This window comes from Achromobacter sp. K91, from assembly GCF_003576205.1.
GTDB classification, from domain to species: domain Bacteria; phylum Pseudomonadota; class Gammaproteobacteria; order Burkholderiales; family Burkholderiaceae_B; genus Achromobacter; species Achromobacter aegrifaciens.
The window spans coordinates 1-46903 of record NZ_QWFB01000061.1 but is presented as its reverse complement, the minus strand read 5'-3'; the positions used below and the strand labels follow the sequence as shown (position 1 = coordinate 46903).

Below are 46903 nucleotides of genomic sequence, written 5' to 3'. Positions count from 1 at the left end.
CGATGCGCCCGAGGGAATCTGAAGGGAAGGCCGAAGGCCTGGACGAAGATGACGACGGGGCAGTCCGGAGCGAAGGCTCCGGACCGCAATCGTGGGCGCCCGCCACTCAGGCGCCCGCGCCGATGGGCGGCCTACGAAGCACTGGAACGGCGCCTCGAAACCATGCAAACGCAGCCTCGGCCGAGCTCAATACCACGAAGCAACATCGCCAGAAGCGACAAAGCCCGCCTACTTCCCAGCACTATCCGACCACCCCTTGGACAACTCCACCGCCTGCCGCCACCGCTTCATCCGCGCAGCCCGCACGGACTCCGGCCAAGTCGGTTCGAACGTCCGTTCAGCCTGCCACTTCGAGGCAAACTCCTCCAGCCCCGACCAGAACCCTACCGCCAGCCCCGCCAACCCCGCGGCCCCCAGCGCCGTCGATTCCGATACGCGCGGGCGGACCACCGGGACGCCCAGCAAATCCGCCTGCATCTGCATCAGCAGGTCGTTGCGGGCGGCGCCGCCGTCCACGCGCAGCTCGGTCAGCGCGATGCCGCTGTCGCCGTTCATGCAGGTCAGCAGTTCGGCGCTTTGCAGAGCGATGGATTCCAGCGTGGCGCGGGCGATGTGGGCGCGGGTGGTGCCGCGGGTCAGGCCCACCAGCGTGCCGCGCGCATACGGATCCCAGTGCGGCGCACCCAGGCCGGCGAAGGCCGGGACCATGAATACGTCGTCGGTGTCGGCCACGCTGGCGGCCAGGGATTCGATTTCTTCCGAACGCTGGATGATGCCCAGGCCGTCGCGCAGCCACTGCACCGCCGCGCCGGCCACGAACACGCCGCCTTCCAGCATGTAGGTCGGGCGCCAGCCGCTGTTGCCGGCCTGCGGCAGGCCCCAGCCTACCGTGGACAGCAGGTTGTTGTGGGACTGCACAGGCTTTTCGCCCACGTTCATCAGCATGAAGCAGCCGGTGCCGTAGGTGTTCTTTGCCATGCCCGGCGTGAAGCAGGCCTGGCCGAAGGTGGCGGCCTGCTGGTCGCCGGCGTTGCCGGCAATCGGGATCGAACCGCCCAACCATTCGGGCAGGGCTTCACCCACCACCGCGCTGCTGGGCGCGATGGTGGGCAGCACGCTGCGCGGGATCTTCAGCAGCGCCAGGATCTCGTCGTTCCAGTCCTGCGTGTGCAGGTCGAACAGCATGGTGCGCGAGGCATTGCTCGGGTCGGTGCTGTGCACCGCGCCGCCCGTCAGTTGCCAGATCAGCCAGGTGTCCACCGTGCCAAAGGCCAGTTCGCCGCGATCGGCCATCTGGCGTGCGCCCGGCACGTGATCCAGCAGCCAGGCGAGCTTGGTGCCGGAAAAATAGGCGTCCAGCACCAGGCCGGTGCGCGATTGCAGGAAATCGGCGTGGCCGTCCTGGCGCAGCTGGTCGCACATGGGCGCCGTGCGGCGGTCCTGCCAGACGATGGCGCGCGCCAGCGGGCGGCCGGTGGCGCGTTCCCAGATGAGGGTGGTTTCGCGCTGATTGGTGATGCCGATGGCGGCGATGTCGGCGGCGGTCGCGCCGGCATTGCGCAGGGCTTCGCGCGCCACGTCCAGCTGGCTATGCCAGATCTCGCTGGCGTCGTGCTCGACCCAGCCCGGCCGCGGATAGTGCTGGCGGAATTCGCGCTGGCCCACGCCGCGCACCACGCCCTCACGGTCGAACACGATTGCGCGGGAGCTGGTCGTGCCCTGGTCCAGGGCTAGGACAAATTCATTCGTCGTCACTTTGTTTGGCGCCGTTCAGGTGTGCCCCGGCCAGAGGGTCGAGGCGTCTAAAGGAGAAGGTCGAAGCCATGCACAGCACGCCGACGACGATGAAGCCCGCGACGACATCGCGGATCGCCAGCGTTTCCGCGCCGCGCAGGGACATGCTGATGTTCAGCGTCACCGCGGCCACGCCCACGCCCAGGCTGATGCCCAGCTGCTGCGCCATCGCGGCGAAACTGCTGGCGCGGCTCATCTTGGACGGGGGGATGTCGGCATAGGTTAGCGTATTTACCCCGGTGAACTGCAGCGAACGGAAAAAGCCGCCGACCAGCAGGATCGCGATCATCAGCCACACCGGCGTGGTGGGCGTGAAGGCGCCGCAGACCACGATGAACGCGCCCGCCAGCACGGCGTTCACGGTCAGGACCCGGCGAAAGCCGAAGTGCTTGACGATGGGGGTGGCCACGAACTTCATCAGCAGCGCGCCCGCGGCGCTGGCGAAGGTGATCAGGCCCGCCGCGAACGGCGTGAGGCCAAAACCCACCTGCAGCAGCATGGCCAGCAGGAAGGGCGTGGCGCCCACGGCGAAACGGCACAGGTTGCCGCCCAGCGTGGAGATGGCAAAGGTGGGGATCCGCATCAGCGACAGGTCGATGATGGGGTGTTCGGTGCGCTTGGCATGCCAGCCATAGAGCAGGCCGCAGATCGTGCCGACCGCGATCAGCCCCAGCAGCACGGACGGCGGCATGACGTCGCGGCCGATGGCCTCGAAACCGCTGACCAGGGTCGCCAGGCAGATCGCGCTGAGCAGGAAGCCTGGCCAGTCCAGGCGCGGGGCGGCTTCCTCGCGGATTTCCGCGACGTAGCGCAGCACCAGGAAAATTCCCAGGATACCGATAGGGATATTGATCAGGAAGATCCAGTGCCAGGACATGTAGGTGACCATGAAGCCGCCCAACGGCGGTCCGATCACGGGGCCCAGCAGGGCCGGAATGGAAAGGAAGGACATGGCCTTCAGCAAGTCCTGCTTGGGCACGGTGCGCAGCAGGATGATGCGCCCCACCGGCACCATCATTGCGCCCGCCATCCCCTGGACGATGCGGGCCAGGACCAGTTGCGGCAGATCCTGGGACAGCGCACAGGCCACCGAGCTGAGCGTGAACAGGCCGATCGCCGCCACGAACACCCGCCGCGCGCCGTAGCGGTCGGCCGCCCAGCCGCTGACGGGCACGAATACCGCCACCGACAGCAGGTAGGAAGTAATGGCCACGTTCAGCCGTACCGGGGTCGAACCCAGGGCGTGGGCCATGGCTGGCAGGGCAGTGGCCACCACGGTGGCGTCCAGCATCTGCATGAACAGCGCACAGCCCACGATGAAGGGAATCATGCGCGCCGCGCGCGCGGCTTGCTCACTGGAAAGAGGAGCGGGGCGGGCTGCTGCTGCGGTTTCTGCGGACATGGCGGGCGGGGGCGATGGGTGCCGCGAGATTGTAACGCCGGGGGGTGGGCCGCCGTGAAGTAAACTCCCTACATCCGAAACCCATTGAAATTGGTGCCATGGCGACCAACTACGAATCCGAGATCACCCTTTTCCTGAAGGACTACAAGAAATCGCATCCTGGCACCGAAGAGCGCCAGCGCGAGGGCCGCGCCCGCCTTTGGGACAAACCGCAGGACTCGGAGCTGCTGGAAGGCTTCCGCGCGGCCCGCGTGCCGCAAAAGCCGTACGTCTACCAGGCCGACTGAGCCCATTGCGGCAATCATGGCCCAAAACGCTTCCGTCCCGGGCGACGCCCTGGCCGCGCTAGTGGAACCGCCCGTCGACAGCACCCCTGACACGATCGACAGCGTGGCGTTCGCGCGCCTGTATGGCGAGCCGCTGTTCCAGATGCCCACGGACCTGTACATCCCGCCGGATGCGCTGGAAGTGTTTCTGGAAGCGTTTGAAGGGCCGCTCGACCTGCTGCTCTACCTGATCCGCAAGCAGAACTTCAATGTGCTGGACATCCCCATGGCGGATGTCACGCGGCAGTATCTGTCGTATGTGGAGCAGATCCGCATCCACAACCTGGAGCTGGCCGCAGAGTACCTGCTGATGGCGGCGATGCTCATCGAGATCAAGTCGCGCATGCTGCTGCCGGTCAAGAAGACCGACACCGGCGAAGAGCCGGAAGATCCACGCGCCGAACTCGTGCGCCGCCTGCTCGAATACGAGCAGATGAAGCTGGCCGCCCAGAAGCTGGACGCGATGCCGCAGCTGGGCCGCGACTTCGTCAGCAGCCAGGCGGTGGCCGACCTGAGCGTCGAGCGCATGCTGCCCGAGGTCAGCGTGGACGACTTGCGCGCGGCGTGGGCCGACATCATGAAGCGGGCCAAGCTGAACCAGCATCACCACATCACGCGCGAACAGTTGTCCGTGCGCGATCACATGACGCATATCCTGCGGCGCCTGAACGACGTGCGCTTCATGGAATTCGGCGACCTGTTCATGGAGCGCGTCCGCGAAGGCGCGCCCGCGGCGGTGGTCGTCGTGCATTTCATCGCCATGCTGGAGCTGGCGCGCGAGTCCCTGCTGGAAATTACGCAGGCCGAGCCCTATGCTCCCATCTACGTGCGCCTGGCCTACACCAGCGTGTCGGCGGTCGCGGCCTGATCCTCACCGGGCTGCCCCCAACCCCGGAGAAACTCCTTGAAAGTCGTACACACCATCCAGGAATTGCGCGATCACCTGCGCGGCCAGAATCGCGTGTCCTTCGTGCCCACGATGGGCAATCTGCACGAAGGCCACCTGTCCCTGATGAAGCTGGCGCGCCAGCATGGCGATCCGGTGGTGGCCAGCATCTTCGTGAACCGCCTGCAGTTCGGTCCCAACGAAGACTTCGACCAGTATCCCCGCACGCTCGCCGCCGACATCGAGAAGCTCGAGCGCGAGCGCGACGTCTACGTGCTGTTCGCGCCGAACGAGCGCGAGATGTATCCGGAGCCGCAGAACTTCCGTGTGCAGCCCCCGGACGACCTGGGTGATATCCTGGAAGGCGAGTTCCGCCCCGGCTTCTTCGAAGGCGTCAGCACCGTGGTGCTGAAGCTGTTCTCCTGCGTGCAGCCGCGCGTGGCGGTGTTCGGCAAGAAGGACTACCAGCAGCTGATGGTGGTGCGCAACATGTGTCGCCAATTCCAATTGCCCGTCGAAGTGTTGGCGCACGAGACCGTGCGCGCCGAAGATGGCCTGGCCTTGTCCTCGCGCAACCGTTACCTCAGCGACGCCGACCGCGCCGAGGCGCCTGCGTTGTATGCCGCGTTGCGGCACGCCAACGAGCGCCTGGCCCAGGGCGAACGCGATGCCGCCGCCCTGGAGCGCGAAGCCGTCGAGACCCTGACCCGGCGCGGCTGGCAGGTGGACTACGTGGCTCTGCGCCGCCAACGCGACCTCAAGCGTCCCGAAGCCGCCGACCTGCAGGCCGGCGAACCATTGGTGGCGCTGGCGGCCGCCAAGCTGGGCACGACCCGCCTGATCGACAATCTGGAACTGGCCTACACGGCCTGAGACGGCAAGGCCGCGGGGGTGGCGTCCATGTCCACCCCTGAAAGAACTACCAGCTTACGTGGTGGCGGGAGGCGGGTCAGACTCGGTGCAATCCTACATTGCAAGCGAGCCGCCCCATGCAAGCTCCCCGTCCCGATCTGGAAGCCGTTCTTTCTTCCCTCACTCCCCGCGAACGGCAAATCGTCACCTATGTGGCCGCCGGCCGCCCCAATAAAGTCATCGCCATAGACCTGGGCATTTCGCTGCGCACGGTCGAGGCCCACCGCTCCCGCATCTTCACCAAGCTGCAAGTGCGCAACGCCATGCAACTGGCGTGCCGGCTGTGCGAGCACGGCCGTTCCGGCGCCTCGCCCGTGCCTGGGGCGGCTGGGCCGGACCGCCGGCATGCGCTGGTTTCCATGCCCCCGCCCGGCAGCGTCAGTCCGAGCTATGTGCTGCATGAACCGCCGACGCCAGCGTACAGCCCATGCCTGGCAAGTCCCGCTGCACGCCGTTCCGATCTTGGCGCCGACCCAGACAGCCAGGCCGGGTAGTCCAAAAGCACCGGGCCCGGCGAACGTGATGTTCGTCGGGCCCGGGTAGGAAGCTGCGCAGGCGGCGTACTCAACGGCCGCCGGCGGGCCTCAAGGACACTGGGGCGCGGCCGCCTTGGCCAATTCGTCGATCGGGTCCAGATCAGGCTGGCGGGTCAGGTTGTAGTTCAGGTTGGGCGTCTGGCCGTCAATGGAGCGCACGCGCAGCACGTTGTTGGCAGCCACTACGAATTCCGCGCGGCCATTGCCCTTGCTGTCCATCAGGATGACGCGCGGCGGGCGCTCGTCGGTGGCATCCCAGCAGCCTTGCTCGGTAACCGGCGGGCCTTTCTTGGGATCGTTTTCCAGGTAGGCCACGCGGCCGCGCCAACGGCCATTGGGCGCCAGCGTAAGCGTCACGCGCTGTGCGGTGCACTGCATGGCGGGCGAGAAGCACGGCAGGGTGCCCATGTAGGTCTGCGGCTGCGGCACCAGGCTCTGCACGGCCGGATTGGGCGCGCTGGGATTTGCCGGGCTGGCGGCGGCCGGCGCGCTTGCGGCGGATGCCGAGGTGGTGTGTTCGGTGTCTGCCGGGACTGCCTGGCCGTCTTCCGTGGTCTGACCGCCGGCGGCGGCCTGGGCGGCCTGATTCTGGTTCTTGCGGGGGGCATCCGGCTTGAGCGCGATCTGCACTTGCGACGGCGCACGGATGACGCTGCGATATCCCGCGCCCGACCCCTGGTACTGGGCGTCGGTCACGGTGCTTTCGGCGGGAGGGTCGTAGTAGCCTTCGGTTTTCTGTTGGGCACAGCCAGCTGCGCCCAATGCGGTGCCTGCGAGCAGCAGCCCCATGACGCTGAGTTTGCGGGAGCGGGTACCGATTTCTACGCGCGCGGTCATGGCAGCTTATCCGTGTGGTGAGTCTGTCTCCGATTTTACGCACTTATGCGAAGATTCGATACGTTCCCCTTAGCCGCACTTGGGCATCCTCAACACTTTATGCACTATTTACGACACGGCCGCCGCCAGCCTGCCCCGCGCACTATCGCCAGCTCCTGGCGTGGCGCCGTCGCGGCCCAGTGCCGCGCGTGCGGATGACGGCGATGCGGCATGTCTTCGATCTGCCTCTGGGCCTGTTCATCGGCCTGGCGGCGCTGGCGGGTTTGTTCGTCGGCAACTGGCTGACGGTGCTGACCCACCGGCTGCCGCGCATGATGGAGCAGGAATGGCAGGCGCACTGCCAGGAAGCCTCGGGCAAGCCGCTTGCGGCGGGGCGCTATGGCCTGTGGTCGCCGGCCTCGCACTGCCCCGCCTGCGACACCCCCGTGGCGGGCTGGCGGCGGCTGCCGCTGCTGGGTTGGCTGCTGTTGCGGGGTCGCTGCGGCGCTTGCGGCGTGGCCATCGGGTGGCGCTACCCGGCCATCGAACTGCTGACCTGCGCGCTGTTCGCTGCATGCGCCTGGCGGTTCGGCGCCACGCCGCTGGCGCTGTCCGCCATGGGCTTGTCGGCCATGCTGGTGGCGCTGGCCTGGATCGACTTCGAGTCCACACTGCTGCCCGACGCATTGACCCAGCCGCTGCTCTGGGCCGGGCTGCTGGTCAATCTGTTCGATGCCTATGCCAGCCTGCAGATGGCGGTGGTGGGGGCGGTGGCGGGCTACGTCTTCCTGTGGGTTATCTTTCATGTGTTCCGCCTGCTGACGGGGCGCGAGGGCATGGGCTATGGTGATTTCAAACTGCTCGCCGCGCTGGGCGCATGGTTTGGCGTGGAAGCCCTGCCGACGCTGCTGCTGAGCGCATCGTTGCTGGGCGTGCTGATCGGCGGCGCGCTGACCTTGAGCGGCCGCGCCAGCCGCGGGCAGCCGTTGCCCTTTGGTCCCTATCTTGCGCTGGCGGGCGTCGTGACGCTGCTGGTGGGCGGCGAGCACGGCTTGGGGCGGTTTTTGCAATAGGGCGGTTCATGTCCTCCATGGGATGGGCGGTATGTTGAAGATAGGTCTGACGGGCGGCATCGGATCGGGCAAGACCCGGGTGGCGGACATGCTCGCAGAGTGGGGTGCGACGCTGGTCGATACCGACGAGATCGCGCGTGAGCTGACCGCCGCGGGCGGTGCGGCCATGCCTGCGATAGAACGCGAGTTCGGCCCGCGGGCATTGACGCCGGACGGGGCGCTGGATCGCGCGTGGATGCGGGATCAGGCGTTCTCGGATCCGCAGGTGCGCTTGCGGCTGGAGGCCGTGCTGCATCCCGCCATCGGGCAGGAGACCGAGCGCCAGGCCGCGGCTGCGACCGGTGCGTATCTGGTCTTCGTGGTGCCGCTGCTGGTTGAATCGTTGCCGCGTTGGCGCTCGCGCCTGGACCGCATCTGCGTGGTGGATTGCGACCCGGAGACGCAGGTGGCGCGGGTGCGCCAACGCAGCGGGCTGACGGAGCCTGCCATACGGCGTATCATGGCGGCACAGGCTGCGCGGGCAAGCCGTCTGGAAGTCGCCGACGACGTCATCGTCAATGACGCAGGCACTACGCCGGAACAACTGCGCGCGCAGGCGAAGATCCTGCATGACCGCTGGCTGGCGCTGGCGAGCACGACGGGCCGGCAAGCTCCGCGCTAGGCCGGCACCCCTGAATAACATTGGCCCAGCTGGCCAAACAAAGATGGGCCTGTAAAGAAGCGTGATCGTTTACGAATACCCCTTCAATGAGCGCATCCGCGCTTATCTGCGGCTGGAATACCTGTTCGACAGGCTGTTCTTCTTTGCCCGCGAGGGGGACTCGCGCCTGCATCAGGTTGCCGTCACCTCCCTGTTCGACTTGCTCGACGCCTGCGAACGCACCGATGTAAAAGGCGCGGTTCTGCAAGACCTGGAACGCCAGCGCATGGCGCTGGTCGGGCTGCGCGATCATCCCGGCGTTGCACAGGATGCGCTTGAAGCCATGCTGCGCGAAATGGAAAAGGTGACCACGGCGCTGGCCGCGCCTGGCAAGACCGGCCAGTCCCTGCGCGAAAACGAATGGCTGACCAGCCTGCGCGGACGCCTGTCGGTGCCGGGCAGCGCCACGCAGGTCGACATGCCCTCGTATTTCGCCTGGCAGAACAAATCCGAGGCCGCCCGCTGCGCCGACCTGCAGGCCTGGGTGGCACCCTTCATTCCTTTGTATGACGGCCTGACCCTGGCCCTGCGCCTGCTGCGCGAATCGGGCCGCAAGTCGGACATCGTGGGCGAGCAGGGCGCCTACCAGCAGATGCTGGGCGGCAAGCAGTTCCAGCTGCTGCGGGTCTGGCTGGACCCCGCCCAGGGCGTGTTTCCCGAGATCAGTGCCAATAAGTACATGATCTGGATACGTTTTTCCACCCAGGACGGCGAATTCAAGCCCCAGCAGGTCGCCCGCGACGTCCCCTTCCAGATGACGCTCTGCACCTCATAGGATGGGTGGAGCGCGAGCATCCTCGCGCAACTCCGCCCGTTGTCCGACGCGCGTAACCCACCAAGCAGCGCTTGAATGGGGCAAGGCGGACCAAGCCTGCGGGGCCAGGCGGCCCACTTTGCCTTCCGCCCAGATTCCTGTTGCTCCCAGTTTCAACCAGGGATCGCGGCGCTGGAAACCGGGACGGTCTGGTACACAATACGGCTTTCCTCCGCCCGTGCCGGAACTGTTCCATGCCTGATAGCCGTCCCGTATCTCCGCCCACCCGTTGGACCCGCCGCCGCCTGCTTGGGCTGGCGCTGGTATTGCTCGTTGTGGCGGGCATAGCCTGGCTGGTGCTGCGGCCCGCGGCCAAGCCGGGCGGGGCGGGCGCCCCGGGGGGGCGTCCCGGCGGCCGGCCGCCAGCGGGCGCCATGATGACCCCCGCGGTGCCGGTGCGCATCGCCACGGCCGCCAAGCAGGACATCGATATCTTCCTGAAGTCGCTGGGCACGGTCACCGCCTACAACACCGTTACCGTGCGCAGCCGGGTCAGCGGCGAACTGGTGGAAGTGGCCTTCCAGGAGGGCCAGCAAGTGAAGGCCGGCGACCTGTTGGCGCAGGTGGACCCGCGGGCGTTCCAGGTGGCCCTGGACCAGGCGCGCGGCACGCAGATGCAGAACCTGGCCCAGCTGGAGAACGCCCGGCGCGACCTGCAGCGTTATCAGGCGCTGTACAAGCAGGACTCGATCGCCAAGCAGCAGGTCGACACGCAGGCCGCCCTGGTGCGGCAGTACGAAGGCACCGTCAAGAGCGACCAGGCCAACGTGGACAACGCCCGCCTGCAACTGGAATACGCGCGTATCACCGCGCCCATCAGTGGCCGTTTGGGCTTGCGCCAGGTGGACCGCGGCAATCTGGTGTCCAGCTCGGACACCAACGGACTGGTGGTGATCACCCAGACCCAGCCGATTTCCGTGGTGTTCACGCTGCCCGAGACCCAGCTGCCCGAAGTGCGCGCCGAGATCGCCGCCGGCAAGACGCTGGCGGTGGATGCCTATGACCGCGCCGACACCCGGCGCATCGCCACGGGCCGGCTGGAAACGATGGACAACCAGATCGACGTCACCACCGGCACCCTGAAGCTGAAGGCGCGTTTTGAAAACGCCGACGACGCGCTTTTTCCCAACCAGTTCGTCAACGTGCGCCTGCACGTGCTCACGCGCAAGGACGTGACCGCGATCCCGACCGCCGCCATCCAGCAAGGCTCGGCCGGCGCCTTCGTGTTCCTGGTGCAGCAGGACAACACCGTGCAGGTGCGCCAGCTGAAGCTGGGCGCCGTCAACAACGGCATGGTGGCCGTCAACGAAGGCCTGCAGCCCGGCGACCGGGTGGTCGTCGAAGGCACCGACCGCCTGCGCGCGGGCGCCAAGGTGGAAGTGGTGGGCGGCTCGGACGTGATCCCCGCCACCCGCGACAAGACCCTGGGCGCGGGCGCGCCGGCCGGCACCACGCCGCCGTCGAAGTAAGCCGGGAAACATCGTGAGCCCGTCGCGCCTGTTCATCCTGCGTCCGGTAGCCACCACGCTGTCGATGGTGGCGATCCTGATCGCCGGTTTCATCGCCTACCGGCTGCTGCCCGTTTCGGCCCTGCCGGAAGTGGACTATCCGACGATCCAGGTGGTGACGCTGTACCCCGGCGCCAGTCCCGATGTGATGACTTCGCTGGTGACGTCGCCACTGGAACGGCAGTTCGGACAGATGCCGGGCCTGAACCAGATGTCGTCCACCAGTTCGGGCGGGGCCTCGGTCATCACGCTGCAGTTCAATTTGACGCTGCCCCTGGACGTGGCCGAACAGCAGGTGCAGGCGGCGATCAACGCCGCCTCGAACCTGCTGCCCAGCGACCTGCCGGTGCCGCCGACCTACAACAAGGTGAACCCTGCGGATGCGGCGGTGCTGACGCTGGCGATCACGTCCCCCACCATGCCCTTGCCGCAGGTGCGCGACCTGGTGGATACCCGGGTGGCGCAGAAGCTGTCGCAGATTCCCGGCGTGGGCCTGGTCAGCGTGGCGGGCGGCCAGCGTCCGGCGGTGCGGGTACAGGTCAATCCGCAGGCGCTGGCGGCCAACGGCCTGTCGCTGTCGGACCTGCGCACGGCCATCGTTGGCGCCAACGTCAACCAGCCGAAGGGCAATCTGGACGGACCGCAGCGGTCCACCACCATCAACGCCAACGATCAGCTCAAGACGCCCACCGACTACAACGACCTGATCATCGCCTACAAGAACAATGCGCCGCTGCGCCTGTCCGACGTGGCGCGCGCCGTCGAAGGCGCCGAGGACACGCGCCAGGCGGCCTGGGCCGGCGACAAGCCCGCCATCCTCCTGAACATCCAGCGCCAGCCGGGCGCCAACGTGATCGACGTGGTCAACCGGATCCAGGCGCTGCTGCCCCAGCTGCGCGCCGCGTTGCCCGCGACCCTGGATGTGAGCGTGGTGTCCGACCGCACCCAGACCATCCGCGATTCGGTGGCTGACGTGCAGTTCGAGATGATGCTGGCCGTGGCCCTGGTGGTCATGGTGACCTTCGTGTTCCTGCGCAGCCTGACCGCCACGCTAATTCCCAGCGTGGTGGTGCCGCTGTCGCTGGTGGGCACATTCGGCATCATGTACCTGGCCGGCTTCTCCATCAACAACCTGACCTTGATGGCGCTGACGATCGCCACCGGCTTCGTGGTGGACGACGCCATCGTCATGATCGAGAACATCGCCCGCCACATCGAAGAAGGCGAGACGCCGCTGCAAGCCGCGCTCAAGGGCGCCTCGCAGATCGGCTTCACGCTGATCTCGCTGACCTTTTCGCTGATCGCCGTGCTGATCCCGCTGCTCTTCATGACCGAAGTGGTGGGGCGGCTGTTCCGCGAGTTCGCCATCACGCTGGCCGTTTCCATCCTGATATCGCTGGTGGTGTCGCTGACGCTGACGCCCATGATGTGCGCGCGCCTCTTGCGCGCCGAATCCGAGCAGAAGCACGGCCGCTTCCATCAGGTTACGGGCGCCTTCATCGACCGCGTGATCGCCGGCTACGACCGCTGGCTGCAGGTCGTGCTGCGGCATCAGCCGCTGACGCTGCTGGTGGCGCTGGCGACCTTCGCGCTGACCGTGTTGCTGTACCTGGTGATTCCCAAGGGCTTCTTCCCGCAGCAGGACACCGGGCTGATCCAGGCCATCACCCAGGCGCCGCAATCGATTTCCTTCCCCGCCATGGCGGAGCGTCAGCGCGAGGCCGCGCGCCTGGTGCTGGAAGATCCCGACGTGCAGGCCGTATCGTCCTTCATCGGCGTGGACGGCAGCAACGCCACGCTCAGCGCCGGACGCATGCAGATCGCGCTCAAGCCGCAAGCCGAGCGCAACGGCGACCTGCGCACGGTGATGGGACGCCTGGAGCAGGCGCTGGCCAAGCAGGATGGCCTGACCGTCTACATGCAGCCGGTGCAGGACCTGACCATCGAGGACCGCGTGAGCCGCACGCAGTACCAGATGACGCTGTCCAATCCCGACCTGAAGGTGCTGAGCGAATGGACGCCCAAGCTGGTGAACCGCCTGCGCCAGGTTCCGGGCCTGAAGGACGTGACCGACGACCTGCAGGACGATGGCCTGCAGACCTGGGTCGAGATCGACCGCGACGCCGCGTCGCGGCTGGGCATCACGGCGGCGGTGATCGACGAGGCGCTCTACAACGCCTTCGGCCAGCGGTTGATTTCCACCATCTTCACGCAATCCAACCAGTACCGCGTGGTGCTGGAGGTCGAACCGCAGTTCCAGGTGACGCCGGCCTCGCTGGGCCAGATCCACGTGCCTACCTCGACCGGGGCGCAGGTGCCGCTGTCGTCAGTGGCGCATATCAGCGAAGGCAAGACGGTGCTGGCGGTGAACCGGCTGGACCAGTTCCCGATGGTGACGGTGTCCTTCAACCTGGCGCCGGGCGCGTCCTTGTCCGGCGCGGTGGAGGACATCATCGCGGCCGAGGCCGACATCGGTTTGCCCACCGGCGTCGAGACGCGCTTCCAGGGCGCGGCGCTGGCGTTCCAGAATTCGCTGTCCAGCACCTTGTGGCTGATCCTGGCCGCCATCGTGACGATGTACATCGTGCTGGGCGTGCTGTACGAAAGCTACATCCATCCCATCACCATCCTGTCGACGCTGCCCTCGGCCGGCGTGGGGGCGCTGCTGGCCTTGCTGATCAGCGGCACCGAGCTGGACATGATAGGGATCATCGGCATCATCCTCTTGATCGGCATCGTCAAGAAGAACGCCATCATGATGATCGACTTCGCGCTGGACGCGGAGCGCAAGCGCGGGCTGAGTCCGCGCGCGGCCATCCATGAGGCGGCGCTGCTGCGCTTTCGGCCCATCCTGATGACCACGCTGGCCGCCCTGTTCGGCGCGCTGCCGCTGATGCTGTCCACCGGCACGGGCGCGGAGCTGCGCCAGCCGCTGGGCCTGGTGATGGTGGGCGGGCTGCTGCTGTCGCAGGTGCTGACGCTGTTCACCACGCCGGTCATCTATCTGATGTTCGACCGCATGTCGCGCCGCTGGCGCGGCGTGGATCAGGCGCCGGCGGGGGATGCGTCATGATCCTGTCAGCACCCTTCATCGTCCGGCCGGTGGCGACCACGCTGCTGAGCCTGGCGGTCGTGCTGGCGGGCTTGCTGTCATTCTTCCTCTTGCCGGTGGCGCCGCTGCCGCAGGTGGATATCCCTACCATTTCGGTGTCGGCCAGCCTGCCGGGCGCCAGCCCGGAGACCATGGCGTCCAGCGTGGCCACGCCGCTGGAGCGCTCGCTGGGCAGCATCGCCGGCGTGACCGAGATGACTTCCAGCAGCTCGCAGGGCTCCACCCGCATCACGCTGCAATTCGATCTGTCGCGCGACATCAACGGCGCGGCCCGCGACGTGCAGGCCGCCATCAACGCGGCGCGTTCGCTCTTGCCGACCAGCCTGCGCAGCAACCCGACGTATCACAAGTCGAATCCGTCCGACGCGCCCATCATGACCTTGGCGCTGACGTCCGACACGCTCAGCCAGGGCCAGCTCTACGACATCGCTTCGACCATCGTGGCGCAGAAGCTGTCGCAGGTGGATGGCGTGGGCGAGGTGACGGTGGGCGGCAGTTCGCTGCCGGCGGTGCGCGTCACCGTGCTGCCGGGGGCGCTGGCCAACCGCGGCGTCTCGCTGGACCAATTGCGCACCACCCTGGCCAACGCCAACGCCAATCGCCCCAAGGGCGTGCTGGAGAATGACCGCTACCACTGGCAGATCATGGCTAGCGACCAGCTCAGCCGCGCCGAACAATACCGGCCGCTGATCGTCGCCTGGAAGGACGGCGCGCCGGTGCGCGTGTCCGACGTGGCCCGCGTGGAAGACTCGGTCGAAGACCTGTACCAGACCGGCTTCTTCAATGAACGCAAGGCCATCCTGATGATCGTGCGGCGGCAGGCCGACGCCAACATCATCGAAACCGTGGACGCGGTGCGCGCCCAGTTGCCCATCCTGCAGGCCCTGATGCCGGCGGACGCGCACATGACGGTGGCGCAGGACCGCACGCCCAGCATCCGCGCCTCGCTGCACGAGGCCGAGCTGACCCTGATCATCGCGGTGGGCCTGGTGGTGCTGGTGGTGCTGCTGTTCCTGCGGCGCTGGCGCGCGGCCATCATTCCCAGCGTGGCGGTGCCGGTGTCGCTGATCGGCACCTTCTGCATCATGTACCTCAGCGGCTTCACGCTGAACACCATTTCGCTGATGGCGCTGATCGTGGCGACCGGCTTCGTGGTGGATGACGCCATCGTGGTGCTGGAGAACATCATGCGCCACGTGGAACGAGGCATGTCGCCCATGCGTGCGGCGCTGCGCGGTTCGCGCGAAGTGGGCTTCACGGTGCTGTCGATGAGCCTGTCGCTGGTGGCGGTGTTCATCCCCATCCTGCTGATGGGCGGCGTGGTCGGGCGGCTGTTCCGCGAGTTCGCGGTGACGCTGTCGGCCGCCATCATGGTGTCGCTGGTGGTGTCGCTGACCTTGACGCCCATGATGTGTGCGCGCCTGTTGCGTCAGGAAGCACCGGAAGAGAAGCCGCCGGGCCGGCTCGCGCGCTGGTCGGAGCGTGGCTTCGACGCCATGCTGGACGGCTACCGCCGCAGCCTGCGCTGGGCGCTGACGCACAGCCGCCTGATGATGCTGATCCTGGCGGTGGCCGTGGGCCTGAACGTCTATCTGTACACCGTGGTGCCCAAGGGCTTCTTCCCACAGCAGGACACGGGCCAGCTGCTGGGCTTTTTCCGGGTCGACCAGGGCACCTCGTTCCAGGCCACGCTGCCCAAGCTGGAAGCGCTGCGCAAGGTGGTGCTGGCGGATCCGGCCGTGCAGAGCATGACGGGTTACGCGGGCGGACGCGGCGGCAGCAACAGCAGCTTCATGCAGATCCAGTTAAAGCCCCTGGAAGAGCGCAAAGTTTCGGCGGACGTGGTCATCAACCGGCTGCGCGGCAAGCTGCAGAACATGCCGGGCGCGCGCATGTTCCTGGTGTCGCAGCAGGACATACGCATCGGCGGGCGTCAGAGCCAGGGCTCTTACGACTACACGCTGATGGCGGGCGACCTGCAATTGCTGCGCACCTGGATGCCCAAGGTGCAGCAGGCCATGGCGCAGATTCCCGAAATCACCGATGTGGACACCGACGTCGAGGACAAGGGACGCCAGATCAACCTGGTGATCGACCGCGAGGCCGCGACCCGCCTGGGCGTCAGCATGTCCACCATTTCCACGGTGCTGAACAACTCCTTCAGCCAGCGCCAGGTGTCGGTGATGTACGGGCCGTTGAATCAGTACCATGTGGTGCTGGGCGTGGACCCGAAGTTCGCGCAGGACATCGAATCGCTCAGGCAGGTCGAAGTCATCACCACGGCCGGCGCGCGCGTGCCGCTGTCGGCCTTCACCCGCCTGGAAAACGCCAACGCGCCGCTCAGCGTGCAGCACCAGGGGCTGTTCGTGGCCGATACCATCTCGTTCAGCCTGGCGCCCGGCGTGTCGCTGGGCCAGGCCACCAGCGCCATCGATGCGGCGGTGGCGCGCATCGGCCTGCCGTCGGACCAGATCCAGGCCGGCTTCCAGGGCACCGCCGCGGCCCTGCAGCAGACGCTGGCGCAGCAGCCCTGGCTGATCCTGGCGGCGCTGGTCACCATGTACATCGTGCTGGGCATCCTGTATGAAAGCTTTGTGCATCCCCTGACCATCCTGTCGACCCTGCCGTCGGCCGGTTTGGGCGCGCTGCTGGCACTGCTGCTGGTGCGCTATGACTTCACGCTGATTGCGCTGATCGGGGTGTTCCTGCTGATCGGCATCGTCAAGAAGAACGCCATCATGATGGTGGACTTCGCCCTGGACGCCGAGCGCACCCAGGGGATGAATCCGCGCGAGGCCATTTTCCAGGCGTGCCTGACGCGCTTTCGCCCCATCATGATGACAACCATGGCCGCCATCTTCGGCGCGCTGCCGCTGGTGCTCGCCACTGGCGCCGGGGTGGAAATGCGCCAGCCGCTGGGCATTACCATCGTCGGCGGCCTGGTCCTGAGCCAGATCCTCACGCTGTACACCACGCCCGTGGTCTATCTTTACCTGGACCGCTTCCGTCTCTGGGCCGCGCGCAAGCGCGCTTCCAGGAACGGGTCCTCCGCTTCCATAGAACCCACATGATGCGCAACGCCAAGTCTGTTCCCAACCTGTTCTTTCCCCGCAGCATCGCCGCGGCCGCGCTGTGCGCGCTGCTGGGCGCTTGCGCGGTCGGCCCCGATTACCAGCGCCCGGCGCTGGACGTGGGCACGGCCTACAAGGAAGGGCAGGACCAGGTCGAAGGCTGGAAGCCCGCCCGGCCGCTGGACCAGGCCGAGCGCGGCGCATGGTGGCAGGTCTACGACGATGCGACCTTGAACGGCCTGGTGGAGCGCCTGAACGCGTCCAACCAGACCGTGGCCCAGGCCGAGGCCAACTACCGGCAGGCGCTGGGCCTGGTGCGCGGCGCGCGCGCCGGCTTCTTCCCCACGGTGGGCGCGGGCGCGGGCATGACGCGCTCGGGCAGCGGCGGCGGGCAGAATGGTTCTTCGACTTCGTCCGGCAGCAATGTTTCGAACCAGTATTCACTGACCGGCAGCGTCAGCTGGGAAGTGGACCTGTGGGGCCGCGTGCGGCGCAGCGTGGAATCCTCGGAGGCCAGCGCCGCGGCCAGCCTGGCCGACCTGGGCGCCACGCGCCTGAGCGCGCAGGCCGCGCTGGTGCAGGCCTATCTGCAATTGCGCGTGCTGGATGAACAGAAACGCCTGCTGGACGCCACCGTGGCGGCCTATGAAAAATCCCTGCAGCTGACGCAGAACCGCTACGCCGTGGGCGTGGCGGGGCAGGCCGACGTGGCCGTGGCGCGCACGCAGGTGGAAAGCACGCGCGCGCAATCCATCGACCTGGATTGGCAGCGCGGCCAGCTCGAACACGCCATCGCCGTACTGATGGGCCAGGCGCCGTCGCAATTCAGCCTGCCGCCCACGGTGTTCGCGCTGCAACTACCGCAGATCCCGGTGGGCCTGCCTTCCGAGCTGCTGGAACGCCGTCCTGACGTGGCGGCGGCCGAACGCCGCGCCGCCGCCGCCAATGCGCAGATCGGCGTGGCGCAGGCCGCGTGGTTCCCCAGCCTGACGCTGTCGGCCGATGGCGGTTTTCGCAACGGCCAGTTCGCGGAACTGTTGACGGTGCCGGCGCGTTTCTGGTCGCTGGGACCGGCGCTGGCGCTGACGATATTCGATGGCGGCGCGCGCGAGGCGCAGGTGGAACAGGCGCGCGCGTCCTATGACGCGCAAGCGGCCGCCTACCGTCAGACGGCGCTGACCGGATTGCGCGAGGTCGAGGACTACCTGATCCAGTTGCGCGTCATGGAGAACGAACAGGTGGTGCAGCGCCGCGCGCTCGAAGCGGCGCGTGAATCGCTGCGCCTGACGCAGAACCAGTACAAGGCGGGTCTGGTCGATTACCTGAGCGTGGCGGTGGTGGACGCCACCGCGCTCAACAGCGAACGCAATGCGCTGAGCCTGCTGGGTAATCGCTTCGCGGCCAGCGTCAATCTGATCGTGGCGCTGGGCGGCGGATGGGAAGGACTGCCTGCCGCGGGGGCGCAAGCGCGCGCGGACAATCCCGTCGCGCCTGCGGCGGCTCCCGCGCAGCCCTGAGGTCGGGCCGCGCGGATGCGGAATGGAGCGCTGGCGCGGTCAATGCCAGCGTTTCACCCGCGCGGCAGGAAGGCGATGACCAGCCAGGCCGCCGCGGCGGGTACCGCGAACACCAGCAGCAGGATGGGCAGTTCTTCGCGCACCGTGTAGCCGGCGCGCGTGACGCCGACCCACATGTTGACGATAGCCATCAGCAGCCACGCGGGCAGGAACAGTTTGGCCGCGGCGATCGAGCCTGCGGCGTCGCCGCCCCATTGCTTGCCGAACAGCGCGAACACGGCCAGCAGCAGCAGGCCTCCGACGATGGTCAACAGTACGTGCATGGCGCCGCTCCTATTTGGTGGTGTAGCCGCCGTTGATCAGCACCGTCTGGCCGGTGATCCACCAGCCGTCCGACACCAGGAAGCGGATGAAGGGCACCACGTCCTCGATATCGGTCAGCCCGGTTTTCGAGAACGGCGACAAGGCGGCCGCGGTCTTATGGTACGCCACCGCGTCGGCGCCTTCGGCCGGATAGAAGAACGGCGTGTCCATGGGACCGGGCCCTACCGCCGTCACGGAAATGCCGCGTGCGCCGTACTCCTTGGACGCGGCGCGGGTGTAGTGCTCCACCGGCGCCTTGGTGCCGGCGTAGGCCGCGTAAAAGGGCGTGTAGGCGCCCAGCAGCGAGGTCACCAGCGTGCAGATCTTGCCGTTGTCATTGACGTGGCGGCCGGCTTCCTTCAGGAAGAAGAAGGCGGACTTCGAGTTCACCGCAGCCATCTCGTCGTATTCCGCTTCCGTGATTTCGGTGAAGGGCTTCTTCAGCACTTTGCCGACGGTATTGATCGCAATGTCCGGCCGGCCTACCTCGGCCACCGCGTCGGCGAACAACTTTTCCATTGCGCCGGCCGAACTCAGGTCGGCCTGCAAGGCGACGGCCTGCGCGCCGGCGGCCTTGACGGCGGCGACCGTCGCGTCGGCGTCGGCCTTGGTGGCCGCGCTGTTGTAATGCACCGCCACCGCGCGCGCGCCTTGCTGCGCCAGGTCCCGCGCGATCAAGCCGCCCAGGTTCTTCGCGCCGCCCGCGATGATGACGGTTTTGCCTTTGATTCCGTGGTCTGCCATGGTCCTCTCCGCTATCGGGCTGCCGAATGCGAGCCCTTGTGCCGACGATGATATATTCCAAAAAATCCGCACAAAACTGATATTTCTGGTATCTCTATCCAGAAATCACGAACAGTGAGGCCAGGCCTCGCAGGAGCCATCCGCCCCATGGACCGCATAGATCTGTTCCGGGTTTACGCCCGCGTCGTTGAATGCGCGAACTTCTCGCGCGCGGCGGACACGCTGGGCCTGCCGCGCTCCACGGTGTCTGCCGCCGTGCAGGAATTGGAGGGCCGGCTGGGCGCGCGGCTGCTGAACCGCACCACGCGGCAGGTGGCGCCCACGCAGGAAGGCGCGGCCTTCTATGAGCGCTGTCTGCGCCTGGTGGCTGACATGGAAGAGGCCGAGAACCTCTTTCGCCACAGTTCGGTGGGTCCCAGCGGCATGCTGCGCGTGGACGTGCCCGGACGCGTGGGCCGCCTCATCGTGGCGCCAGCGTTGCCGTCTTTTCTGGAGGCCTATCCGCAGATCGACGTCACGCTGGGCGTGACGGACCGTGCCGTGAACCTGATCGAAGAGGGCGTGGACTGCGTGCTGCGAGTCGGCGTGTTGCCGGATTCGGGCCTGGTGGCGCGGCCGATAGGCATGCTGGGCTTGATCAACGTCGCCAGCCCGGCATACCTGGCGCGCCATGGCGTGCCGTTGACGCCGGACGATCTGGCGACGGGGCATGCTTGCGTGAACTACGCTTCGCCATCCACCGGCCGGTTGGCGCCCTGGGAATGGCTGGATGGCGGCGTGTCCCGGACCGCGCCTCTGCGTGGGCGGGTCACGGTCAATAGCGCCGAAGCCTATATTGCCAGCTGCGTCGCGGGTCTGGGTCTGATTCAGATTCCGGCCTACGATGTGCAGCCGCAGATCGCCGCGGGCGAGCTGGTCGAAGTCATGCCCGACCACCGCCCCGCGCCCATGCCGATGACGCTGCTTTATCCGCAGCGGCGATCTCCATCGCGGCGGGTGCAGGTGTTCGCGGACTGGCTGGAGGCGCTGCTGCGGCCGGCTTGCGGACTGGGTTGAACGCAAAAAAAGGCCGGCCCGTCTTGCTGAGGGGCCGGCCTTGGTGGCCTGGGGTCTACAACCGTCGGTCTACAACTGGATCGCAGACAGATCCGGACGCCGCAGGTGCCAGTCGGTGGCCGCCTGGAATGCCATGCCGATGCGGCCCAGCGCGTCTTCGCCATTGGGCTTGCCCAGCAGCTGCACGCCGATGGGCATGCCGTCCGCGGCAAAGCCGGCGGGCAGCGCCAGGCCCGAGGCATTGACGTAATTGCCGGGACGGGTGAAGGCGGCCAGCGGCGTGGCGGCCTCGTCCACGTCTTCCAGCGGGCAGGCGGCAAACGGCAGGCAGGGCGCGAGGACCGCGTCGTAGTCGCGCATCCAGTCCAGCCAGGCCTGGCAGGCGCGGGCGTGGGCTTGCAGCGCCAGCACGTAGTCGGCGGCGCTGGTCTGCTTGCCGCCCAGCACGCGGGCGCGCACGTAGCGGCCCAGCGGCAGGCTGTCGTCCTCGATGTAGTCGCGGTGCTGGGCGTAGGCTTCAGCGGCGATGATCAGGCCGTTGCGCAGCATCATGTCGTGGAAATCGAAGGGGAAGGGGGCTTCCACGCATTCCGCGCCCAGGTCGGTCAGCGCGCGCCGCGTGTCCTCCAGCGCGCCTTGCACCGCCGCGTCGATGGCGATCGGGTACTGCGCCTGCGGCATGACGGCGATGCGCGTGCCGGCCAGCGGCTTCGCGCCCGCGCGCAGATCGCGGTAGCGGTAGGCGGGTATGCCTCGCGTCACGGGATCGCGCGGGTCGGGTCCGGACATGGCTGCGGTCAGCAGTAGCGCGTCGCGGGTGTCGCGGGTCAGCGGGCCGATGGAATCCAGTGTGTGGGACAGCGCCACCGCGCCGTACAGGCTGATGAGGCCGCGCGTGGTTTTCAGGCCGGTGATGCCGTTGAGCGCGGCGGGAATGCGTACCGAGCCGCCTGTGTCCGAACCCAGCGCGGCGGGCGCCAGGCCCGCGGCCACCGCCACGCCCGAGCCGCTGGACGAACCGCCGGGAATGCGGGCGCGCACCAGGTCCCAGGGGTTGCGCGGCGTGCCCATGACGGGGTTGGTGCCCCAGCCGCCGAAGGCGAATTCGACCATGTGGGTCTTGCCCAGCACCACCATGCCGGCGTCGATCAGGCGGGTCACGGCGGTGGCGGTGGTGTCACTGCGGCGCTCGCGCCAGGCTTGCGAGCCGGCCGTGGTGATCTGGCCTTCGATATCGCACAGATCCTTGACGGCCACGGGCAGGCCGTCCAGCGGGCCAAGCAGGCCGTAGCCCGCGCGGCGGCGCGCGTCGGCGGCTTCGGCCAGGCGCAGCGCGCCCGCGTGGTCGACGCTGACGTAGGCGCCCAGCGCCGGGTTGGCGCGGTCGATGCGGTCCAGGTAGTGGCGCGCCAGCTCGACCGAGCTGTAGCGGCCGTCGGCCAGGCCCTGCGCAAGTTCGCCGAGCGTGGCAAATGCAATGTCAGACATGTTTTCCTCGGGTGATGTCAGCGCGGCGCGCGGGCTGCCGCGCGCCGCCTTCCTGCCTGCGCGATCAGCGCTTGTTCCAGTCGGGGGCGGGGTACACCGGCTTTTGCGTGGCCACGTCGGCCGGCCAGACCGGGACCATGCCCTTGCCCGGCAGCAACTGCACCACGGGGAAGGGCATCAAGAGCTGCTTGCCCGTTTCGTCGATGGCATAGGGACCGGCCATGACGGTGAGTTTGCCCGACAGGTCCAGCGACGCCTTCTTCAGCGCGGCGGCGTCGGTGTTGCCGGCTTGCTTGACGATTTCCTCGGTCAGCGCGCCCGCGCCATAGGCCAGCGCGGTCTGGAAGTCTGGCGGGAACTCGGCCTTGGGGAAGCGCTGGTCATAGGCGGCGGCGAACTGCTCGCGCGTCATGCCGGCGTTGACCTTCCAGTTGATCGCGGGGTGGTAGTTGGTGTGGCTGTAGATGTAGTTGGAGTCCGCGCCGATGGCCTGGAATTGCGGGGTCGACGCATACACCATGAAGACATACGGGAAGTTGATATCCAGCTGCTTCATCTGGCGCGTCATGCTGATCAGATCGCCCTCGTAGGAGGTCGGCACCAGCGCCTCGGCTCCGGCCGCACGGGCCTTCTGCAGGATCGTGCTGAAGTCCTTCTGGCCCTTGGGGTACTTCTCGAACAGCACCACTTCCATGCCGTTCTTGGCGGCCTGCTCCTTGCCGCCTTCGGCCAGGCCCGCCGGGAACGGTTCGTCCGAATACAGCAGCGCGACCTTCTTCACGCCCTGCTTGGCGGCCAGTTCCATGTTCGCGCGCAGCATCGCCGACACCGGCATCTGCGTACCCGACACCATGTTCTTGAAGCCTTGCTTGTACAGGTCGTCGCTGGCGGCGGACCAGACCATCATGTACTTGCCCAGGCGTTCGGTCACCGTGGCGGCCGCGGCGGTCAGGGTGGAGCCGAAGGGCGCGAACACCAGATCCACTTTTTCATCGACAATCAGGCGTTCGTAAACGCGGGTCACCATCTGCTTGTCGCTGCGGTCGTCCAGCTTGACCAGCTCGACGGGGTATTTCTTGCCTTTGACTTCGATGCCGCCGCGGCGGTTGACGTCGTCGACCCACAGTTCGACGCCGCGCACGCCCGACTGCGAGGCGAGCGCGAAACTGCCGGTCGACGATACGGTCATGCCGACGCGGATCTTGTCGGAGGTCTGAGCGGCGCCCAGGGCAGGGGTCAGGGCGGCGACGGCGAGGGCCAGCGCCGGTATGCGGGACAGCCAGGGTCTAGCGTGCATGGGAGGTCTCCTATCGTTTTTGGTATGCGGCCCCGCGTTCCGTGGCGGACCATCGGACACAGGCCATATGTTGGGCAATGTTTGCTCAACATGCGAGATAGCGTATAACAAATAGGCATGGAGCGCACGCCTTGAATAAATTGAATTACCGACAGACCGAAATGTTGTGGGCCATTGTCATGGCCGGGTCCATCAGCGGCGCCGCGCGGCTGCTGAATATTTCCCAGCCGGCGGTCAGCCGGATGCTGGCGCATACGGAAAAAGCCATGGGGGTGACGCTCTTCGAGCGGGTTCGCGGCAAGCTCAGGCCGACCTCGCAAGTGCAGAGCCTGTTTGAGGAAATCGAGAAAACGCAGCGCATGATGCAGCGCGTCAACGATCTGGCCGACGCGCTGGCGGAGCACGGCACGGGGGTGCTGCGGTTGGCCTCCATTCCCAGCTTGGCTCAGTTCCTGGTGCCGCGCGCCGTGGCGCGTTTCCAGCAGCGCCATCCCGAGCTGCTGTTGCGCCTGAACACGACGGCGCTGCCCACGCTGATCACCGACGTGTTGCAGGGCGAGGCCGAGCTGGGCTTGGTGGTGATGCAGGCAGACCACCCTTTCCTGACGTCCCAGCCGTTGCATGTGGGGAAGATGGTGGCCGCCATACCCAAGGCGCATCCGCTGGCAGCTCGTGCCGAGGTGAGCCTGGCCGATCTGTCGCCGCATCCGCACATCGTGGTGGGGACGCGCATGCCCTTCGGCATGCTGGTGCTGGGCGCCTTCGAGCAGGCGGGCCTGCCGTGCCGCATGTGCGCCGACGTGCCATGGAGCCAGCTGGCCTGCGCCCTGGTGAATGCCGGGGTGGGCATTGCCATCGTGGATGAGTTCACGGTCATGCAGAACACCATGCCGGACGTGGTCATCGTGCCGCTGGCCGAGCGCATTCCCCTGAATATCTCGGCCGTCTATGCAAGCAACCGCGAGCCCTCGGCCATCGCCCTGGAGTTCATCAAGGAGCTGCGCGGGGTGCTTGTCGAGGCCTTTCCTGCCGAAAATAAGGGTTAGTCCTTAACTTGCAGTTATGGTTTGAACTGTTCATAATCGCCTCCAAATAAAGCGGCCGTCCAACCCGGAAACGGCCCGGAGGAAGACATATGAGCAGCAGTCCCGTCCTGGCGGCGGGCGCCGCCTCGCATCGCGCGCAGGATCAGCGCGCAATGCGGTTGCGCACCCGCATCGCCATCATCGTCTTTGCCGGCCTGGCCGCGGGCCTGGCTCTGATTCCGATGGCCACGTCGAACATCTCGTTCGCGTTCTACCTGATGTTGTGGATCACCATGGCCAGCGCCATGAACATCTGCGTCGGCTTCACCGGCTATCTGCCGTTCGGCTACGTGGTGTTCTACGGCGTGGGTTCGTACGCCACCGGCATTTGCTACAAGATCCTGGGCTGGCCCATCCTGCCGTCGCTGCTGGCGGCGGGCGGCGTGGGCGTGGCGATCGCGCTGCTGCTGGCGCCCACGCTGCGCTTGCGCGGGGTGTACTTCGGCATCGTGAGCCTGGCGCTGGCCACCATCGTCAAGCTGATCATCTCCAACCTGCCGCAGTCCTTCACCGGCGGCAGCATGGGCATCATCCTGTCCAATGCCAACAACCCCACGCATAGCTACTACGCCATGCTGGCGGTGATGGGCGCCACCCTTGCCACCGTCACCTGGCTGTCGGTGTCCAGCCTGGGCCGCGCGCTCAAGGCCATTCGCGACGACGACGGCGCGGCCGCCTGCGTCGGCATCCACGTGCCCAACACCCGCCTCAAGGCCTGGCTGCTGGCCGCGCTGTTCCCGGCGCTGGCTGGCGGCATCGAGGCCTGGTACACGAACGTGGTGGATCCGGAGTACGCCTTCCACGTGCTGATCACCGCCAAGAGCATCATCTACGCGATGGCGGGCGGCTTCGGCACCATCCTCGGACCAGTCGTCGGCACGCTGGCGCTACTGGGCATCGACCACATGATCTGGCAGAAATTCCCGGTGGTGAACCTGCTGCTGCTGGGCCTGATCATCGTGCTGCTGATGCTGTTCCTGCCGCGCGGCATCGTCGGCAGCCTGATCAAACGCAAGCCGCAACTGCGCCGCTACATCGCCTGAGGAACCGCCATGACCGGACTGATTATCCAAGGGCTGATCAACGGCCTGATCCTGGGCGCCATCTACGGCCTGATCGGCGTGGGGCTGAACGTGATCTTCGGCGTGCTGCGCGTGGTCAACTTCGCGCACGGCGAATTCCTGGTGCTGGGCGCGTACTTCGCCTTCTATCTGATGGAGTACGCCGGCATCAATCCGCTGGTGGCGCTGCCGCTGGCCTTCGCCGCATTCTTCCTGGCGGGCTACTTGCTGTACTTCGTGCTGATTCCGCGCTTGTCCAAGGCGGACGATCCCGAGATCAGCTCGCTGCTGCTGATGTTCGGCGTGTCCATCATGCTGGGCGCCATCATGCTGCTGGTGTTCGACGCCGACGCGCGTTCATTGCCCTATGAGATCGAGCCCGTGTTCCTGAAATTCGGGCCGGTGCTGATCCCGACCGTGCGCCTCTTGGCGCTGGTGATCGCCCTGGCCATCATCGGCGCGCTGACGGTGTTCCTGTACCGCAGCCAGCTGGGCAAGGCGCTGCGCGCCATCATCATGAACCGCGACGCGGTGCGCATCGTGGGCATCAACGCCGAACGCCTGTCGGCCGTGGCCTTCGGCCTGGGCATCGGCCTGGCCGCCGCCAGCGGCGTGCTGGTGGCGATGGTGTTTCCAGCGTTCTCGCCGTTCATGGGCAACGACTACACGCTGATCGGCTTCATCGTCATCGTGCTGGGCGGGCTGGGCCATCCGGTGGGCGCCCTGGTCGGCGCGCTGCTGTTCGGCGTAACGGAGCAAGTCTCGGTGGTGTTCTTCAATCCTTCCATTGCCACCATCTGCGGCTTTGCGCTCATGGTCGCCACCATCTTCATCCGGCCCAGCGGACTCTTCGGCCGCCAGGCGCTGCGCTAACAGGAGCCGGACACATGTTGAAAGTCAGCAATCTCAAGAAGCGCTTCGGCGGGCTGGTCGCCTTGCAGGGCGTGGACCTGGACGTGCCGCGCGGCTCCATCCTGGGCGTCATCGGCATGAACGGGTCAGGCAAGACCACCATGCTCAACTGCATCAACGGCATCTACACGCCGGACGAGGGCCGTATCGAGCTCGACGGCCAGAACATCGCCGGCAAGCAGATCCACGAAGTCGCGCGGCTGGGCGTGGGCCGCACCTTCCAGGTGCCGCGCATCTTCCGGCAGCTGACCCTGCTGGACAATCTGGAGGTCGCGCAGCAGCAGACCGGCCGCAGCGCCGACGAGCGTTACGCCCAATCCGAATACTGGCTGCACAAAGTAGAGCTGCACCGGCTGCGCCACAACTACGCCGAGGAGCTGTCCGGCGGACAGCAGAAGCTGGTGGAACTGGCGCGCATCATGGTGGCGCGACCCAAGGTGGTGTTGCTGGACGAGCCTTTCGCGGGCGTCAATCCGGCGCTGGCGCAACTGCTGATCTCGGTCATCCGCGAACTGCCGGGCGAGCACGACTGCTCGGTGGTGCTGGTGTCGCACGACCTGACCTCGATCTACCAGCTGTCCCACCACATCATCGTCATGAACGAAGGCGCCATCCTGAGCCAGGGCAACGCCGAGCAAGTGCGCGCCGACCCCCGCGTGGTCGAAGCCTATCTGGGAGCCTGACATGAGCACGTCGATACTCGCGCTGGAAGACGTGACCGTGGCCTACCACGGCGACATCACCATCCTGAACCACGTCAACATCCAGGCGCGCGCGGGCAAGGTGACGGGCGTCATCGGCCCCAATGGCGCCGGCAAGTCCACGGTGTTGAAGACCATGTTCGGCTTCCTGCCGCCGCGCACCGGCCGCATCACGCTGCGCGGCGCGGACATCAGCGCCCAGCCCTCGCACGAGCGCGCCAGCAACGGCGTGGCCTTCGTGCCGCAGCACCGCAGCCTGTTTGGCGAATTGTCGGTGCACGACAACCTGCTGCTGGGCTGCTGGCCGTTCCGCAAGGACAAGGCTCGCGTGCGCCAGCGCATCGACTCCGTCTATGACCGCTTCCCGATCCTGGCGCAGAAGCGCGACGACCCCGTCTCCAGCATGAGCGGCGGACAGCAGCGTTTCGTGGAGTTCGGGCGGGCCTTGTTGATCGAGCCGTCCGTCATCCTGCTGGACGAGCCCACCGCCATGCTGGCGCCCAAGATCTCCAAGGAGATCTACACGCTGATCCGCGGCTTTGCCGACGAGGGCATGACGGTGGTGCTGGTGGACCAGAACGTGCGCCGCTGCGCCGAGGTGTCCGACTATATGTACATCCTGGAACTGGGCCGCAACAAGGCCGAGGGCGGGCGCGAAGCCTTCGACGACGGCGGCGGGTTGCGCGAGATGGTTGCGTCCTGGATGGATTACAAGATTGATTGACTGCGGGTCAGAGCGGTCGCCCCAGCCGCTTTTCGACCTGGCGTTTTTTCCATTGGTTCGGAGTCACCAAGGTAGCCGATAGGACGGCGCAGCGATACGACAGGGGCACGACAGCGGGGCGACGGACACCCAGGCTCAGTGTTTCAGCGTCCAATCGTCCAGCCGCAACCCGGGCACGCGGGAAAATTCACGCGTGTTGTTCGTAACAAGTACCAGGCCGCGCGAGCGGGTGTGGCCGGCGATCATGGCGTCGTAGGGGCCGATGGGCGTTCCGGCGCGCGCCAGTTCCGCGCGAAGCTGACCGGAATCTGCTGCCGCGTCATGGTCATAGTCGAGCACTTCCAGGCGCTTCAGGAAGCCGTCGACCACGGCGTGATTGCGGGTGGGGGCGGCGGACTTTTCCGCGCCATAAGCGAGCTCCATGGCGGTGATCGCGCTGATACATAACTGGCCCTGCCGTCGGTTGAACGCCTGCTGCACTGCGTCGGGCTTGTTCTTGATGGCAAAGATGCAGGTATTCGTGTCCAGCACGAACTTCAGCGGCATGAGCGGCCTCCTGCCCTGTCCACGGGTTGATCGCGGTCGTTGAGAAAGTCGGCAGTGACGGACTCGCCTGCGAACCAGGAGTCCCAGGACGTGTCGGCGGGTGCGGGCGCCGGCGCCGGCGTTTGCCGTTGGTTGATGGCGACGATGTACCCCAGTGCCGGACTGGCTGGCCGGGCGGCGGTTTTGCGCCGGCCTGCTGGGCGGCCATGGGAAGTTTTATAGATGGATTCTGATTTCATGGCGCTCTCCTCGACTGATGTATGGCGCCCGCCTTTTATAGCGCGCCGCATGTCTCCCGCCTATGACGGCTTACCGCAGGTCGCTGCGAGCCTAGTGCGGCTTCGGCTGGGTTCCGTGCTGTTGCGGGTGGCGGCAAGGCCGCGCAGATCCGGCCCGTGGCATCGCCGCCACGCCCGCCGGGCTTTGCATTTTTTGACGATCCGGCACGACCCGCCTTGCGCTAATCTGGCTGCGCCATCATCCCCAAGGCGAGGCCCACGCCATGACCTTTCTCGCAAGCGCCAACCTGCTGCGCCGCCGCGACGGGCACGAAGCCCGCGTCACTTTCGTCGAGCTGTTCTTCGATCTGGTGTACGTCTTCGCGGTCACCCAGATCTCCCACGGTCTGCTGCATGATCTGACCTTGTTGGGCGCGCTCCACTCCCTGGTGCTGTGGTTCGCCGTCTGGCTGGGTTGGCAATACACCTGCTGGGTCACGAATTGGTTCGATCCCGACGCCGTGCCCATGCGCATCATGCTGTTTGCCGTGATGCTGGCCGGCCTGGTCTTTGGCGCCGCCCTGCCGGGCGCGTTCGGCGCCACGGGGCTGGTGTTCGCCGTCAGCTACGCGCTGATCCAGGTGGGACGCACGCTATTCATCGTGCTGCACCTGGGGCCTGCGCATCCGCTGGCGCCCAACTTCCGCCGCATGCTGGCGTGGCTGTGCGTGTCGGCAGTCTTGTGGATTGCGGGCGGACTGTCCCAGGACGGCACGCGGCTGGCGCTGTGGGCGCTGGCGGTGGCCTGCGAGTATCTGTCGCCCATGATCGGCTTTCGGTTTCCCGGCCTGGGGCGTTCCGCGACCAGCGAATGGACGATCGAGGGCGGCCACCTGGCCGAGCGCTGCCAGCTGTTCGTCATCGTGGCGCTGGGCGAAACCCTGCTCATCACCGGCGCCACGCTGGCCGGCCTGGAGCGCTGGAACGCGCCCGCGCTGATCGCGTTGCCGGCGGCTTTCCTGGGCACGGCCGCCATGTGGTGGGTGTACTTCGACACCAGCAGCCGTGACGGCAGCGAGGCCATCGTGCATAGCGACGATCCAGGCCGCATCGGCGCCTGGTTCCACTATGTGCACGTCATCCTGATCGCCGGCGTGATCGTGTCCGCCGTGGCCAACGAACTCGTCATATTGCATCCGGACGGGCGCATCGCCATGCCGGCGGCCGCCGCGCTGATCGGTGGCCCGGCGCTATACCTGGCGGGCAACGGCATTTACAAGACAGTGGTCTACGGCCGCTTCCCGCTGTCGCACGTAGTGGGGCTGGTGCTGCTGGCCGTGCTGGCGCCCGTGGCCTTTGTGACCGACAACCTCATGGTGGGCGGTTTGACCACGTTGATCATGATTCTGGTGGCGGCGTGGGAGAGCGTGTCGCGGCGCAGGGCGCATGCCGGCGTTCCGCAAGGAATCGCGGAGTAGCGTCAATCCCGTGAGGGCCGGAGGGCTGCCCCAGAGGGAGCCGTTGGATGCCCCCGTGGAGCTGGCAGGCGGCGGCTTTCAGCAAAGCCGCCGCGCGGCTCAGATCAGGCCGCGTATCCCTGCAATGCCGTGCGCGCCGTGGCGCAGCGCCTGCGATACGGTCTGGGTGGACTGGCCGCCCAGCGCGAACACCGGGATGCCGGCGTCGCGATTGCCCGCGACGAAGCCTTCCCAACCCAGCGTCGCCGCGCCGGGGTGGCTGGGCGTGTCCAGCACGGGACCCAGTACCGCGAAGTCGGCGCCGAGTTCGCGTGCGTGGACGACCTGGGCGTTGTCGTGGGCCGACACGCCGACCAGCGCGCCCGCGGGGAGTTCAGGGCGCGCCGTGAGCTTGGCGGCATCGGCCGCGCGCAGATGCACGCCGTCGGCCTCGCGCCACCAGGCGGCGGGATGGATGCTGTTGACCAGCAGCCGGGCGCCCGCGGCGCGGCAGCGCTTCTGCACCTGTTGCAGCACTTCATGCAGCGAAGGCGAGGCCACGCCGTCCGGCCATTGCGGTTCGCGCAGTTGCACCAGCTTGACGCCGCGCGCCAGAGCCGCTTCCAGACGGCCCAGGAACGCGGCCACGCCGGCACGGGAACCCACGGAGCTGATGCCGTAGGACGTGGGCAACTGCAGCCAGCGCAGCGGGGGCAGGGTGGCGGGCAACAGATCTCCCACCGATGCGGCCTGCGCAGGGGCGACCCATTCCAGGCGCTGGTTTTCCAGGCTGCGCGGTTCGCCCTCCCAGCCGGTGACGTGGCAGAACGCCAGGCGCACCGTGGTGTGGGGGTAGGCGTGCACGTAGGTGACCCAGGGGCGCGACTGCGTGACGCGGATGCCGATTTCTTCCTGCAGTTCGCGCGCCAGGGCTTCCAGCACGGTTTCGCCGGGTTCGAGCTTGCCGCCGGGCAGCTCCCACCAGCCCGCCCAGGGCTTGCCTTCGGGGCGCTGTCCCAGCAGCAGCATGCCGTCCGGACGCAGGATCAGGCCGGCGGCGACGTCGACGATCTTTTCAGACATGACGGGCTGCCCAGTCGCGCGCGAACTGGTACGCCACGCGGCCAGAACGCGAGCCGCGCTCGATCGTCCATTGCAGCGCCTCGGTGCGCGAGGGTTCGATCTGCGCTTCCGGGCAGCCCAGCTCGCGCAGCCAGTGGTAGACGATGTCCAGGTAGTCGTCCTGCTTGAAGGGGTAGAACGACAGCCACAGGCCGAAGCGTTCGGACAGCGAGATCTTTTCCTCGACGGTTTCGCCGGGGTGGATCTCGCCGTCGGGCTGATGCTTGGCCGCCAGGTTCTCGCTCATGTATTCCGGCATCAGGTGGCGCCGGTTGGACGTTGCATAGATCAGCACGTTGTCGCCCGAGGCCGACACCGACCCGTCCAGCACCGACTTCAGCGCCTTGTAGCCGGCCTCGCCTTCCTCGAACGACAGGTCGTCGCAGAACACAATAAAGCGTTCGGGACGGGAGGCGACCAGCTCGACGATGTCGGCCAGGTCGCCGAGGTCGGACTTGTCCACTTCGATCAGGCGCAGCCCGCGGTCGCCATAGGCGGCCAGCATGGCCTTGACCAGCGAACTCTTGCCAGTGCCGCGGGCGCCGGTCATGAGCACGTTGTTGGCCGGCTTCTTTTCCAGGAACTGCAGGGTGTTGCGATCGATGATGCCCTTCTGGCGCTCGATGTGCTGCAGGTCCGCCATGTCGATGCGCGCGACGTGGCGTACGGCGTCCAGCCAACCGCGCGCGCCGCGCTTGCGCCAGCGGTAGGCGTGGGCGGTCCAGTCGATTTCGGGCGTTGCGGGCGGAAGCCAGGCTTCCAGCTGCGCCAGCACGCGCTCGGCGCGCTGGATAAGGGTGGAGAACTCGGTTGCGGTCACGTCTGAAGTCCCGGAAGTTTCGGATCAGGAGCGGTAGTCGGCGTTGATCGACACGTATTCGTGCGAGAAGTCGCAGGTGTAGACCGTGTCGCTGACCTGGCCGCGGCCCAGGGCGATGCGCACCTGGATCTCGGCCTGCTTCATCACGCGCTGGCCGTCGGCTTCCTGGTAGGCGGGGTTACGGCCGCCGTCCTTGGCCACCAGCACATCGTCCAGCCACAGGCGGATGTTGGACACGTCCAGGTCGTCGATCCCGGCGTAGCCCACTGCGGCCAGGATGCGGCCCAGGTTGGGGTCCGAGGCGAAGAAGGCGGTCTTGACCAGCGGCGAGTGGGCCACGGCGTACGCCACCTTCAGCGCTTCCTCGGTGGTACCGGCCTCTTCGACGCGGATGGTCATGAACTTGGTGGCGCCTTCGGCGTCGCGCACGATCTTGGTCGCCAGTTCCAGCGCGGCGGCCGTCAGGGCTGCGCGCACGGCGGCGTAGGCCGGATCGGATTCGGCGTTCACTTCGACGCCCGACTTGCCGGTGGCGGCGATGATGAAGGAGTCGTTGGTGGAGGTGTCGCCGTCGACCGTGATGCGGTTGAACGAGGCGTCGGCGATTTCGCCGGCCAGCTTGGACAGCAGCGGCTGGGCGATGCCGGCGTCGGTCGCCAGGAAGCTCAGCATGGTGGCCATGTTGGGCCGGATCATGCCGGCGCCCTTGCTGATACCGGTGAAGGTGACGGTCTTGCCGTCGATCTGCACCTTGGCGGACGAGATCTTCGGCAGGGTGTCGGTCGTCATGATGCCGTGGGCGGCGCTGAACCAGTGGTCGGCGCCCAGGTCGGCGATGGCGGCGGGCAGGCCGGCCACCAGGCGGTCCAGCGGCAGCGGCTCCAGGATGACGCCGGTGGAGAAGGGCAGGACTTCGGCCGCGGGCACGCCCAGCAGCTTGCCGAGCGCGGCGCAGGTGTCCTTGGCTTTTTGCAGGCCTTCTTCGCCGGTGCCGGCGTTGGCGTTGCCGGTGTTGATGACCAGCGCGCTGATCGGGCCGCCGGCGGCCAGGTGGGCCTGGCAGACCTGCACCGGCGCGGCGCAGAAGCGGTTGCGCGTGAACACGCCGGCCACGCTGGTGCCCTGCGCGAAGCGGAACACGGTCAGGTCGCGTCGGTTGGCTTTGCGGATGCCGGCCTCGGTAACGCCGATTTCAACGCCGGCAACAGGAAAAATTTCGGACTCGGAGGGGATCTGCAGATTAACGGCCATGACTTCGTCTCATGTATGAGCAGGACGGAATCGCCGCCAGGCGAGGCGGCGCGCGGGGGAAAGCTTCGTATTATCCCACCGGATTGGGACAGCGTCCGGTCAGGGGCCGATCCGCATGGCCGCGACGTCCAGCACGCCGGCCTCGCGGTTGCCCAGCACGCTGCGCACGGCGCCGTCCGGGGACTGCAGCACCGACTTGCCCGCCGGCACGTCCTCGCCGCCCGCGCGCCGCGCCGAACGTCCGCGCGACGGCGAGAACAGCAGGTCGCCGGGCTGGGCGCCGGGCAGGCGGGGGTTGGCGGCCAGCACCCGGGTGCCGGGCTGGTAGGTCATGTCGCCCAGTACGGTCTCGCGCGCCAGCAGGCCTTCGAAATCCAGCATGCGGCGCTGGCTGTCCAGCTGCATGTCCACCTTCAGCATGGGCATGCGCCCCACCTCCAGCGCCTCGCTGCCTTCGGTGCGCAGCAGCCAGCGCGGCGCGTCGGCGGCGCTGCCGCCATTGATGACCTTCAGCCAGGCGCCGGGCGGCACGGGCTGCTGGTTCAGGGTATTGCCTATGGCCAGATGGCAACTGGCAAAGCGCGGGCGGCCATCGTGCAGCACGAATTCAAGGCGGTGCCCATGCGCGCACAGCCAGCCGTCCTGCGCCTGGTCGCGCGCGATCTCCACCGACAGGGTCTCGGCCTGCTTGCTGCTGGCCGGGTAGCGGAACATGCGCGTGGCCGCGACGCCCTGGATGGAGGCGGGGTGGCTTTCGGGGAAGACGGCGAGATCGAACGATGCCAGATCGCCTGGCTTGGCCAGGCTGAGCACGGTGCCGGCCGGCATCTCCACTCCCGCCAATTGGGTGGACTGGGCCAGCACGGTCTTGCGGTCGGCGTCGGCCTGGGCGCTTTGCCGGGCCGAGAACCACAGGCTGAACTGCTGATAGGGAAAGATGGCGCCGACGATGGCAAGCAGGGCCATCAGGACGGCGCCGCCACGCCGGTGGCCGCCAAGCCATTCCCGGGCGCTGGACGTGGTGGCCAGCACGGCCAGCCAGGTCAGCAGCGTGGCCAGGCAGGCCAGCGAAGCTGCCATCAGCACGTAGAAATTACCGCCAGGAAGAGAAACCGGAATCATGGCGGCAATTATGCGCCAATCCGCAGGCGGACATGGGCGCCTGCGGGCGTTCAGTTCTTGGCGGATTCGGAGCGGGTCGCCACCACGTGCAGCTTGAGTTCGCCCAGGGCCTGGAACAGCGCGTTGCGGGTGCTTTCGGGCAGGTCGCCGAACATGGACTTGACCCAGGATTCGTGGGCGCGGGCCATGCGGGAGAAGCTCTTCTTGCCCAGCGGCGTAAGTTTGATGAGCGAGCTGCGGCGGTCGGATTCGACCTTGGTGCGCACCACCAGGCCTTCTTTTTCGAGCTGGTCGGTGATGCCGGTGATATTGCCGTTGGTGACCATCATGTGGCGCGACAGTTCGCCCATCTTCATGCCCTTGGGCGCGCGCTGCAATTGCGCCATCAGGTCAAAGCGCGGCAAGGTCGTGTCGAACTCATTGCGCAGGCGGCTGCGGATCTCGCTCTCGACGAGATTGGCGCAGGTCAGCATGCGCAGCCACAGGCGCAGCGCATGGTGATCGTCGGGCGCTGCGCGGGATTCCAGGTCGGGGGTGTCGGTCATGGCTATGGAAATTACCGGGAATGAGGGGCGGGCGCCAGATGCTGTCGATCGAGGATCGTCAGGCGGGCCGCGGCGTTGCCGGCGGCGCGCTTCTTGAGTATCGGCGGGATGTCGGGTACTGTCGCGCGAACGTCGCGCCGGGTATCCGGCACGGCGCGTTCATAGTTTGGGTGGAGGGTAACCATGGCGGTAGCTTATTAGTAAAAACCCTTTGGTAAAAACCCTAGACTTGTTTTGCCGAATACTTTAAACCTAAACTATGAAGCACGCCAGCCTTGGCTGTGCTGCACGAAGTTTTTCGAATCGCGATTTCAAAAAAGAACACCCTCTGCGCGGGCTCGCGCACGGAGCACACCACCATGCGTTTGATCACTTCCCTTCTGGCCGCCGCCGCCCTGGTGCCGGCACTGGCCGGCGCCGACACCATCAAGGTCGGCATCGCCAACGACATCTCCGGTCCGTTCTCCGCCCTGGGCGCCGAAGCCCGCGACGGCTTCAACCTGGCCATCAAGCAACTGGGCAGCAAGCTGGGCGGGCAGCCCGCCGAATTCGTGCAGACCGACATGGGCGGCAACCCCGACCAGGCCCGCCAACTGGTGACGCGCTACATCCAGCGCGACAAGGTCGATTTCTTCACCGGCCCCATCGGCTCGAACGTGGCGCTGGCCGTGGGCCCCGCGCTGTTCGCGGCCAAGGTGCCGTACCTGTCGAACAACCCCGGCCCCAGCCAGTTCGCCGGCGCGCAGTGCAATGCGTACTGGTTCGGCACGTCCTACCAGAACGACGCCTTCCACGAAGCGGCCGGCAAGGTTGCGGCGGATCGCGGCTTCAAGAAGATGTTCATCATGGCCCCGGACTATCCGGCCGGCAAGGATGCGCTCAACGGCTTCAAGCGCGGCTACAAGACCGCCCCGGGCGACGAGGTCTACACCAAGCTCGGCCAGATCGACTACGCCGCAGAGTTGGCGCAGATCCGCGCCGCCAAGCCGGACGCCGTCTATATCTTCCTGCCGGGCGGCATGGGCATCAACTTCGTCAAGCAGTTCGTCTCGACCGGCCTGTCGCAAAGCGTCAAGCTGATCGGCCCGGGCTTCTCGGCCGACGAGGACGTGATCCAGGCCGTGGGCGAACCCATGCTGGGCATGTACAACACGGCGCAGTGGGCGCATGACCTGGACGTGCCGCAGAACAAGGCCTTCGTCGAAGCCTTCCGCAAGGAATACAACGGCCGCTACCCCTCGGTGTACGCTGCCCAGGCCTACGACGTGATCATGGCCATGGACGCTGCCGTCAAGCAGGCCGGCGGCAAGGCCTCCGACCGCGAAGCCATCGTGCGCGCGCTTGAAAAAGCCGACTACCCCTCGGTGCGCGGCAGCTTCACTTACGGCAAGAACCACTATCCCATCCAGTCTTATTACCTGCGTGTCGTCGACAAGGACGGCAGCGGCCGCATTACCAACAAGCTGGTGGGCAAGGTGTTCGACAAGTACCAGGACGTCTACGTCGGCGAATGTAAGCTGTAGAGGGAAAGACCCACCCCCGAAGCGCTGCGCGCTTCCCCCTCAAGGGGGCATGCCTGCGGACCGGCGAAGCCGGCTCCGCGGCATCTGGATCGGGTGGCACCGCAGCATGCGTCGTGCCTGGTGCGCGGACGCGATGCGCAATCAGATGGCTCTATTGATTAGGCCGCGAACCAGGCCATCGGCACTTCGCGGCAGGGGGAAGTCTTCATGACGTTTACGCTGATCGTCGAGCAATTGCTGAACGGTCTGCAGTTTGGGTTGATGTTGTTTCTGATCGCGGCCGGGCTGACCCTGGTGTTCGGCATCATGGACATCATGAATCTGGCTCACGGCTCGCTCTACATGGCCGGCGCCTATGTCGCCGCCGAAACCATGCAGCGCGCAGGTTCATTCACCGCTGCCGTCCTGGTGGCGGCAGTCGCCACCGGCATCGTCGGCGTGGTGCTGGAACTCACGCTGATCCGCCGCCTGGCGCTGCGCGACCACCTGGCCCAGGTGCTGGGCACCTATGCCGTCATCCTCATCGCCAACGATCTGGTCAAGATGATCTGGGGGCCGGCCCCCGTCATGCTGAACATGCCGGCCGCGCTGTCCGGCCCGGTCCGGCTGCTGCCCGATCTGCTCTATCCCGCCTACCGCCTGATGATCATCGTGTTCGGTGTGGCCGCCGCCGCGGGCCTGTACTGGTTCGTGACGCGCACCCGTGCGGGCGTGCTGGTGCGGGCAGGGGCGTCCAACCGCCAGATGGCCACCCTGATGGGCGTGCGCGTGCCGCTGCTGTTCCTGGGCGTGTTCGTGCTGGGCGCCATGCTGGCCGCCGTGGCCGGCGCCTTGCTCGGCCCGATCACGTCGGTACAGGTGGGCATGGGCGAGGAAATCCTGATCCTGGTGCTGGTATGCATCGTGATCGGCGGGATCGGATCGATTCGCGGCGCCTTTGTCGGCGCGCTGTTGGTGGGCATGGTGGATACGGCGGGGCGGGCCTTCCTGCCCATGCTGCTGCGCCAGGTCTTTTCCCCGGCCGTGGCCTCCAGCGTCGGACCGACGCTGGCCGCCATTGCCATTTATGTATTGATGGCGGCAGTGCTGGTGTTCCGGCCCTCCGGCTTGTTTCCGGCGCGGGGTTGAGCATGAAATCCATGATCTGGACCGTGGTCCTGCTGGCCGCGCTGGCCGTATTCCCCCTGGTCGCGCCGGCGTTGGGCCTGGACTTTTACATTTCCTTCGTGCGGCGCGTGCTGATCTATGCGCTGGCCGCGACCAGCCTGAACCTGATCCTGGGCTATGGCGGCATGGTGGCGCTGGGACACGCGGCGTTCTTCGGCGCGGGCGCGTACGCGGTCGGCATCCTGGCCATGTCGGGCGTGACGTCCGCCCTGATCGTCTGGCCCGTGGCCATGCTGCTGGCGGCGGTGCTGGCCTGCATCACGGGGGCGATCTCGCTGCGCACCCGCGGCGTGTACTTCATCATGATCACGCTGGCCTTCGCGCAGATGCTGTTCTACATCTTCATCTCGCTGCGGCAGTACGGCGGCGAGGACGGGCTGAACCTGCCGGGCTACTCCAGCCTGCCGGGCATCGACCTGGCCAATGACGTCAGCTTCTATTACCTGGTGCTGGCGCTGTTCGCGCTGATCATGTGGGTGTTCGGCCGCGTGGTGACCTCGCGCTTTGGCACCGCCCTGCAAGGCATACGCGAAAACGAATCGCGCATGGAATCCATGGGTTATCCGGTCTATCGCATCAAGCTGATGGCCTTCACGCTGAGCGGCGCGGTGGCCGGCCTGGCGGGCGCGCTGCTGGCCAACCATAATCTCTTCATCTCGCCCAGCCTGATGCACTGGACCCAGTCGGCCAACCTGCTGATTATGGTGCTGGTGGGCGGCATCGGCCTGCGCTATGGCGGCGTGGCGGGCGCCGTGGTCATGCTGACCCTGGAGGAAGTGCTGCGCCTGTGGACCGAATATTGGCACCTGCCCCTGGGCGTGCTGCTGCTGTGCGTGGTGTTCGGCGCGCCGCGCGGTCTGGTCGGGCTGTTCGGCCCCTTGTTCAGCGGCCGCGCCGCTGCCACCCAATCCGGCAAGGCGGGATCATGAACGCAGCTGTAACGCCGGCCCTGCAGGCCACGGGACTGGTGCGCCGCTTCGGCGCGCTGGTCGCCACCGACAATGTGTCGCTGTCCCTGAACCCGGGCGAGATCCATGCCCTCATCGGCCCCAATGGCGCGGGCAAGTCGACGCTGATCCATCTGCTGTCCGGCACGTTGACGGCTGACTCGGGCAAGCTGACGGTAGGCGGACGCGACGTCACCAGCATGAACGCCCATCAGCGAGTGGCTGCCGGGCTGTCGCGGTCGTACCAGATCACCAATATCTTCAAGCAATCCTCCGTGCTGGACAACCTGGTGCTGGCGGTGCAGGCGCATGCCGGCAGCAGCTTCCGCTTCTGGAAGCCGCGCGCCGCCGAATCGGCCCTGTACGAGCAGGCGCGCGAGCTGGCCCGGGAATGCGCCATCGACGCCAGCCTGCTGGAACGCCCGGCCGGCACCCTGCCGCACGGCGAACAGCGCAAGGTCGAATTCGCGCTGGCCCTGGCCGCACGGCCTGCCGTCCTGCTGCTGGACGAACCCATGGCGGGCATGGGGCCCGACGAAACCGTGCGCCTGACCGAATTGATCGAATCGATGCGGGGCCGAGCCGCCATGCTGCTGGTCGAACACGACATGCAGGCGGTGTTCCGCCTGGCCGACCGCCTGTCGGTGCTGGTCTACGGCCGCGTCATCGCGACCGGCACCCCCGACGAAATCCGCGCCAACCCGGAAGTGCGGCAAGCCTACCTGGGCGACGAGGAGACCGCATGATGCTGACCATCGAATCCGCCAAGAGCGGTTACGGCGCCAGCCAGGTGCTGTTCGGCGTGGACCTGCAAATCGGCGCGGGCCAGGTCGTGACCTTGCTGGGCCGCAATGGCATGGGCAAGACCACGCTGCTGCGCACCTTGCTCGGCCAGTTGCCCCTGCGCGGCGGCAAGATCCAGTTCGCGGGCCAGGACATCAGCGGCTGGAGTCCGGACCGCATCGCGCGGGTCGGCATGGCCATCGTGCCGGAAGGGCGGCAGTGCTTCCCGAATCTGACGGTGCGCGAACACCTGACAGCCTTCGTCGCCTCCCGCAACCCGGACATCGGCGAACCCTGGACGCCCGAGCGCGTCTTTGAATTGTTTCCGCGCCTGCACGAACGCGCCCGCAACATGGGCAATCAGCTCTCGGGCGGCGAACAGCAGATGCTGGCCATCGGCCGGGCGCTGGTCACCAATCCGCGGCTGCTGATCCTGGACGAGGCCACCGAAGGCCTGGCGCCGAAGATCCGCGAGGAAATCTGGAATTGCCTGGCGCGCCTGCGCCAGGCCGGGCAGACCATCCTGGTCATCGACAAATACGTCGAACGGCTGCTGAGCCTGGCGGACCGCCACGTGATCCTGGAGCGCGGCAAGGTGGTGTGGACCGGGGACTCCCAGGCCCTGGACGCCGATCGCGGCCTCTGGGAGCGCTATCTGGGCGTGTAGCAAGAAAGCTGCAATGTAAACAGGCAAACGCTGCCGGTCGTGAAATAAAAAGCAATAAATCGATATTTACATTGCAGTAGTGCAACTTAGGACGCCCGAGCGTCTTACAAGCGTTTGCTCCTGTTTCAATTGGATCCACTGTTCTCTACACTTGTCGCGCCGGACGTGCCTCGAGGGTACGCCTGCAACAGGCTCATGGCTGGACAAGCGGGGCAAGCGCGCGGCGAAACATCGTTACACAACGAAAGTCTGCCCATGCGTCCCCTTCACGCACGTTACGTCTTATCAGGCAGTAAGGAAGACTTTGCATGGCGAAATGGGGTTTGCGCAGAAAATCGTTGATGGCGCTGTTGCTGGCGTGCCTGGTTGCCCTGGCGCCGGCGGCCCTGATCGGCTGGCAGGTGCTGGACGGGGTCAGGGAGCACTTCGGACGGGCTTTCTCCGACAACTTCACGCAATTGAACCGCCAGCGCATCCTGGCGCCGGTGTCCCGTGAACTGGCCCTGTCGCAGCGGTTGGCGGATAGCGAGGTCACTCGCCGCTGGCTGCGGCACGAAAGCGATCCGGCCGCGCGCGAGCTGTTCTTTCGCGAAGCCGACGGCTACCGCCGCGATCTGCTGGGACGCGCCTACTTCATCGCCAGCGCCGCCTCGGGCAATTATTACTTCAACGACGACCAGCCCCTGTCCGAGACGCCGCGCTACACGCTGAGCAAAAGCGCGGCCGACGACGCCTGGTTCTACCTGACGCTGGCGTCTCCCGCCAAATACAACATCAACGTCAACCCGGACCTGAAGCTCAAGACCACCAAGGTCTGGATCAACGTCCAGGTGCGCGACGGCGACCGGGTCATCGGCCTGACCGGTTCCGGTCTGGACGTAGGCGGATTCCTGCGTGAATTCGTCAACAGCGGCCAGCCCGGGGTCACGCCGATCATCGTCGACGAGGAAGGCGCGATCCAGGCCCACATGGACGCCTCGCTCATTGCCTACAACTCGGGCGCGGGCGGCGCTGCCCGCGGCACGGTGTTCAACCTGCTGGACGGCGGCGAGGGCCGCGCCGAGCTGGCCGCGGCCATGAAGGCGGCGCGGACCGACCCGCAGTCGGTGCAATCCGCCTGGGTCAAGATGGACGGCATCCGGCAGCTGGTGTCCGTAGCCTACATGCCGGAACTGCACTGGCACGTGCTGACGGTGGTGGACCTGGGCGCGGCCCGGGTACTGGACACGGATTGGCTCTGGCCCGCGGCGATCGGCCTGGTGGTGCTGTTCGCGGCCATGTTGCTGTGCTTCGGCTACGCCATCGAGCGCCTGATGCTGCGCCCCTTGCGCCGCCTGCAGCAGTCGGCGCGCGCCATCGCCGACGGCAGCTACGACGTGCGCCTGCCTCCGGGCGGCCAGGACGAAATCGGCGACCTCAGCCGCGCCTTCGGCGTGATGGCGGACAAGGTGCGCCAGCACACGGCTGAACTCGAAACCAAGGTGCGCGAGCGCACCTCCGAACTCGAGGACGCCAATCGCGCCATGGCCGCCGCGCACAAGAAAATCGACGACTCCATCGATTACGCCAGCCTGATCCAGCGCGCCATTCTGCCGGATCGCCAGCTTACCCAGTCCCTGGGCGCGCACCATTTCGTGCTGTGGAAGCCGCGCGACGTGGTGGGCGGCGACTTCTACGTATTCCGCTCCGACGGCGCCAACTGCCTGCTGGGCATCATGGATTGCGCCGGCCACGGCGTGCCCGGCGCATTGATGACCATGCTGGCCCGCGCCGCCATAGATCTGGCGATCACCGAGGCCGGCCCGGCCGACCCCGCCGCCATCCTGACCCGCACCGACAACGCCATCCGCGCCATGCTTGCCGACGCGCAATTGCCCCGTGCGCTGGCCACGAACACGGATGCGGCCCTGGTTTATATTGACCGCCAGGGCGGCCGGTTGCGCTATGCGGGCGCCAAGATCAGCCTGTACGCGAGCAACGGCGAGGAACTGCGCGAGGTGCCCGGCGGCAAGCGGGCGCTGGGCGACAAGCGCACCGAGACCTACGAAAACATCGAACTGCGGATGGAGTCCGGCTGGACCTACTACCTGGTCACGGACGGGTTCCTGGACCAGGCGGGAGGCGAACACGGCTTTGGCTTTGGCAATACCCGGTTCGCGGAAATGCTCAAGACGCACGCGCGCCGGCCGTTAACCGAACAGGCGGCCGCCTTTACCCAGGCGCTGGCAGAGTACCAAGGCGGGCGGCCGCAGCGTGATGACATCACCTTGCTGTCGTTCCGTTTCGAATAAACGTTATCAGGGCGGTTACCCCCATGAATGCCTCCGATCTTTACGCATTGGGCGAACGGTTCAACCAGAATCGCACTCTGTTGTGCTTCAACGGACCGACTTCCCGCAGCCTGATCGAGGAAATCGGCAATGCGCTCAAGAACTATCTGAACGCGGAGCACGCGCGGCCGGCCGAGGCCATGGACGTTTTCTCCGTCTACATAGAGATGATCCAGAACATCCGCCAGTACGCCGCGCTGCATGACGACCTGGACGCCTCGGCCACCGTGGTGATCGGCCGCCGCGATGAAAGCCGCTACGTGGTGTCGGCGGGCAACCTGGTCAAGGCGGAGGACGGCGAGGCGCTGGTCGCCCGCATCCAGGAACTGGCCGCGCTGGACAAGGCGGCGCTGAAGGCCGAGTACAAGGCGCAGCTGCACAAGCCGCGCGCCCAGGGCGTCGCCTCGGGCGCCGGCCTGGGGCTGATCGATATCGCCCGCCGCGCTGGCGCGCCGCTGGAGGCCAGCCTGACGCCCGCCGCAGCGCCCGGGCAGGCCTTCTTCAGCCTGAGCGTCGTGATCTGAAGGCGTGCCGGGCCAAGAATATATTTGGAGCAACTAATGAACGATTTGAACATTCCCGGGACCCAGTCCACGCCCGCCATCACCGCCGACACCGCTGCCGGCGTGCTGGCGATGCGCGGCGACTCCTATCCCGAGAATTCCTTCGAGCTGTTCGGTCCCGTCATCGAATGGGTCGAAGCCTATCTGCTGAGCAGCGCCGCGCCCCTGAAGCTGGAGCTGGAACTGCTCTACCTGAACACCAGCAGCATCAAGTCCGTCATGGACATCTTCGATCTGCTGGAGGCTGCCCACAACAAGGGCCGCGAGGTCAGCGTCACCTGGTTCTACGACATGCGCAATGAGCGCGTCGGCGAACTGGCCGAGGAATTCAAGGAAGACTGCACGTTTCCCTTTTCCGTTGTCGGCCGCCAATGAAATCCGACGCCGCCCAGCTGGACAAGCGCATCGCCGAATTGCTGGCGGATCCGGTCTATCAGGGCCATCCGTTGCATGAAGCGCTGGACGCGCTCTGGCGGCATACGGCCGAACAGATGGCGCGCATCGAGCGCGTGACCCAACTGTCGGACGCCTACCAGAGCATGGCGCACGAACGCGAGCTGGGCCTGTGCGACCGTTTCGACCGGCAACTGCGCCGGCTGACCCGCATCGCGCGCATCTCGGACCACTACCAGAACATGATGCGGGACCTGAACTCCGCATTGCAGGAAACCTCCAACCGCGACCCCTTGACCGGCCTCTTGAACCGGCGCGCCTTGATGGAAATGATCAAGCAGGAGGTCTTGCGCGTGTCTCGCGGCGGATCGACCTTCGTGGTGGCGATGCTGGACGTGGATCATTTCAAGTCGGTCAACGACCGCTATGGCCATGAAACAGGCGACCGCGCGCTGGTCGAGCTGGCCGGCGCATTGGGCGACAACTTGCGCGAATACGATCTATGCGGCCGCTGGGGCGGCGAGGAATTCCTGGTGCTGCTGCCCAGCACCCAGCCCGAGGACGCCCAGCGCGTCATGGACCGGCTGGTTGGCGCGGTGCGCGCCTTGGCAATCACGGTGGGGGATGGCGTGTTGAGATTGACGGTCAGCATAGGCATGGCATATCACCAGTTGGGAGAAACCTTCTCTGAAACGCTCAGCCGTGCGGACCAGGCCTTGTACCTGGCCAAGCAGGACGGACGCGACCGCGTCGAACTCGGGTTTCCGAAGCGCAGATGAAACCGGATCAGCTGTTATCCGGCATGGAGCCCCATATGCTTGATTCTTATCCAGGCGTTACCGACGAGCGCCCTCAAGGCGCCGCGTGGCACTCCGCCACCTATCTGGCGTCCATGGATCGGGCGCTGCTGCTGTTCGATTTTGATCCGGCTGGCTCCTTGTTGAACGCCAACGCGAATTTTCTCGCCCTGGTCGGCCATGCCCGCGAAGAGGCCCTGGAGCTGCGCCATGACATGCTTTGCGACAGCATGGACGAAGGCAAGGGCATCGTCGGCGGCGAGCAGGTCTGGGCCAGGCTGCTGGGCGGCAAGCACTTCACCGGCACCTGCCGCTATCGCAAGAAGGACGGCGGCTTCGTCTGGATCGAAGCCACCTACATGCCCATCGCCGGCGAAGCCGGCGATGTCGTACGCATTTCCGTCATCTCCCGCAAATCCATCGCGGATGCCGACCGCCAGGAAGAGATCCGGCTCCTGTTGCTGGGCATCAACGAAACCGGCAATGCCGTCGCGGTGTCGGGCAAGGACGGCCGCATCCTCTACGTGAACGACGGCTTCCAGCGCATGCTGGGCTTTTCCCGCGGCGACGCCGTCAACCAGGAGCTGGGCGAACTGCTGGCCGGCGGCAGGCCGGACGGCGGCACGCGCGAAGAGCTGGGCCGCCGCATCGCCTGCCGCGAGGGCTACCACAAGGACGTGCTGGTCTACGATCGCGCCGGCCGCCCGCTGTGGGTGTCGGTGATGGCCAACTCCGTGTTCGACGAACGCGGCGCCCTGGTCAATATCGTGGACGTGCTGACGGACATCACGCCCACCAAGGTGCACGAAGTCTTGCAGCGCCGCGTGCTGCAAGCCATGGTCAATGAGGCCTCGGTGGTCGAGGTCATGAACATGGTGTGCCGCGAGGTCGAACGTCTGGCGCCCGAAGTCGCGGCCAGCGTCCTGCGGGTGGACGATGCCGGGCTGCTGCGGCCGCTGGCCGCGCCCAGCCTGCCGCAAGCCTACACCGACGCTTTGGACGGCGTGGCCATCGGGCCGCAGGCGGGCGCTTGCGGTACCTCTGCCTTCCTGGGCCGGCCGGTGATCGTGCCGGACATCTCCACCGATCCGCTGTGGGACGACTATCGCCACCTGCCGCTGCCGGACGACGTGAAGGCCTGCTGGTCGTCGCCGATCAAGTCCAGCGATGGCCGGGTCATAGGCACCTTCGGTTTTTATTTCCGGGAGCGGCGTCTGCCCGACGATTTCCATCACCGGCTGGTGGACGTGTGCGTGTACTTGTGCGCGCTGGCGCTGGAGCGCGAGGAGGCCCGCGCGCGTATCCGCCAGTTGGCGTTCTATGACGAACTGACCGGCTTGCCCAACCGCAACCTGCTGCTGGCGCAGGCCGAGCAGGCCATCGCGCGCGCTGAACCCGAGCGCAAGCGTGTCGCCATTCTGTTCCTGGACCTGGATCGCTTCAAGCAGGTCAACGATACGCTGGGCCATCCCATAGGCGATGCGTTGCTGCGCGACGTGGCGCAGCGCTTGCGCCGCCTGGCGCGCGCGACCGACATCGTGGGCCGCTTGTCGGGCGACGAGTTCGTGATGCTGATGCCGGACTTTGAGCACGGTCGACTGACGACGGCGGCGGAGCATGTGCTGGTCGCCTTGGCTCAGCCGTTCTCGGTGGGCGGCATCACGCTCAATCCCTCGGTCAGCATCGGCATCAGCGTGTTCCCGGAGAACGGGCGCGACATGGATACGCTGCTGCGCCATGCCGACATGGCGATGTACCAGGCCAAGACGGCGGGGCGCAACCGCATCTCTTTCTTCAGCGCCGAGATGAACCGGCAGGCGCAGGAGCGCCTGGCGCTGGAGGCCGCCTTGCGCGATGCGCTGGAGGCGAAGGCTTTGCGGCTGCACTATCAACCGCAGGTGGGGCTGAAGAACGGGCAGCTGTACGGGGTCGAGGCGCTGGCGCGCTGGCGTCATCCGACGCTGGGCGATATCTCGCCGGCGCGCTTTGTGCCGCTGGCCGAGGAATGCGGGTTGATCGGCGACCTGGGCGACTGGGCGGTGCACGAGGCTTGTTCGCAGTTGGCGGTCTGGCGGGCGAAGGGCCTGCGGGTGCCGTCGGTGTCGGTGAACCTGTCGGCGACGAATTTCCACAATCTGAATCTGCCGCGGTTGATCGAGGCGACGCTGGCCGAGTTCGGGCTGGCGGCGGCGGATCTGATGCTGGAGATCACGGAAGGCGTGGTGCTGGATGCGACGGCGGGTACGTTGCGGACGATCGCCGAGCTGCATCGCTTGGGGGTGCGGTTGTCGATGGACGATTTCGGGACTGGCTATTCCAGCCTGGGGCATTTGCGGCGACTGATCGTGGATGAACTGAAGCTGGATCGCAGTTTCGTGCAGGGGCTGGAGAGCGATGACGCGGCTCGGGCGTTGACCAGCGCTGTGATTCGTATCGGCGAGAGCCTGAGCCTGCCTGTGGTGGCTGAAGGCGTCGAGAACGAAGAGCAGCGGCGGTTTTTGATCGAGCAGGGGTGTGCGGCGGGGCAGGGGTTCTTGTTTTCGCCGCCGTTGCCGGCTGCTGATCTTGAGGAGTGGCTGCGGGGGCGGCCGTAGGTTTTCTGGTTGCTTTTGTTGCTGCTGCTGCTGCTGCTGCTGCTGCTTCTGTGGCTTCTGTTGGTTCTTAAGACGCCAGTCGCGTCGGGGGCCGGCGGGACGCGGGGCAACGATTGCGGTCCGGAGCGTTCGCTCCGGACTCTGTCTCTTATACACATCT

At 66.6% G+C, this 46903-nt stretch carries 42 protein-coding genes; 28 read left to right on the top strand and 14 right to left on the bottom strand.

The genetic code is table 11. The features are described from left to right. Positions 1-228: 228 nt before the first annotated feature. Positions 229-1755 carry a glycerol kinase GlpK gene (glpK, locus tag DXK93_RS28445; protein ID WP_119451860.1) on the bottom strand — a complete coding sequence of 509 codons (1527 nt, stop codon included), beginning with the start codon at positions 1753-1755 and terminating at the stop codon, positions 229-231. Then, positions 1742-3196 (bottom strand): DHA2 family efflux MFS transporter permease subunit, encoded by a 1455-nt coding sequence (locus DXK93_RS28440; protein ID WP_119451859.1) that lies wholly within the window; start codon positions 3194-3196, stop codon positions 1742-1744. Before DXK93_RS28440 ends, glpK begins: the two co-directional genes overlap by 14 nt. 98 nt (positions 3197-3294) lie before the next feature. On the opposite strand from DXK93_RS28440, the gene DXK93_RS28435 reads away from it, so the two are divergent. From DXK93_RS28435 to DXK93_RS32520, 4 genes are all read left to right on the top strand, one after another. After that, on the top strand, positions 3295-3483 hold the full coding sequence (locus tag DXK93_RS28435) for a DUF3460 family protein (protein WP_042796240.1): 189 nt from the start codon (positions 3295-3297) through the stop codon (positions 3481-3483). Positions 3484-3499: 16 nt separating this feature from the next. Continuing rightward, positions 3500-4390 carry a ScpA family protein gene (locus tag DXK93_RS28430; RefSeq protein WP_054459290.1) on the top strand — a complete coding sequence of 297 codons (891 nt, stop codon included), beginning with the start codon at positions 3500-3502 and terminating at the stop codon, positions 4388-4390. Between the two features lie 36 nt (positions 4391-4426). Beyond that, a complete protein-coding gene (gene panC, locus DXK93_RS28425) occupies positions 4427-5281 on the top strand; it encodes a pantoate--beta-alanine ligase (protein WP_054459288.1) in 855 nt (284 codons plus the stop codon). A 116-nt stretch (positions 5282-5397) separates the two neighbouring features. Next, positions 5398-5814 (top strand): response regulator transcription factor, encoded by a 417-nt coding sequence (locus tag DXK93_RS32520; RefSeq protein WP_054459287.1) that lies wholly within the window; start codon positions 5398-5400, stop codon positions 5812-5814. Between the two features lie 90 nt (positions 5815-5904). On the opposite strand, the gene DXK93_RS28415 is transcribed toward DXK93_RS32520, so the two are convergent. Continuing rightward, positions 5905-6693: a copper resistance protein NlpE N-terminal domain-containing protein gene (locus tag DXK93_RS28415; protein ID WP_119451858.1), complete on the bottom strand. Its 789-nt coding sequence runs from the start codon at positions 6691-6693 to the stop codon at positions 5905-5907. A 203-nt stretch (positions 6694-6896) separates the two neighbouring features. On the opposite strand from DXK93_RS28415, the gene DXK93_RS28410 reads away from it, so the two are divergent. The 7 genes from DXK93_RS28410 to DXK93_RS28380 all read left to right on the top strand — a co-directional run bounded on the left by DXK93_RS28410 (position 6897) and on the right by DXK93_RS28380 (position 18467). After that, entirely contained in the window at positions 6897-7745 is an 849-nt protein-coding gene (locus DXK93_RS28410) for an A24 family peptidase (protein ID WP_192352999.1), read from the top strand. A gap of 31 nt (positions 7746-7776) precedes the next feature. Beyond that, positions 7777-8406 carry a dephospho-CoA kinase gene (coaE, locus tag DXK93_RS28405; RefSeq protein WP_119451856.1) on the top strand — a complete coding sequence of 210 codons (630 nt, stop codon included), beginning with the start codon at positions 7777-7779 and terminating at the stop codon, positions 8404-8406. Positions 8407-8467: 61 nt separating this feature from the next. Beyond that, positions 8468-9220 carry a cell division protein ZapD gene (gene zapD / locus DXK93_RS28400; protein WP_054459281.1) on the top strand — a complete coding sequence of 251 codons (753 nt, stop codon included), beginning with the start codon at positions 8468-8470 and terminating at the stop codon, positions 9218-9220. Positions 9221-9453: 233 nt separating this feature from the next. Further along, entirely contained in the window at positions 9454-10728 is a 1275-nt protein-coding gene (locus DXK93_RS28395) for an MdtA/MuxA family multidrug efflux RND transporter periplasmic adaptor subunit (protein ID WP_119451855.1), read from the top strand. A 13-nt stretch (positions 10729-10741) separates the two neighbouring features. Continuing rightward, positions 10742-13840 carry an MdtB/MuxB family multidrug efflux RND transporter permease subunit gene (locus DXK93_RS28390; RefSeq protein ID WP_119451854.1) on the top strand — a complete coding sequence of 1033 codons (3099 nt, stop codon included), beginning with the start codon at positions 10742-10744 and terminating at the stop codon, positions 13838-13840. After that, positions 13837-16950: a multidrug efflux RND transporter permease subunit gene (locus DXK93_RS28385; RefSeq protein ID WP_119451853.1), complete on the top strand. Its 3114-nt coding sequence runs from the start codon at positions 13837-13839 to the stop codon at positions 16948-16950. The genes DXK93_RS28390 and DXK93_RS28385 overlap by 4 nt, the downstream gene beginning before the upstream one ends. Beyond that, on the top strand, positions 16947-18467 hold the full coding sequence (locus DXK93_RS28380; RefSeq protein WP_119451852.1) for an efflux transporter outer membrane subunit: 1521 nt from the start codon (positions 16947-16949) through the stop codon (positions 18465-18467). Before DXK93_RS28385 ends, DXK93_RS28380 begins: the two co-directional genes overlap by 4 nt. Before the next feature lie 53 nt (positions 18468-18520). On the opposite strand, the gene DXK93_RS28375 is transcribed toward DXK93_RS28380, so the two are convergent. Both DXK93_RS28375 and DXK93_RS28370 read right to left on the bottom strand, forming a co-directional pair. Next, positions 18521-18790 carry a hypothetical protein gene (locus DXK93_RS28375; RefSeq protein ID WP_054459270.1) on the bottom strand — a complete coding sequence of 90 codons (270 nt, stop codon included), beginning with the start codon at positions 18788-18790 and terminating at the stop codon, positions 18521-18523. A gap of 10 nt (positions 18791-18800) precedes the next feature. Further along, entirely contained in the window at positions 18801-19574 is a 774-nt protein-coding gene (locus tag DXK93_RS28370; protein ID WP_119451851.1) for an SDR family oxidoreductase, read from the bottom strand. 147 nt (positions 19575-19721) lie between these two features. Here DXK93_RS28370 and DXK93_RS28365 point away from each other — a divergent pair, with 147 nt between their 5' ends. Next, entirely contained in the window at positions 19722-20630 is a 909-nt protein-coding gene (locus tag DXK93_RS28365) for a LysR family transcriptional regulator (RefSeq protein WP_119451850.1), read from the top strand. Positions 20631-20699: 69 nt separating this feature from the next. Here DXK93_RS28365 and DXK93_RS28360 read toward each other — a convergent pair whose 3' ends face one another. Both DXK93_RS28360 and DXK93_RS28355 read right to left on the bottom strand, forming a co-directional pair. Further along, the gene (locus DXK93_RS28360) at positions 20700-22118 is read right to left on the bottom strand and encodes an amidase (protein WP_119451849.1); all 1419 of its coding nucleotides are present in this window, start codon (positions 22116-22118) and stop codon (positions 20700-20702) included. 64 nt (positions 22119-22182) lie between these two features. Continuing rightward, positions 22183-23415: an amino acid ABC transporter substrate-binding protein gene (locus tag DXK93_RS28355; protein WP_119451848.1), complete on the bottom strand. Its 1233-nt coding sequence runs from the start codon at positions 23413-23415 to the stop codon at positions 22183-22185. Positions 23416-23576: 161 nt separating this feature from the next. Here DXK93_RS28355 and DXK93_RS28350 point away from each other — a divergent pair, with 161 nt between their 5' ends. The 5 genes from DXK93_RS28350 (at position 23577) to DXK93_RS28330 (ending at position 27898) form a co-directional block, all read left to right on the top strand. Next, on the top strand, positions 23577-24461 hold the full coding sequence (locus DXK93_RS28350) for a LysR family transcriptional regulator (protein WP_054459262.1): 885 nt from the start codon (positions 23577-23579) through the stop codon (positions 24459-24461). Between the two features lie 89 nt (positions 24462-24550). Next, the gene (locus tag DXK93_RS28345) at positions 24551-25543 is read left to right on the top strand and encodes a branched-chain amino acid ABC transporter permease (protein WP_054459260.1); all 993 of its coding nucleotides are present in this window, start codon (positions 24551-24553) and stop codon (positions 25541-25543) included. A gap of 9 nt (positions 25544-25552) precedes the next feature. After that, positions 25553-26434, top strand: a complete 882-nt coding sequence (locus DXK93_RS28340; RefSeq protein ID WP_054459258.1) for a branched-chain amino acid ABC transporter permease — start codon at positions 25553-25555, stop codon at positions 26432-26434. 14 nt (positions 26435-26448) lie between these two features. Then, positions 26449-27156 carry an ABC transporter ATP-binding protein gene (locus DXK93_RS28335; protein WP_054459256.1) on the top strand — a complete coding sequence of 236 codons (708 nt, stop codon included), beginning with the start codon at positions 26449-26451 and terminating at the stop codon, positions 27154-27156. 1 nt (position 27157) lies between these two features. Then, on the top strand, positions 27158-27898 hold the full coding sequence (locus DXK93_RS28330) for an ABC transporter ATP-binding protein (protein WP_054459254.1): 741 nt from the start codon (positions 27158-27160) through the stop codon (positions 27896-27898). A 135-nt stretch (positions 27899-28033) separates the two neighbouring features. Here the strand turns inward: DXK93_RS28330 and vapC are convergent, their stop codons facing one another. Both vapC and DXK93_RS31915 read right to left on the bottom strand, forming a co-directional pair. Next, positions 28034-28444 carry a tRNA(fMet)-specific endonuclease VapC gene (gene vapC, locus DXK93_RS28325; protein WP_119451847.1) on the bottom strand — a complete coding sequence of 137 codons (411 nt, stop codon included), beginning with the start codon at positions 28442-28444 and terminating at the stop codon, positions 28034-28036. Then, positions 28435-28683 (bottom strand): hypothetical protein, encoded by a 249-nt coding sequence (locus DXK93_RS31915; protein WP_147400292.1) that lies wholly within the window; start codon positions 28681-28683, stop codon positions 28435-28437. The genes vapC and DXK93_RS31915 overlap by 10 nt, the downstream gene beginning before the upstream one ends. A 263-nt stretch (positions 28684-28946) precedes the next feature. Here DXK93_RS31915 and DXK93_RS28320 point away from each other — a divergent pair, with 263 nt between their 5' ends. After that, on the top strand, positions 28947-30140 hold the full coding sequence (locus DXK93_RS28320) for a low temperature requirement protein A (protein WP_119451846.1): 1194 nt from the start codon (positions 28947-28949) through the stop codon (positions 30138-30140). A 99-nt stretch (positions 30141-30239) separates the two neighbouring features. Here the strand turns inward: DXK93_RS28320 and DXK93_RS28315 are convergent, their stop codons facing one another. The 5 genes from DXK93_RS28315 to DXK93_RS28295 all read right to left on the bottom strand — a co-directional run bounded on the left by DXK93_RS28315 (position 30240) and on the right by DXK93_RS28295 (position 34979). Then, complete coding sequence (locus DXK93_RS28315; RefSeq protein ID WP_119451845.1) at positions 30240-31202, bottom strand: Nudix family hydrolase; 963 nt, start codon at positions 31200-31202, stop codon at positions 30240-30242. After that, positions 31195-32061 carry an ATP-binding protein gene (locus DXK93_RS28310; RefSeq protein WP_054459246.1) on the bottom strand — a complete coding sequence of 289 codons (867 nt, stop codon included), beginning with the start codon at positions 32059-32061 and terminating at the stop codon, positions 31195-31197. The genes DXK93_RS28315 and DXK93_RS28310 overlap by 8 nt, the downstream gene beginning before the upstream one ends. Positions 32062-32085: 24 nt before the next feature. Then, on the bottom strand, positions 32086-33312 hold the full coding sequence (gene argJ, locus DXK93_RS28305; protein ID WP_054459243.1) for a bifunctional glutamate N-acetyltransferase/amino-acid acetyltransferase ArgJ: 1227 nt from the start codon (positions 33310-33312) through the stop codon (positions 32086-32088). 99 nt (positions 33313-33411) lie between these two features. Further along, positions 33412-34434, bottom strand: a complete 1023-nt coding sequence (locus DXK93_RS28300) for a hypothetical protein (RefSeq protein ID WP_054459241.1) — start codon at positions 34432-34434, stop codon at positions 33412-33414. 50 nt (positions 34435-34484) lie between these two features. Next, positions 34485-34979, bottom strand: a complete 495-nt coding sequence (locus DXK93_RS28295) for a MarR family winged helix-turn-helix transcriptional regulator (RefSeq protein ID WP_119451844.1) — start codon at positions 34977-34979, stop codon at positions 34485-34487. 359 nt (positions 34980-35338) lie between these two features. Between DXK93_RS28295 and DXK93_RS28285 the strand changes: the two genes are divergently transcribed. The 10 genes from DXK93_RS28285 to DXK93_RS28240 all read left to right on the top strand — a co-directional run bounded on the left by DXK93_RS28285 (position 35339) and on the right by DXK93_RS28240 (position 46743). Beyond that, positions 35339-36502 carry an ABC transporter substrate-binding protein gene (locus DXK93_RS28285; protein ID WP_054459234.1) on the top strand — a complete coding sequence of 388 codons (1164 nt, stop codon included), beginning with the start codon at positions 35339-35341 and terminating at the stop codon, positions 36500-36502. 207 nt (positions 36503-36709) lie between these two features. Continuing rightward, the gene (locus DXK93_RS28280; RefSeq protein ID WP_119451843.1) at positions 36710-37630 is read left to right on the top strand and encodes a branched-chain amino acid ABC transporter permease; all 921 of its coding nucleotides are present in this window, start codon (positions 36710-36712) and stop codon (positions 37628-37630) included. A gap of 2 nt (positions 37631-37632) precedes the next feature. After that, positions 37633-38598: a branched-chain amino acid ABC transporter permease gene (locus tag DXK93_RS28275; RefSeq protein WP_054459232.1), complete on the top strand. Its 966-nt coding sequence runs from the start codon at positions 37633-37635 to the stop codon at positions 38596-38598. Beyond that, the gene (locus DXK93_RS28270; protein ID WP_054459230.1) at positions 38595-39362 is read left to right on the top strand and encodes an ABC transporter ATP-binding protein; all 768 of its coding nucleotides are present in this window, start codon (positions 38595-38597) and stop codon (positions 39360-39362) included. The genes DXK93_RS28275 and DXK93_RS28270 overlap by 4 nt, the downstream gene beginning before the upstream one ends. Continuing rightward, positions 39362-40066, top strand: coding sequence for an ABC transporter ATP-binding protein (locus DXK93_RS28265; RefSeq protein ID WP_054459295.1), 705 nt, complete (start codon positions 39362-39364; stop codon positions 40064-40066). Before DXK93_RS28270 ends, DXK93_RS28265 begins: the two co-directional genes overlap by 1 nt. Positions 40067-40374: 308 nt before the next feature. Beyond that, complete coding sequence (siaA, locus tag DXK93_RS28260; protein ID WP_199728345.1) at positions 40375-42357, top strand: biofilm regulation protein phosphatase SiaA; 1983 nt, start codon at positions 40375-40377, stop codon at positions 42355-42357. 23 nt (positions 42358-42380) lie between these two features. Further along, positions 42381-42920, top strand: a complete 540-nt coding sequence (gene siaB / locus DXK93_RS28255; protein WP_054459227.1) for a biofilm regulation protein kinase SiaB — start codon at positions 42381-42383, stop codon at positions 42918-42920. A 36-nt stretch (positions 42921-42956) separates the two neighbouring features. Continuing rightward, positions 42957-43334 carry a biofilm regulation phosphoprotein SiaC gene (siaC, locus tag DXK93_RS28250; protein ID WP_054459225.1) on the top strand — a complete coding sequence of 126 codons (378 nt, stop codon included), beginning with the start codon at positions 42957-42959 and terminating at the stop codon, positions 43332-43334. Further along, on the top strand, positions 43331-44131 hold the full coding sequence (siaD, locus tag DXK93_RS28245) for a biofilm regulation diguanylate cyclase SiaD (RefSeq protein WP_054459223.1): 801 nt from the start codon (positions 43331-43333) through the stop codon (positions 44129-44131). The genes siaC and siaD overlap by 4 nt, the downstream gene beginning before the upstream one ends. A gap of 35 nt (positions 44132-44166) precedes the next feature. Next, on the top strand, positions 44167-46743 hold the full coding sequence (locus DXK93_RS28240; protein ID WP_054459221.1) for an EAL domain-containing protein: 2577 nt from the start codon (positions 44167-44169) through the stop codon (positions 46741-46743). Positions 46744-46903: the final 160 nt, after the last annotated feature.

Coding starts and splice junctions, on each gene's coding strand:
- DXK93_RS28440 (WP_119451859.1), bottom strand. CDS start 3,196: ATGTCCGCAGAAACCGCAGCAGCAGCCCGCCCCGCTCCTCTTTCCAGT.
- DXK93_RS28435 (WP_042796240.1), top strand. CDS start 3,295: ATGGCGACCAACTACGAATCCGAGATCACCCTTTTCCTGAAGGACTAC.
- DXK93_RS28430 (WP_054459290.1), top strand. CDS start 3,500: ATGGCCCAAAACGCTTCCGTCCCGGGCGACGCCCTGGCCGCGCTAGTG.
- DXK93_RS32520 (WP_054459287.1), top strand. CDS start 5,398: ATGCAAGCTCCCCGTCCCGATCTGGAAGCCGTTCTTTCTTCCCTCACT.
- DXK93_RS28415 (WP_119451858.1), bottom strand. CDS start 6,693: ATGACCGCGCGCGTAGAAATCGGTACCCGCTCCCGCAAACTCAGCGTC.
- DXK93_RS28410 (WP_192352999.1), top strand. CDS start 6,897: ATGCGGCATGTCTTCGATCTGCCTCTGGGCCTGTTCATCGGCCTGGCG.
- coaE (WP_119451856.1), top strand. CDS start 7,777: ATGTTGAAGATAGGTCTGACGGGCGGCATCGGATCGGGCAAGACCCGG.
- DXK93_RS28395 (WP_119451855.1), top strand. CDS start 9,454: ATGCCTGATAGCCGTCCCGTATCTCCGCCCACCCGTTGGACCCGCCGC.
- DXK93_RS28385 (WP_119451853.1), top strand. CDS start 13,837: ATGATCCTGTCAGCACCCTTCATCGTCCGGCCGGTGGCGACCACGCTG.
- DXK93_RS28380 (WP_119451852.1), top strand. CDS start 16,947: ATGATGCGCAACGCCAAGTCTGTTCCCAACCTGTTCTTTCCCCGCAGC.
- DXK93_RS28375 (WP_054459270.1), bottom strand. CDS start 18,790: ATGCACGTACTGTTGACCATCGTCGGAGGCCTGCTGCTGCTGGCCGTG.
- DXK93_RS28370 (WP_119451851.1), bottom strand. CDS start 19,574: ATGGCAGACCACGGAATCAAAGGCAAAACCGTCATCATCGCGGGCGGC.
- DXK93_RS28365 (WP_119451850.1), top strand. CDS start 19,722: ATGGACCGCATAGATCTGTTCCGGGTTTACGCCCGCGTCGTTGAATGC.
- DXK93_RS28360 (WP_119451849.1), bottom strand. CDS start 22,118: ATGTCTGACATTGCATTTGCCACGCTCGGCGAACTTGCGCAGGGCCTG.
- DXK93_RS28355 (WP_119451848.1), bottom strand. CDS start 23,415: ATGCACGCTAGACCCTGGCTGTCCCGCATACCGGCGCTGGCCCTCGCC.
- DXK93_RS28350 (WP_054459262.1), top strand. CDS start 23,577: ATGTTGTGGGCCATTGTCATGGCCGGGTCCATCAGCGGCGCCGCGCGG.
- DXK93_RS28345 (WP_054459260.1), top strand. CDS start 24,551: ATGAGCAGCAGTCCCGTCCTGGCGGCGGGCGCCGCCTCGCATCGCGCG.
- DXK93_RS28340 (WP_054459258.1), top strand. CDS start 25,553: ATGACCGGACTGATTATCCAAGGGCTGATCAACGGCCTGATCCTGGGC.
- DXK93_RS28335 (WP_054459256.1), top strand. CDS start 26,449: ATGTTGAAAGTCAGCAATCTCAAGAAGCGCTTCGGCGGGCTGGTCGCC.
- DXK93_RS28330 (WP_054459254.1), top strand. CDS start 27,158: ATGAGCACGTCGATACTCGCGCTGGAAGACGTGACCGTGGCCTACCAC.
- vapC (WP_119451847.1), bottom strand. CDS start 28,444: ATGCCGCTGAAGTTCGTGCTGGACACGAATACCTGCATCTTTGCCATC.
- DXK93_RS31915 (WP_147400292.1), bottom strand. CDS start 28,683: ATGAAATCAGAATCCATCTATAAAACTTCCCATGGCCGCCCAGCAGGC.
- DXK93_RS28320 (WP_119451846.1), top strand. CDS start 28,947: ATGACCTTTCTCGCAAGCGCCAACCTGCTGCGCCGCCGCGACGGGCAC.
- DXK93_RS28315 (WP_119451845.1), bottom strand. CDS start 31,202: ATGTCTGAAAAGATCGTCGACGTCGCCGCCGGCCTGATCCTGCGTCCG.
- argJ (WP_054459243.1), bottom strand. CDS start 33,312: ATGGCCGTTAATCTGCAGATCCCCTCCGAGTCCGAAATTTTTCCTGTT.
- DXK93_RS28300 (WP_054459241.1), bottom strand. CDS start 34,434: ATGATTCCGGTTTCTCTTCCTGGCGGTAATTTCTACGTGCTGATGGCA.
- DXK93_RS28295 (WP_119451844.1), bottom strand. CDS start 34,979: ATGACCGACACCCCCGACCTGGAATCCCGCGCAGCGCCCGACGATCAC.
- DXK93_RS28285 (WP_054459234.1), top strand. CDS start 35,339: ATGCGTTTGATCACTTCCCTTCTGGCCGCCGCCGCCCTGGTGCCGGCA.
- DXK93_RS28280 (WP_119451843.1), top strand. CDS start 36,710: ATGACGTTTACGCTGATCGTCGAGCAATTGCTGAACGGTCTGCAGTTT.
- DXK93_RS28275 (WP_054459232.1), top strand. CDS start 37,633: ATGAAATCCATGATCTGGACCGTGGTCCTGCTGGCCGCGCTGGCCGTA.
- DXK93_RS28270 (WP_054459230.1), top strand. CDS start 38,595: ATGAACGCAGCTGTAACGCCGGCCCTGCAGGCCACGGGACTGGTGCGC.
- DXK93_RS28265 (WP_054459295.1), top strand. CDS start 39,362: ATGCTGACCATCGAATCCGCCAAGAGCGGTTACGGCGCCAGCCAGGTG.
- siaA (WP_199728345.1), top strand. CDS start 40,375: ATGGCGAAATGGGGTTTGCGCAGAAAATCGTTGATGGCGCTGTTGCTG.
- siaB (WP_054459227.1), top strand. CDS start 42,381: ATGAATGCCTCCGATCTTTACGCATTGGGCGAACGGTTCAACCAGAAT.
- siaC (WP_054459225.1), top strand. CDS start 42,957: ATGAACGATTTGAACATTCCCGGGACCCAGTCCACGCCCGCCATCACC.
- siaD (WP_054459223.1), top strand. CDS start 43,331: ATGAAATCCGACGCCGCCCAGCTGGACAAGCGCATCGCCGAATTGCTG.
- DXK93_RS28240 (WP_054459221.1), top strand. CDS start 44,167: ATGCTTGATTCTTATCCAGGCGTTACCGACGAGCGCCCTCAAGGCGCC.